We start from the raw sequence: 56,559 nt of genomic DNA, 5'->3' as shown, positions 1-56,559 counted from the left end.
GCGTAGTTGCGAATGCTTTCTTAGCTTCTGGTGGTGACGGATTCGTATCATTTAAAAATGGGAAGAATTCAGAAACTGGTCCAAACGACTTTGAAGCGCTAGTCGATTATGTGAAACAATTAAAAGAACCAATTCAGCCAGTTATTGATGGAAGAATTCAAAAAATAAATTAAGTACGCTATGTACAAACAACCTTTATTTTACTTGTAATATATGTGAACCCCAAAAAGGATACTCGTTCTTAAAATGAACATAGTATCCTTTTCTTTAGTTACCAAAATGTGATGTTTTGCTAACACCATATTGTTGTAAAAATTGTAGTAACGCCTCTTCGACAAGTTTAGATTTTTGAATCCCTTTCGATTCTGATATAACATCTAATTTCGCTAATATTTCTACATTAATAGAAAAGGTACGTTTCTTTTTCTCTATACTTTTACTCATAATTGGTGCACTTACTTCTTCTCTTTTGCTTAATAATTCATAAATACTTTGTAATTGCTCATAAATTAATAGTTGATAATCTGTTTTCGCATATTGAAGGGCGGTCGCTTCTTGGAGTTGTAAGTGACGTGGTTCTTCTCCATCTCCTACAAAAATACGTTTCTTCTGCTCTCCATCATATTCGTATCCAATCAATCTCAATTTCTTCGATAATGTATAGGGACTTATTTCAAGGCGCTTTGCTATAATAGCGATTGATTCACGTCTATTTAGACAATCTATAATTTCTCCAATCGTCACAATTTCCCTCCTCCCGTGTTGAAATGACACTAGTATGGTATGTTACAATGATTTTCTAACAGTATATGCAAAACGAATAGCCTGTGCGATTCGTATGATTTCAGAAAAGGAGGGTTTCAATATGCTTTTTCGTAGCTATACCCCACAGTTTTATAATGAAAATAAACAACTCATTCCTAATAGTATCGCTACGATGGAAAGCGTTATGATTAATAATCGAAAACAAACTCTCCTTATGCGCGGGCAAAACGTAGAGCAACCTATTTTATTATGCTGTCACGGTGGACCGGGCATGGCACAAATCGGATTTATTCGTCATTTTCAAAAAGAATTGGAGAAACACTTCATCGTTATTAATTGGGATCAGCGCGGGGCGGGTAAATCCTTTTCAATGAAAGATTTCGGGGCAACTTTTACAATCGAACAATTCGTTTCCGATGCACAAGAAGTTATTCAGTATGTACTTAAAAGGTTCAACAAACAAAAACTATTTCTCGCTGGCCATTCTTGGGGAAGTATTATCGGGCTTAACATAGCACATCAATATCCACAGTATATCGAGGCTTACATCGGTATTGGACAGATTGTACATATGAAACAAAACGAAGAATTACTATATCAGCATTTAATTAACTCTGCTAAAAAACATGATCATAAAAAAGCATTAGCTTCCCTTTTAAAATTAGGGAAACCACCATTTTTAGATACGAGACGTCTCATTATTCAAAGAAAGTGGCTTGGCACATTCGGAGGAGCAATCCAAAACGGATCTTCCTTTTCTTTCATACGAAAAGGTTTCTTTTCTCCTGAATATACGCTATTAGACTGGTTTAAGTTTCTCGCAGGAAATTTAAAATCTGGCGTTTTATGGGAAGAAATGCTGACAATTGATTTCTTTTCTTCTATTGCAAGTTTATCTATTCCAGTTTATTTTTTTTCTGGTCGCTATGATTATCAAACTCCTTATGCACTCGTTCAAGAATATTGTGATGTGATAGAAGCGCCCATAAAAAAGATGATTTGGTTCCCAAATTCAGCACATTCTCCTGATTTAGAAGAACCGGAATTATTCGCTAATTCTTTGCAATCAATTAAACAAGAGCTAGCTTTTCAGCATTAGTAACAAAAGGCTCTTTTACATTTCATAGAAAACATTTTATAATAATATGTCGCAAGTATGTATAAATATAGCGAAGTACTTCATATTTACTTGCTTTAACAGAATAAAAATTAGGAGATTACATTTATTATGAATGCTGTACTCGTCGCAGTAGCAGTCATGCTATTGCTTAGTTTGTTACGTGTCCAGGTCATTGTCGCCATCATTGTTGGAGCTTTAACAGGCGGACTTATCGGTGGACTCGGTATTTCAGAAACAATTAACACTTTTACAACTGGTCTTGGAAACAGTGCTCCTATCGCTTTAAGTTATGCAATGCTTGGCGGTTTCGCTATTTCCCTTTCCAAAACAGGACTTCCAGATGCTATGATTCAAACCGCATTAAAATGGGTTGGCAACGAACAAGACACAAAAAAACAAATTTATTCTAAAATACTTATTTTATTCATCATTTTAACAATGGCTTGTTTCTCACAAAATGTTATTCCTGTTCATATCGCTTTCATCCCTATCTTAATTCCAGCACTTTTAAAAGTATTAAATGAGTTGAAAGTGGATCGCAGACTTGTTACATGTATTATTACATTCGGGTTGATTACTCCTTATATGTGGGTTCCAGCTGGATTCGGAAAGATATTCCATGACGTATTACAAACAAATGCTGCACAAAGTGGTCTTACATTTGATGTTACACTTATTCCAAAAGCGATGACGATTCCCTCAATCGGTATGATTATCGGGCTATGTGTAGCAGTATTTATTACGTACCGAAAACCTCGTACGTATGAAACAGAACAAATTCATACTGCAGCAAATGAAATCGTTCCCTATACAAAGCGAAGTATTACTTTCGGGCTAGTATCTATCTTAGCTACATTGACTGTTCAATTAGCAACAGAATCAATGATTTTCGGTGCTTTAGCAGGGATTATCGTCTTGTCAGTTAGTGGTAGTCTACCGCTTAAAGAAGCAGACGCGATATTAACGAGCGGAATGCGCATGATGTCCTTTATCGGATTTGTTATGATTTCAGCAGCTGGATTCGGCGCTGTTCTTCGAAAAACAGGACATGTTGAATCGCTTGTGCAAACGAGTGCACAGATAATCGGAAATAACAAACCACTTGCTGCATTTCTTATGCTCGTTATTGGACTGCTCGTTACGATGGGAATTGGTTCATCCTTTTCAACTATCCCTATCTTAACAACAATTTTTGTACCTCTTTGCATCCAGCTCGGATTTAGTCCAATGGCCACCATTGCAATTATCGGTACAGCAGGAGCGCTAGGCGATGCAGGATCTCCAGCATCAGATAGTACACTTGGACCAACATCCGGTTTAAATGCTGATGGTCAACATCATCATATATGGGATACATGTGTACCAACTTTTCTGCATTATAATATACCGTTACTTATATTTGGCTTCATTGCGGCCATTACATTATAAAAGGTGCGTTTTTTACAACGCACCTTTTACTTTTATTTTTCCAATTAATTTTTGAAAAGCTATTTTCCCATTTTCTTCGACATATCTTTCAATCGTCGGTAGCGATGGACCTATCCATCCACACTCTATACTCCCGTTAGGTCCAATAATTTGTAATTTATCTGGTATAGGGATATTTAAAACTTTCGCTGCTCGGATTAACTCAATAGCAATCGTATCACTTGAGATTACAATTCCATCTATATACGGATGATTTTGTAGTAATGTAATGAATTGTTTATTCGTATACCCTTGTACACTTTCCTCTCGATAAGAGATTCCTTCCTCCCAAACAGCGTCTAAAAATCCTGATATATGCTCTTCTACTTCTTCGCTTTCATCTCCCTCACCGATATAAGCAAGAAAGTGACAACCTTTCTCTTTCAATAAAGAAACAGCTCTCTGTCCACCTTCATAATACTCTGTAAGAGATTGTTTTTCATCAATCACTACAAACGGAAATGCAATTTCTCCTATACTTTTAAAAACTGATTTTGTCAAAATAACCCCTGCAACGTTATTTTGCTTTAACATATGTATATATTTATCTTTATTCTTTATATTACAAACAATTATTTGATATCCTTCTTCATATGCTATTTCTTCCATACAATGTAGCAAAGTGATGTTTGATGGATTACATAAATTATCTACAAGTAATGCAATTATCGTTGAGTTTTGTTTAAATAATGGTTTTGCCGCACTATTTGGTCTATAATGTAATTCCTCAATTGCTTCCTTTACTTGTTTTACTGTGTCCTCATGAACGTATCCTTTTTCATTAATAACTCTTGAAACAGTTGCGACTGAAACACCTGCCAATTTTGCAACATCACGTATAGTTGCCACATCGTCACCCCTTAATATGGTAATAGATTACAATTTTACGGTAACTTAAATTACAATTTCCGTCAAGGATAATAACTTATATTTCTGAAAATTGTTACATCACTTCATTATACGATATTCTAGCTGAATTTCATGTAATATCGGGATTCGATCATACCCAATACGTGGAATTTCTTTCTTTATTTTTCGTGCCTCTTCCACTGCGTTCACATATAAATTTGTCATCATGAAATTACGTTTTTGGTAAAAACGTAATGCATTCATATTATCATTCGTTGTAATGAGCCAAATCTGCCTGCACCCTTCTTCTTCAGCAACTTGTAATACACAATCCACAAGTTTCGTCCCTATTCCTTTTCTTTCTTCAAAGCTATCTAACGATACAATTTCGCACATATTTCCGGTCACTTCATACGTTATAATTCCGATTATTCTGTCTTCAAATAGTGCAACAAATCCTGGCAACTCTTCTAACTGATGCCCCTTACCACGTGAAACCATCAATGAGCTTCCCCAATTCTCACACATGAACATTCGAATTGTCTCTTTCATCGCTGGCGTAATTTTTTGTATATGCAGCATTTCCTATTTCTCCCCTTTTATATCCATGTGATACAATGTAAGTGTATCACATGTAACGGTATTTGGAGGATGAGGTAAAGTATGAAACGTTTTTTTGCAGCATTGTTTACTATACTAGGTGCGATAACTGCCCTTGGAATTTTCTTTACAAATAAAGTGATGTACTTAAAGAAAAAAACAGAGGAAGAAGTTCTAGAACGAGAAACGAAAAAACATTTTCGTATAGAAGATTTTGATGCTCTTCATAAAGAAGAAATTCATATTCCTTCGCAATTCGGATATGATCTTCATGGATATTACATTCCTGCTGGTCATTCCAACAAATTTATGGTTTTCTGTCACGGCGTAACTGTAAATAAAATGAACTCTGTAAAATATGCAAACTTATTTTTAAACAGAGGATATAACGTCTTGATTTACGATCATCGTCGACATGGTAAAACTGGCGGGAAAACAACAAGCTATGGATACTATGAAAAACATGATTTAAAATCCGTAGTTGACTGGCTAAAAAGTCGTTTTGGCACAAATATAACACTCGGTATTCATGGTGAATCCATGGGGGCTGCAACACTTCTTCAATACGCAGGACTTGTAGAAGATGGTGCCGATTTTTATATTGCAGATTGTCCTTTCTCTGATTTTTACGGACAATTACAGCACCGTTTAAAGGTTGAATTCCATTTACCAAAGTGGCCTTTATTGCCTTTAGCAAATGCTTTTTTAAAAGTTCGTGACGGTTATACGATTCGTGAAGTTTCACCAATCGACTGTATCAAAAATATTAATAATCCCGTTCTCTTTATTCATAGTAAAGATGACGATTATATTTTAGCTGATATGACGAAAGCTTTATATGAAGCAAAAGAAAATAATAAACAACTTTATATTGCAGAACACGGTGCACACGCTTGCTCTTATAACGAAAATAAGGAAGAGTATGAAACAGCCGTCGATCAATTTTTAAACACATACGTAAAAGAAACAAAAAACAGGCTTGCATAAGCCTGTTTTTTTATTGCGCTAAAACGTCTGTAACTTGTTCCATATTTTCAGAAATCCACTTTACCGCTTCATCTAGTGTTGGAAATTCTGTCGTTTGAAACGTTACCTCATCTTGAAGTAACCAAACATCTTTTACTTCTTGTCCTACACCTGCAATGGACCAATGTAACAAACTATATGGATGATTATCATTCAAAAATGATGCCCACGTGCGCTCATTTGCAATATTTCGTAATGTACGTAATTGTTTATCCATCTTTCGTCACCTTACTCTAGTCAGTTATAAAAAACATTATAACACTCTCTTCTCTTCCAAAGAAAGTGCTCTTTTTATATTGTCAAGTACTTCCCTTGATTATATGATGAAACTAAGCGTTTGGAAAGGAGGGATAGCATTGGCAAAAGTACAAATTAAAGTAAATGATAATGGCTCTTTTCGCGTTACAGGGGACGTGGAACTAGTCGACTCACAAGGAAATGTATTCCCAGCAAAACCGGCATTTTCTTTATGCCGTTGTGGCTTATCAAAAAACATGCCTTATTGCGATGCTTCGCATAAAGGGAAATTCGAATCTGTTGTTAGAGCACCAGAGGCAGAGTAATAAGGCAAGTAACATGCACATTTCTTTGTGCATGTTTTTTCTTTTAATCAAAACCTGTATAGCCCTTTCCCTAACAACATTTCTAATACTTTTGTCTCCATTCCAACCTCTATGTATTTTCACACAATTCTTCACATTCGAATATTTTTTGCTAGCCTTTTTTCTTTTTTGTGCTATAATTTGACCAAACAGCATCCTTCGGGGTCGGGTGAAATTCCCAACCGGCGGTGATGAAGTGAAAACTTCTAAGTCCGTGACCCGTTTTCAACTCGAAAACGGTGGATCTAGTGAAACTCTAGGGCCGACAGTATAGTCTGGATGGGAGAAGGATATGTTTCTAGTTTTTTATATAGTGAATACACTTTTATTTCAGTATGCATATTTTTAAAGTTTCATTTTGAAGCTGTATATATGCTTAGTTTTCTATACTCATTTTTTATACTGAAATAAAAAAGAGACAACTAGCGTTTAAAAAATTTGATATCTTTGCTAGGTTTTTTCCTTATGCAAAAATATCAATCATCGTTAGGTTTCTTTCCTATACTTTCGTATTCGAACTATATTTCTAGAAATCACGTCTCCCAAACCCCAAGGATATTAATTCCTTGGGGTTTTTTGATTTTTTTAGGAGAGGTGAAGAGAATGACAGATCAAGAATATATGAGGATTGCCTTGCAGTTAGCAAAAACTACATCAGGACAAACGAGTCCAAATCCTATGGTTGGTGCTGTTGTTGTAAACGATGGAAACATCGTCGGTATGGGCGCTCACTTACATGCTGGTGAAGAACACGCAGAAGTTCACGCCCTTCATATGGCTGGTGCGAACGCCAAAAACGCTACCGTTTATGTAACACTTGAACCGTGTAGCCACTTTGGGAAAACACCTCCTTGCTGTGAATTACTCATCAAAAAAGAAGTCAAACGCGTTGTCATTGCTACCCTTGATTGTAACCCACTCGTTTCTGGTAATGGAAAAAGGAGATTAGAAGAAGCTGGCATCGAAGTAACTACCGGTGTTCTTGAGGAAGAAGCCACTTTACTAAACCGATACTTTTTTCACTATATGAAAACGAAACGACCGTTTGTAACAATTAAAACAGCGATGAGCTTAGACGGAAAAACAGCAACTACAACTGGTGAAAGTAAATGGATCACAGGTGAAGAAGCACGAGCTGATGTTCACCAATACCGCCATACACATGATGCAATTCTTGTCGGGGTGAATACGGTTATAGCTGATAATCCGCATTTAACAACAAGAATTCCTAACGGGGGTAAACATCCTATACGCGTTATTTTGGATACCCATTTACGAACGCCACCATCTTCCCATGTCATGACAGACGGTGTAGCACCGACATGGATTATTGTCGGGAAGGATGTAAATAAAGAAAAAATAGCTTCTTATGAATCTGAAAATATAGCTATATTCCAAATGAGAACAAAGCAAATTGAAATCCAAGATGTCTTATACCTACTCGGCGAAAAACAGATACTTTCTCTTTTCGTCGAAGGTGGGCAAACAGTGCATGCAAGTTTTTTAAAAACAAACAATTTCAATGAAATTGTAACCTATATAAGCCCGAAATTAATTGGTGGTAAAGATGCCCCTACTCTATTTGGAGGAAATGGTTTTTCAAAATTACAAGATGCACTTCCCTTGAAAATTCAAGAGATGAAACAAATTGGCGATGATATAAAAATCGTTGCGAATGCTCAAAGTGAGGTGACGAAATGTTTACAGGAATTGTAGAAGAATTAGGAACGATAACAAACATGCAACAAAGCGGAGAAGCGATGAAATTAACGATCCATGCAAATAAAATTTTATCAGATGTTCACTTAGGTGATAGTATCGCGGTTAACGGTATTTGCTTAACTGTAACGAGTTTTACATCTACTTCATTTACAGTTGATGCAATGCCTGAAACGATGCAATCAACCTCACTTCGCCTGCTTAAATCCCACTCTAAAGTAAATTTAGAGCGAGCTATGGCTGCAAACGGACGATTCGGTGGACATTTCGTTTCAGGACATATTGATGGCATCGGGACGATTTTAACTAAAAAACAACATTACAATGCCGTCTATTACAAAATAGCAATTTCTGATGAATTGCTGCGCTATTGTTTGCATAAAGGGTCTGTTGCTGTTGATGGAACGAGTTTAACGATATTTGATTTAGACGAATCTTCCATAACAATTTCACTCATCCCGCACACAGTAAGCGAATCTGTCATCGGAGAAAAGAATGCCGGAGACATCGTAAACATTGAGTGTGACATGATTGGTAAATATATCGAACGCTTTATTACTAAACCTGTAAAAAGAACAGGCTCAATGACCGAGAGCTTTTTACAAGAAAATGGATTTCTATAAGGGGGAAGTATAATGTTTCATCGTATTGAAGAAGCTCTAGAAGATTTAAAACAAGGAAAAGTCGTTATCGTATGTGATGATGAAAACCGTGAAAATGAAGGTGATTTTATTGCTTTAGCAGAGTATATTACACCGGAAACGATTAATTTTATGATTACACACGGTCGCGGTCTCGTTTGTGTACCAATTACGGAAGGGTACGCGGAGCGCCTACAATTAGAACCAATGGTATCTCATAATACAGATTCGCATCATACTGCGTTTACAGTGAGCATTGATCATGTTTCTACCACAACAGGGATTAGCGCTCACGAACGTGCAACTACGATACAAGAATTGTTAAACCCTGCATCAAAAAGTGCTGATTTCAATCGTCCTGGGCATATCTTTCCATTAATTGCGAAAGAAGGCGGTGTACTGCGCCGTGCAGGTCATACAGAAGCTGCTGTTGATTTGGCAAAGCTGTGCGGAACTGAGCCAGCTGGAGTCATTTGCGAGATTATAAATGAGGACGGTACGATGGCGCGTGTACCTGATTTAATAGCGTGTGCAAAACAATTTGATATAAAAATGATAACAATAGAAGATTTAATTGCTTATCGCCGCCATCATGAAACGCTTGTGACGAGAGAAGTGGAAATTACACTACCTACAGATTTCGGTACTTTCCATGCAATTGGCTATTCTAATTCATTAGATTCAAAAGAACATATCGCACTCGTAAAAGGTGATATTTCAACAGGTGAACCAATGCTCGTCCGCGTTCATTCTGAATGCTTAACAGGTGATGTATTTGGTTCATGCCGCTGTGATTGCGGACCACAGCTACACGCTGCACTTGCTCAAATTGAGCGAGAAGGAAAAGGTGTCCTTCTCTATATGAGACAAGAAGGACGAGGAATTGGCCTTCTTAATAAGCTTCGCGCTTATAAATTACAAGAAGAAGGATTCGATACTGTAGAAGCAAATGAAAAGCTTGGGTTCCCAGCTGACCTTCGCGATTACGGTATTGGCGCTCAAATTTTAAAAGATTTAGGCTTACAAAGTTTACGACTATTAACGAATAATCCACGAAAAATTGCTGGCTTACAAGGTTACGATTTAGAAGTAATCGAGCGTGTTCCATTGCAAATGCCAGCAAAAAAAGAGAATAAAACGTATTTACAAACGAAAGTAAACAAATTAGGACACTTATTAAACTTATAATTAAGGGAGAGATTTATTATGGTATTCGAAGGTCATTTAGTTGGTACAGGTTTAAAAGTTGGGGTTGTTGTTGGACGTTTTAATGAATTTATTACAAGCAAGTTACTCGGCGGTGCTTTAGACGGATTAAAGCGTCACGGTGTAGAAGAAAACGATATTGATGTTGCATGGGTTCCTGGTGCATTTGAAATTCCTTTAATCGCTAAAAAGATGGCTAATAGCGGAAAGTATGATGCTGTTATTACGTTAGGTACTGTAATTCGAGGTGCTACAACGCATTACGATTACGTTTGTAATGAAGTAGCAAAAGGTGTTGCATCTTTATCACTACAAACAGACATACCAGTTATTTTCGGTGTATTAACGACAGAAACAATTGAACAAGCGATTGAACGTGCAGGTACAAAAGCTGGTAATAAAGGCTATGAATCAGCAGTTGCTGCAATTGAAATGGCTCACTTATCAAAACAATGGGCATAAAAAAAGAGGCTACGGCCTCTTTTTTTATTTCCTTACCTTTTTCCGTACATCTTGTATTAATTCATCCATCGTTTTCCCTTCTGTTTGTATACGAAGAGTTTGCGCTGTTCTCCATACATTCTCTCTTTTTTTCGCTTCTTCTATAATAGTAATTTCTTTTCGTACTTCTTTTAAATCTTTCCCTTCCGTTTTCAAGCCAAAATGTTCTGCTTTCGTTCGAAAATGTTGTTCAATTCTTTGTTGCATTTCTTTTTGTTCAGGATTTTCGGCGGCCTTAACTGGATCAGCACTTATTGCTTTTATTAAAATTAGACAAGTCATAATCGCTAATATGTATTTGTACATGTAAAATCCTCCAACCCAATATAAATTACATATTTACTATGTACAACTAATGCTTGGAAAATTCGTCCACCAAAATTATTTTTTTCGCTCAAAAACCAATAGTATCAAGCGTTCCCAACTATTTATTACATTTTATTTACAAAAAAAGCAAACTCTTTTACAAGTTTGCTTTTTCTCTATCTTATAATGCACATTCCTCAATTTCGAATCCTAAATCTTCTATCATACCCCAGTCCGCAGTCGGCTCTTGCCCAGCTGTCGTTAAGTAATCGCCAACAAAGATAGAATTTGCTGCAAATAAACCGAGCGGCTGTACAGATCGCAAATTGATTTCGCGTCCTCCTGAAATACGAATTTCTTTTGTTGGGTTTACAAAACGCATCATCGCCAGCACCTTTAAACATTCTACAGGTGTTAACTCTTTTTGTCCTTCAAGCGGCGTTCCCTTTACAGCCACAAGGAAATTACATGGAATTGAATCTGCATCTATACGTTGTAATTCAAATGCAATTTCAGCACGCTCTTCTATTGTCTCTCCCATTCCAAAAATCGCCCCAGAGCATGGTGAAATACCAGCTTGTTTCGCTTTTTGAACTGTATCAACACGATCGTCATACGTATGCGTTGAGCAAATGCTATCATAATTGTTTGCGTGCGTATTTAAGTTATGGTTATAACGATGTACGCCTGCTTCCGCTAAGCGTCCTGCTTGATCTTCATTTAAGAAACCTAAACAACAACAAATCTTCAAATCTGTCGTATCACGAATCTCTTTAACGGCTCCAATTACATGATTTACTTCTTTATCCGTCGGACGACGACCAGATGCTACAATACAATATGTACCCGCTTTACGGCGAATCGCTTCATGCGCCCCTTCTACAATCTTTTCCTGCGTTAACCATGCATATTTATCAATCGGTGCTTCTGAAATAATAGACTGTGAACAATACCCACAATCTTCAGGACATAATCCAGATTTCGTATTAATAATCATGTTTAATTTTATTTTTTTACCAAAGTGATGATGGCGGATAATATAAGCTGCATTCATAATTTCTAAAACCTCTGTATCGTCAGCCTCTAATATCGCTATTGCATCTTCTTTCGTAATCATTTTCTCTTCTACTACGTCGTATGCAAGTTTCTTCCAATCCCTTTTTGTTTGTACTTGTTTCATTTCATCTCTTCCCCTCTTTTGTTATATGCACAAATAAAGCATGATACGTTGCCATTATCCCTTCTTTTTCCGTGAAGTCTCTTTCGTATATACGAAGCATCGTACGAAAGAGTGAAGGACTTTGACAGTAAGACTCTTCATTACTATTGGTCGCTCCTACTTTTCGAATAGAATGTAGAAACTCCTTAACTTCTGTAAAACGCTCTATGTAACATGTTTCAGAAACATGCACATCCCCTGTTTCTATCTTGCATATATGAAACAACTGATCTTTCGAATAAAAACGTTGACCAATCACTGTTTCATTTTGTATATTTTTTTCTTCTTTCGCCCGCTGGAACGAAGCATGCAATTCTTGAAATGTTTCATGTCCAAACGTTGAAAAGAGTAATAGTCCATCTATAGACAAATGATGAAATAAATTTCTTATCACTTGTTTTAAATCATTTAGCCATTGAAATGTGGCATTCGAAATAATGACATCATATGTTTCTTCAAGTTGTAATCTTTCGATATCCTCACAGTAAAACGTTACATTTTTCACGTTTTGTCTAGTTTTCGCAACTGCAATCATACTTTCAGCAAAATCAACAGCTGTAATATGCGCTTTCGGAAATAAGTCTGATAATTGCTCTGTGACATAACCTGTTCCGCATCCAAGTTCTAAAATACGTATCGATGATGTTTCACTATATCGCCGCTTCAATATAGAAAGTAACGAATGTGCCATCTTTTTTTGTACATTTGCATATTGATCGTAGGATACAGCCGCCCCATTAAACCGTTTTTGTAGTAACGTTTTGTTGATCATGTCGTATCCCCTCTACAAATTGAATGATTTCATTTGCGCAATATTCAAAATTCGTTACGCATAACACATGCCCAGCCTCACTTACTATTTTTAGCTTAGCATTTGTATTCTCTGTCATACTATGAGCTGCGGATAATGGACATATCACATCCTGCTCTCCATGAAGAAGTAACAACGGGACTTTGATATCTGTTAATTCGTTTCTCATATCTGTTTCTATTAAATAATCTAAGCCTAATTGTAAAGACTGAATGGAGTCTCCTTTAAAATGCAGCGCAATCTCTTCAAAACTCGTATTCTCCTTCAGCTCATTTTTTGTAAACATATTTTCATAGAACCGCTTGAGCGTATCTTCTTTCTTTCTCACCAAATTCTTTTTCAGCCGTTCTACATGCAAATCATTCCATCCACTCGTATAGTCGCTCGTATTTGTAAATTTAGCGGTACCACCAATTAGTACAATACCTTTCGCCTCAATCTTTTTATGAGCTTGAACTGCCGCTAACGCTCCTAGTGACCATCCAACTAAAATTACATTTTCATCCTTTGCTACATCTATTATTCGCCCAGCAAATTCACTTTGTTCTTTCACGTTACGCCAATTGATACATCGAACAGAATATTCTTTAAAGTACGGTAGAACTAAAGTCCAAACACCTTCTTCCATTCCCCACCCAGGAATAAAAATAATCTTTAGCTCTTTCATACGAAAAACCCCTCTTCTTTACCAATGCGTACAATATGCTGAATAGCCCATTTCAAATCAGCTATTGTATGTTGTGACGTAACTGCAAAGCGAATTCGGGAACTACCAACCGGTACAGTTGGCGGACGAATTGCAATGGCTGCGATACCTACCTCTTGTAACCTTTCACTAAACCGTAAAGCATTTTCATTTGAACCGACTACAATCGGTACAATATGTGTTGAGCTATTCCCAATGTCAAAACCAGCTTCTTGTAAATGCGTCCTGAAATATGCACCATTCGCTATCAGTCGCTCTCTTCTTTCGTTATCTTCTTTCACAATTTCAATTGCTTTTTGCACTGCTCCTAATGTTCCTGGTGGTAAAGCTGTAGTAAAAATAAAGCTTCTCATCATATTTTGTAAGTACTCTATATAAATGGAATCGCCCGTTAAATACGCACCATAACACCCTAGAGCCTTACTAAACGTCCCCATATGTATATCAATTTTTTGAGCAATATCTTTTTCTATATGAGATAATCCAGCTCCATCGATGCCATATATTCCACTTGCATGTGCTTCATCAACTATAATGATTGCCCCGTATTTCTCTTTAATTTGCACTAACTCTCTTAAATATGCAGTATCTCCATCCATACTAAAAACAGTATCTGTTACGATTAATTTCCGTTTTTCAGGTGACGCTATTTTCAATAGCTTCTCTAAATGATCCAAATCATTATGACGATATCTTTTATGTTCTGCCCCGCTTAATATAATTCCATCAACGATACTTGCATGATTTAATTTATCACTAAAAACAATATCGTGACGACAGGCTAATGAAGAAATCACGCCAACATTTGCGGTATATCCACTATTTACGATTAAAGCTTTTTCAGTGCCTTTCCAATCGCATATACTTCTCTCAACCTCTTCATACAATGGATAATTTCCTACAACGAGACGAGATGCTGTCGCTCCAGTTCCATATTTTCTTGTGCAGGCGATAGCAGCTTCTTTCAACCTTTCATCCCCAGCTAATCCTAAATAATTATTCGATGCTAAATTTAGCATCCTTTTCTTATTTCGAATAAGCCATGTCTCTTCGGATCGCTCTGTTCCATGCAAATTGCGATACTGCCCTTGTTCCTTTAGTTGTTCTACTTTAGATAGAAGATGCGCGCGCCATGTTTGATTCATTTTGGATGAGCTCCTCTAATTTTGAAATCATAATATGCTCTTTTGCCGCTTCTAATAATTCTTCCTTTGTAAACTCTCCTTCAAGGAATGGTAATAACCCTAAAACCGGCACTCCACTTAACTCCTCAATCATTATTTTATTTTCTTGCACTCTTTCTTTTTCACATTCTTTACAACCAGATAAAATTACACCTGCTACTGTTAAGCCATGTGCTTTTGCATAAGAAATTGTTAAAACAGTATGATTAACTGTCCCTAGTGTAGGACGCGCTACTACAATAAGAGGAAGCTGTAATTCTTTTGCCAAATCAATCACTAAAGCATCTTCTGTATATGGGACTGCAAGCCCACCAGCCCCTTCTACAAATAGGCTATTAAACTCTTTTCGTAGTTCATTATAGTGACTAGTAATTTCTTTTAACGTTACTGTCCTCCCAGCTCTTTTCATAGCCAGTCTCGGAGCAAGCGGTTCTTCAATAGAATAAGGGCAAATTTCTTCTTCTCTTGTCGGTACACCTGATAATACTTTTAACCTCGCTGCATCTCCCTCTAGGTTTGATGCAACATGTCCGCTTTGCAACGGTTTATATACCCCTATGTTATATCCCAATTCTCTAAATACACCTGCTAATGCACCGGCAACTACAGTTTTTCCAACTTCAGTATCCGTTGCCGTTATGAAAAAACCGCTCATGATTCTCCCTCCGTAACATCCGATATTGATTTATATAAAATGCGTAACATATCATCAATCTCATCAATTGTAGAGGCAAGAGGAGGCATAAATACAATCGTATTACCGAGTGGTCGTAAAATCATGCCCAGCTCTCTTGATCGTTTACATACTTGAACACCAACTCTCTCTGTCCATTCAAACGATTCTTTCGTTTCCTTATTCTTCACAAGTTCAATTCCAACCATTAACCCACACTGACGAATATCTCCTACGTGCTTATATTCATTAAGCGCTTCTAATTGCTCCGCTACATATTCTGTTTTATGCGCAACAGCTTCTATTAACTTAGTTTTTTCATATAGTTCTAGATTCGCGATTGCTACAGCACACCCTAAAGGATTGCCTGTATAACTATGCCCATGGAAAAATGTTTTTTGTTCCTCATACTCTCCTAAGAAGGCATTATATATTTCGTCTGTCGTTACTGTAACTGCAATTGGTAAATAACCGCCCGTTAAACCTTTTCCGGCCGTTAAAATGTCTGGCGTCACATTTTCATGTTCACACGCAAACATTTTCCCCGTACGCCCAAATCCAGTCGCTACTTCGTCTGTAATAAATAAAACGTTATATTTTGTACATAAATTACGTAACCCTTTTAAATATCCTTTTGGCATTGTAATCATGCCCCCAGCACCTTGCATTAAAGGTTCTACAATAATTGCCGCGATTTCTTCATGTTTTTCTTTCAGCAATTCTTCCATTTCTTCTAAATGTCTATTCACAATTTCTTCCTTGTCATTTCCGTAAGGAGAACGATATGTATACGGATACGGCATTTTAATTGCCTCAAATAATAGTGAACTATACACTTGGTGAAACAAGTCTATCGCTCCTACTGAAACCGCTCCAATTGTATCACCGTGATACGCTTCTTTTAATGTAACAAATCTTTGTTTCTTCGGTTTTCCTTTATGCTGCCAATATTGAAATGCCATCTTAATTGCAATTTCAACAGCTGTTGAACCAGAGTCTGAATAGAATACTTTCTTCAACCCTTCTGGTACAACATCAATTATTTTTTCTGCTAATAAAATAGATGGAACATTAGCAAGCCCTAACATAGTAGAATGCGCAATTTTATTTAATTGCTCGCGAATTGCCTCATCTAGTTCCGGTACTTGATGCCCATGAACATTTAACCAAATAGACGAAACACCGTCCCAGTATTCATTTCCATTCACGTCGTATAACTTTCTTCCCTCTCCACGTTCAATAATGACAGGATCTTCTTCTAAATAATCCTTCATTTGTGTAAATGGGTGCCATACGTAAGCTTTATTTTTCTCCGATAATTCTTCATATGTATAAGGCGATTTTTCAGTCGTATTACTATTAATAGTCACAATTGCCACCCCTAATGTTAACTAGTTTATAAATATAGTTAACATTAAAATTAAATGACTGTCAATTATTTTTAAATCAAATAGTTCTTAAAAAAGAACAACTTATCATACGATAAGTTGTTCTACTTTCCATGTTGTATCTTGCCAATTTCTAAAATAATCTCTTCATCTTTTTTTCCTTCTGTATCAATTCCAAGTTGCTTCGCATGCTCAATTAATAATTCATGGCGCTGCTCAAACCTAGCCGTGTCTACTTCTTTCGTAATCTCTTCTTTTGTCTTTCCTTCAGTAGAAACTCCGAGTTTTGCAGCTGCTTTTTCCATCGACTTCTTCTCTTCAGTTTCTTTCACTTTCTTCACTTCTGACTGCTTTGTTTGACTTTGTTTTGACTGCTCTGATTCAGCTGCAAAAGCTGTGTAAATTCCAGCACTTCCTCCAACGACTAGTAAGGTGGTAAAAAGAATTATTTTTTTCTTCACTCTTTCCTCCCCTTTCAAATTCATTATAACGCACGTTTTCGCAGTATTAAAACTTTTCTCCTTTATTTCCCTAAAAAAATATTAAACATTTTTATTGACATGTAAGACGAATATATGATAAAAATTTAACTAACATCATATGAATCGGCGTTGATAGGATTTAGTAGTATTTCGATTTCTGATTTCAGAGAGCTGGTGGTCGGTGCGAACCAGTACAGAGCGAATTATGAATTACCCCCTGGAGCTTCTTTTACGAAACGTAAGGAGTAGTGAAAGACGGTTATAGACCGTTATGTCTAAAGAGTGGTGAAACGACACTGTTTCACAATTTAGGGTGGTACCGCGAATTTTTCGTCCCTGCATATATTGCAGGGGCGTTTTTATTTTATTAGCGCATATCATATGACCCTTTATTTTGTGATACATTCATTTCACAAGCTAGGGTGGTACCGCGATTTCTTCGTCCCTGCATAATTATATGCAGGGACGTTTTTTTATCCAATCATTTCCGTATCATATTGAGATATTGACAATTACCGGTGATTTGTCGCAAAATTCTAAAATTTAGAAGGAAATAAACAATATTGGCGAATTTTATATAAAAAAGAGCTATTTTAGATTATTTAGGAGGGGAAAACAATGGTTTCAAAAATTGAATCTGTTCTTTTAACAATTTTTATCTTTTTCTGTATTGGTTTTAGTGTTATTCAATTAGAAGTTTCACCACACATCCCAATTTTATTTGGTATCGTTCTTTTATTAGCATTTGGATTTATAAAAAAAATCTCTTGGTCTACTATGGAAAAAGGAATGATAAGCAGTATTTCAGCTGGTATTCCATCAATATTTATTTTCTTACTTGTAGGCGTATTAATTAGTGTTTGGATCGCAGCTGGAACAATTCCAACTTTAATGGTATACGGATTCCAACTTGTATCTCCAAAAATTTTCGTTCCAACTGTTTTTGTTGTTTGTGCCATTGTTGGAACAAGCATTGGTAGTGCCTTTACAACTGCTGCAACTGTAGGTCTTGCCTTTATGGGAATGGGCACTGCCCTTGGATACGACCCAGCTCTTATCGCTGGCGCAATTATTTCTGGTGCATTCTTTGGAGATAAAATGTCTCCTTTATCTGATACAACAAACTTAGCTCCTGCTGTAACCGGTGTAGATTTATTTGAACATATTCGTAACATGCTTTGGACGACAATTCCAGCTTTCATTATTGCTTTTATTGCATATTTCATTTTAGGAAGTGGATCTGGTGGAAACGTTGATTTCTCAGCATTTATTACTACATTAGAAAAAAATGCAACGATTTCTATCGTCACTCTTATTCCTATTTTATTACTGTTCCTATTCGCATTTAAAAAGGTTCCAGCAGTTCCAACATTACTTGCAGGAATCGTAGTAGGGATTATTATTCTCTTTATTTTTAAACCGAGCACTTCTTTAGCTGATTTAATGAAAATTATGCAAGACGGTTACGTTTCTAAAACTGGTATAAAAGATATTGATAGCTTATTATCTCGCGGCGGTTTACAAAGTATGATGATGTCAATTGCTCTTATTTTCCTAGCTCTTTGTATGGGAGGTTTATTACAAGGAATGGGTATTATCACGCAGCTAATGAATATCATCTCTAGCTTCGTAAAAACTAGTACACGCTTAATTATTTCTACTGCTTCAACTGCAATTGGTGTAAACTTCTTACTTGGCGAACAATACTTATCAATCGTTTTAACAGGGCAAGCATTCGCTAACAAATACGATGAAGTCGGTTTAGAACGTCGTAATTTATCACGAGTATTAGAAGATGCTGGTACAGTAATTAATCCGCTCGTACCATGGGGTGTAAGTGGCGTATTCCTAACAAACGTCCTCAGCGTCCCAACACTCGATTATGTTCCATACGCAATCTTCTGTCTAGCTTGTCCAGTCGTAACGATTATCGTTGGTTTTACTGGATTTGGCCTTTCATGGAAGAAAGAAAAAACAGTACCAGTTTCATAATATAAAAAGGATTACCAATTAAGGTAATCCTTTTTATATTCCTCTACTATCTATTCGCTTTCTTTCTTCTAAATAACATAAGTAGTCCCGCACCAACAAAAGCCAGACCTGCTCCGATTGTAGAAGCAACGCTTGCACCTGTTTTCGGTAAATCACGTTCCTCTTTATCTGCTTCTTTATTTTCACTTACAGTTGTTTCTTTTGTATCTTGATTATCCGTTTGTCCAGTTCCTGCGTTATTTCCATTATTACCTTCATCCGTTGGTGGTGTCGTTGGATTTTCTCCATTATTACCTTCACCTGTTGGCGGTGTCGTTGGATTCTCTCCATTATTGCCCTCACCTGTTGGTGGTGTCGTTGGATTCTCTCCACCAGTTTCCTTATCATCATTCTTCTTCGTTATATCAATTGCATATTTAGCAAATTCGTTTTCAGATGGTCCAACATATGATATTTTCCCATCTTTCTTTATATACTTTTGGGCATTTGGTGAAGAATCAAATGTTGTATTCAATTTATCTGCAACAATCGGTTTGAACGTCCAATTTTGATCTGCTGCTGGATCAATAACTGGTGTTTCTTGCATATACTTCACAATGATTTGACGTGTTTCATCTTGTGATTGGTATACAACTTCCCCTTTACTTACACCAGGGAACGTTTGGCTACTTCCACGATAGTTATTTGTAGCAACGATGAACTCTTGATTGTCAGCTACAGGCTTACCTTCATATGTCATATTTATAATACGATTCGTATTTGCATTTACAACTTTTCCATCTTTATCGTATTTTGCCGGTTGTGTTACATCAATTTCGTATTTTAAGCCATCTAAAATATCAAAGTTATATGTAGGATATCCTATATTTACTAATGGCTGTTCTTCTGTTTTCTTTGGATCAATTTGATTAAACTGACCTGCAGACATTTCAAGCCATTCTTTCACTTGTGCCCCATTTACTTTTACAGCATATAACGTATTTGGATATACGTATAAATCTGCAACGTTTTTAATCGCTAACGTTCCAGCTGGAATATCAGTATAATAGGTAGCCCCGTTTCGTCCACCCGCTTTAAATGGTGCTCCTGCAGATAAAACTGGGATTCCTTTATATTTACTATATTGTCCATTTTCAGCAAATAACTTTTCTACATACCATTTTTGGGCATTTGTTACAAGTTGTACAGACGGATCATCTTGTACTAATGAGAAATAACTATTAATTGGCGCTGTTGTTTTTCCTACCGCTGTATTCACATAATCAATTGTCGCTTGATGATCATCTTTAATTTCATTAACTAATTTTTGATCAGATTGTACTAATGGGTTTCCTTTACTATCAGCAATCGGACGAAGTTGTGGCTTCGACTGCTCTTTTTGCACTTCCCATTTTCCGTTTACCTTTTTCAATTGCATATCAATAATACCTAAGTTACTTCCAAAGACACCAGGCATTACAACTGGAACACCATTAAATACATCCTTCACTTCTGTATGTGAATGTCCCATTAATACTGCATCTACACCAGGAACCTCTGTTAAATAATACGACGCGTTTTCCATTCCAACGTTGTATCCACTCTTATCAACACCTGAATGAGCTAGTGCAACAATAACATCTGCACCTTCTGCTTTCATTTTTGGTACCATTTTTTTCGCTGTTTCAACAATATCTTTCGCTTTTACTTTTCCTTCTAAATTTGCTTTATCCCAATTCATAACTTGAGGTGGAACAAATCCCATTACCCCAATTTTCACTTTTTGTTTTTGACCAGCTTCATCTTCTACTTCTTTTTCAAAAATATGATATGGTTTAAAGTAATTTTGGTCATTCTCTTCATTATTATCTTTGTCGTCTTTATAGACGTTCGAGTTAATAACCGGGAACTCTGTTTTACTAATCACTTTGTTTAAGTAATCTAAACCATAATTGAATTCATGATTCCCAAGAGAGATGACGTCATACTTCATTAAATTCATTAAACGATATAATGGATGTACATAATTAGGATCCACAGGCTTCTTCGGATCATTTATTTTATTCGCTACGTAATCTCCAAGCGGCGTCCCTTGTAATGCATCCCCATCATCAAATAGGACAGAATTTTTCGCTTCTTCACGCGCTTTATTAACAAGTGTTGCAGTTTGTACGAGACCTACTTTATTATCTGTTTTCGTTTGATAATAATCGTAATTCATTAAGTTAACGTGAATATCTGATGTTTCTAAAATTCGTAAGTTAACTGTACTCTCCCCAGTTTTCTCATCCGCATAAGCCGTTGTTGGCAACACTTGTGGCGCTATCACACCAATAGCAAGAGTTGCTCCAGCTAGCATTTTTTTTGACTTTTTCACAAAAAATCCCCCTTATACAATTACCCAATATAATGAAATAAATCTCTATCTATCTCTAACCTCATATTTTTTTCTTCTAGTAGAGATTCGATTTTTATTTCATTCCGCTTTAACGGGTAGTCCCACAAAAGCTCGATAGCTGAAGACTAACTATTAACGGAAAATAGACTTCCCACTAACCCTAGTTTCACCTTATCTGACATTATCATATATAATGTACTTTCATATCGTCAATATTTTTTGACATGCTTCTACAAATTTTCTGTAAAGTTATTGTAAAATTTTCATAGATATATAATATGCCCTTACATTGTTAATACTGCTGAATATGATACAATTACCAATTACAAGGAGGATGAATTTATGAAAAAAGTCATCTTAACAATTGTTTGTCTCCTCCTTCTAATCATTTCTTATTCTTATTTTGAGAAGAACGATGAGACAAAACAAAACGAAGCCGAAGAAAAAACAACAAAAACATCCACTCCAAGTTGGATTGATAAACAAACAAACGATTCCTTTTATCACCTTGTTTTAGGTGATTCACTCGCCAAAGGATATGGATCGACACAAGGGGGATTTGCTGAATTAGCTTCTAAACAAATAGAAGCACAAATTCATAAACCAATTACAGTAGAAAACCTTGGGATAAACGGTCTTACAACAGATCGTCTCGCTAAAAATGTTCAATCAGAAGATATAAAGCAAAAAATTAGAGCAGCAAATATCATTACGATTAATATCGGAGGAAATAATTTATTTCGCTTAAATCGTGATGTCGGTGTTATAGACGGTATTAAAATGTTAAATAAAGAAAAAGCTCATTTTGAAGCGGATATAAAAAACATTGTAAAGACAGTTCGCGATCAAAATCCGAACGCTTTACTCATTCTCTCTGAACTCTATAACCCGTTACAACTCGATGACTCCATCGCAAGTTATGCAGATATGTTTTTAGATGGCTGGAATGAATCTGTTTATTCCATTGCAAAAGCAAATCAACCATCTATCGTTTTACCAATTCGAAAATTAATATCGAATGATAAAAAAGAATTATTATTTGACCAAGTACATCCCAATGATAACGGCTATGCCATTATTGCTAATACATTTACAAAGCAAGTGTTATCCTACAAATATTAAAGCGTCCATGAAACAATTCTATTTTTATACCATGCCTTTTTTGTTACAATGAGAGTGGAAGGGGGCCTTTATATGGAATCACGCGAGTGGGAACGTATTGTTGATCATCTTCTTTCGCTAGTGCCTCTTTTTTATCGCAAATTTATGCTTCCTGGAGAATTTTCTTCTCAAAGACATATGCCGCCATCACATACACAAGTATTACTACTTCTGCATGAAAATGGCACATTAGCAGTTTCCGAAATCGGCAAGCGGCTAGCGATTTCACGGCCTAACATGACACCTCTATTAAACAAACTGATTCAAGAAGAACTAATAGAGCGTCATTATAGCGAAAAAGATCGACGGGTCATTTTAATTTCCCTAACAGGTGAAGGGAAATTGTTAGTAAATCAGTATCAGCAATTCATTTTAGACAAACTAAAAGAAAATTTCCAAACATTATCTGAGGAAGAGCGTGAGAAGCTCATTCATTCTCTTCAAACCATTCAAAATTTAATTTTGAAAACAAACGCATAAAGCTGCTTCTAAATAGAAGCAGCTTTATGATTCGTAATAATTACCATAGTATACATTTGAATATGGCCATGTTGTTAAATATGGTTTTTGTTCCTGCGTAGGCTGTTGTTGTGGTATTTGTGATAATTGCTGTAATTGTTGTTGCCGATACAATTCGTATTGTCTATTCATATCATATACAGAATAATAATTTACATATGGATATACTTGAGGTACGTAATAATAATACATTATTCTCTCCTCCTTTTTCTTAAACATATTCAAAGGAGAAAATGAATGTGACACTCTTTATATTTGCACAAGTGGTTCTCGCACTCGTTTCTTTCTTTTCTTCAAACGTAACTTCCGGTTCTTTTCATATAAATAATGCACAACGAAATATGAGATTACCCCAAACACAACTCCTATTATCGTCATACCAATCAATACATATACTTCACTCTGTAATACACTCTTTAACATTGTGAAAATATGGCTCGAAAACAAATCTGATATCGTAAATGGTTCATGATGTACTTTCTGAACATGAAATGGATAAATCATTTTCCCTAACGCATACGCAAATGGAAATAAAAATACTGGGAGAAACGATATCTTCCCAATAATATTGCCAATGACTGCCGCTGGAAAAGACCCTTTTGCTAACCTGACGATCGGATAAAATATTAAATATACGAGCGATGCCGTATAAATTACTAACATTTCTAAACCAAAGCCAATGGCAAAACCTAATGATACTTTCTTTGCTCCTTCTGGCGATCGAAGCAACTTATAGTATTGAAACTTTAATATTCTCCACATCCGCTGGAAAAACGAATATGTTTTCTTAGTTGTTTTCAAATTCATCATCTCTTTAACTATATTTTTATTCCTAGTATGCCCTTACATACTCTGAAAAACAAATTTCACTTTCTCTTTTATTATAAATGATATAGAAATGGTTAACCAAATATACATATGACATTTCAACACAAAAAACCTCCCTTTTAGGAAGGCTCTTCTACATTTTTAAATAAACTTACTAATAATGCTTTTTGCGCATGTAATCGATTACCAGCTTGCTCAAAGACAACAGACTGTGGTCCATCTATAATGTCCCCTGTTACTTCTTCCTCTCGATGGGCAGGTAAACAGTGTAAGAAACGATATGTTTCCTTCGCATGCATAACAAGTTCTTTATTTATTTGGTAAGGTTGAAATAACTTATATTTCTCTTCTTCCCCCTCTTGCCCCATACTCATCCAAACGTCCGTATAAATGAAATCTGCTTTATTTACCGCTAATTCAGGATTATGCAAAATTTCAATTTCAGCTCCTGTTTCTTCAGCAATTGCCAACGCTTTTTTTACAATCTCCTCATTCGGTTCATACCCTACAGGTGTTGCAACTGCCATATTCATTCCGACTTTTGCGCTCGCTAACAACAATGAATGACATACATTATTTCCGTCACCTACGTAAGCCAATTTTATTCCTTTAAATTTATTTGTTTCTTCATATATTGTCATTAGGTCTGCCAATGCTTGACAAGGGTGATGATCGTCCGTTAATCCATTAATAACAGGTATGCTCGATTCTTTCGCAAGCTCTTCTACATCCGCATGCGAGAATGTACGTATCATAATCCCGTCAATATAATGCGATAATACTTTCGCAGTATCTGAAACGGTCTCTCCTCTTCCCATTTGCATCTCTTTCCCACTTAAAAACATGCCATGTCCTCCGAGCTGAACCATTCCTGCTTCAAAAGAAACGCGAGTACGAGTCGAATGCTTATCAAAAATAAGCCCTAATATTTTGCCTTGTAGTAAAGGCTCCTGCTTATTCTTTTTTAAATATATAGCAAACTCAATTAAAGAAATGATTTCTTCTTGCGTCAGTTCTTCTAGTGTTAAAAGATCTTTCGTATTTAATTTCGGTACTTGTACAGTTGACATGAAACTTCCCCCTTATATGATTGATGCGTTTTTTGTACAAACTACTTTTTTTATCATATATACTGCCTGTTCTAGCTCTTCATTCGTTACAATGAGTGGTGGTAATAGTCTTATAACATTAGGACCTGCTTGTAATACGAGTAGCCCTTCTTTTTCTAATTGTTCTATAAAACTCCCAACTTCTTGCTTACATTCGATTCCAATCATAAGCCCCTTACCACGAATATTTTGAATACAGTCGACATGTCGTAATTCCTCTCGCAACTTCTCTAATACGTACTCGCCCTTTTCCTTTACTTCTTTTAAAAACGATGGTTTCTTACTTACTTGCAATACTTCTTTCGCTGCAGCCATCGCAATATAATTCCCGCCGAAAGTTGAACCGTGTGATCCCGCAGTAAACGATGTTCCGAGTTCTTTCTGGCCGATCATCGCTCCAACAGGAATGCCATTTCCAAGAGCCTTAGCGGTAGTAACGATATGAGGATTTATTCCCATTTGTTCGTAAGCAAATAATGTCCCTGTTCTTCCAATTCCTGTTTGTACTTCGTCTATAATAAATAAGGAACCGAACTTATTACATAATGTTTCAATCGCTTTCAAAAAAGATAGATCAGCAGGTATGACTCCTCCCTCTCCTTGAACAACTTCTACCATTATCGCCGCAACCTCTTCATTCATTACTGCCTCTAACGCCTGTATATCATTAAAAGGGATATGTAAAAAAGATGGAAGCAATGGACCAAATCCTTTTTTCACTTTATCTTGCCCTGTTGCACTCATCGTTCCAAATGTTCTACCGTGGAACGATTGCTCACATGTGACGACTAAAGATTTTCCGGTATGCTTACGTGCTAACTTTAAAGCTGCTTCATTTGCCTCTGCCCCGCTATTACAAAAAAACACATAATCTAATGCTATGTCTTCTGTTAATAACAACGCGACTTCTTCTTGTAAGCTGTTTGTAAACAGATTAGATATATGCCATATATTACCCTGTTGCCCTTGTACAGCTTTCATAACAGTAGGGTGACAATGCCCTAAATTACATACACCAATCCCTGACGTAAAATCTAAGTATTGTTTACCGTTATTATCAATAACTTTCGTTCCCTTTCCTTTTACAAACTCAATATTTCTTCTTCCATACGTTTGAAAAAGATGACTTGTCATACGATACTCACGCCTTTCGTTACCGTCGTTCCAATACACTCTCCTGTAACCTCAGTAAAATTTTTTGTACCATTTACGATACTTACCTTTTGTACTCCCATCTTTAATGATGTAAGTGCAGCCTGTACTTTCGGAATCATCCCACCTGTAATGACCCCTTCTTCTATAAAAGTAACAATCTCAGATTCATCCGCTTTCTTTATCAAATCCCCTTCATGTAATATCCCATCTACATCCGTAATAAAAATGAGTTCTTTTGCGGATAGCGCGGCTGCAACTCCAGCTGCAGCTGTATCAGCATTTATGTTATAAATTTCATTACCACCTACCCCGATTGGAGCAATAACAGGAATATAATCCGAGTTTATTAACCCTTTTAATAATGATGTTTCTACATAACTTACTTCCCCCACATATCCTATCTCTTCGCTGACAGGTTGAACTTGAAGTAACTTACCATCACACCCTGAAAGCCCAACCGCAGGTAAATTATGCTTTTGTAAATTCATTACGAGTTTTTTATTCGTACTTCCGCATAGCACCATTTGAACAATATCTATAACTTCTTTCGGTGTTACTCGTAATCCATCTTTCTTTTCCACCTTAATATTAGAGGCTTCTAGTTTGGCATCAATTTCTGGACCACCGCCATGGACAATCACTACCTTATACTTCTGTTGCAATTTCTTTATACAATCAAAAAACATACTATTTAATTGATCTAACATACTACCACCGCATTTCACTACAATATAACCGCTCATCTTCTCCCTCCTTATGTACGATAACAAGCGTTTATTTTCACATAGTCATAACTTAAATCACAGCCCCAAGCTGATCCTTTTTCTTCTCCTAAATGTAAATAAACATCAATGACTATTTCATTTTCTTGTAATCTCTTTTTCATTTCCTTCTCAGAAAACATTTGAGGTTCACTATTGTTTAAAACCGAGATAGATTGAAGAGTAATATCAATTGTATTCGGATTAATAACTACTTCACTTTGTCCCATACTACTAATAATTCGTCCCCAATTTGGGTCTTCACCGTATATTGCTGTTTTCACAAGACTCGAACCGACTATTTGCTTTGCAATCTTTTTTGCCTCTTCACTCGTTTTCGCACCTTGCACATTCACCTCAATTAACTTCGTAGCCCCTTCTCCATCTTGTGCAATTTTTTTCGCTAAATCTTCACATACCTTCTGTAAAGCAAATACGAAAGTTTCCCATTCTTTATGTTCCATACTCATCGTTTTCGTTTCTGACAATCCACTTGCCATAACGATGACCATATCATTTGTAGACGTATCTCCGTCTACCGTAATTTGATTAAATGTATAATTCGTAATTTGTGATAATGCTGTTTGCAATACGCCATGCTCTATATTGACGTCTGTTGTAATAAAACTAAGCATCGTTGCCATATTCGGATGAATCATCCCTGAACCCTTAGCAACACCAGCAATGGTCACTTTCTTCCCATCAATAATCATCTCATAGCAAGTTTCTTTCGTTATAAGATCCGTCGTTAAAATCGCTTCAGAAAAAGAACCTGCTTCACTTTCTTCCTTCGCCGGGATAAGAGTTGCAACTCCCTTTCGGATTATATCCATCGGTAAAGGAACACCAATTACACCTGTTGAAGCTACTGCAACGTAATTTTCTTTCAAACCAAACTGTTCTGCTCCTAATGCACGCATCTCATATGCATCTTGTAATCCTTTCATCCCCGTACAAGCATTTGCATTTCCACTATTGACGAGAATGGCTTGTAATTTCCCCTCCGCCGCTATGCTCTCTTTCGTTACTTGCAGGGGAGCTGCTTGTATTTGATTTGTCGTATAAACAGCGGCACTTGCTGCTGGTACTTCACAAACGATTGCGCCTAAATCCTTTTTCTCCTTTTTCAATCCATTCGCAGTACCAATTGCCGAAAAACCTTTCGGCGTTACAATTGAACCATTTTCTAATTTTGTAATAGACTCTACTTTAATCATCATGTCCCCCTTATAGATAAAGCGGCATATGCTGTAAACCTGTTGTTTCTTCTATTCCCGCTACTATATTTGCATTTTGAACCGCTTGCCCAGCCGCACCTTTCATCATATTGTCTATAACAGAAACGACCGTCACCCTTCCTGTTCTTTCATCGTAAGCTATCCCCATATCACAATAATTTGAGCCCCTCACTTCTTTCGGACTTGGAAATTCTCCTTGCTTGCGAATTCGAATAAAAGCTGATTGTTCATACGTTTCTTCATATAACTTTTGAAGTTGTTCTATTTCCATTTCTCGTTTTACTTTCGCATAAAGCGTAACCATAATCCCCCTTGATATCGGTATTAAATGTGTACTAAACGTGATTGGCTTCGTTTCACTATTCCACTCTGCAAGCATTTGCTCAATTTCAGGAACATGTTGATGCTCATTTACTTTATAAATACGCAAGTTATCGTATAACTCAGGAAAGTGAGTCATTGTTGTTGGACTTTTTCCCGCTCCAGATGCTCCTGATTTCGCATCAATAATAATGGAATCTTCTTCAATCATGCCGCTACGTACTAACGGCAATATCGCTAATAATGCAGCTGTAGCAAAACATCCTGGGTTTGCAATTAAATTTGCATTTTGAATCTCGGACCTTTTCCATTCACTTAATCCATATACAGCTTCCCTAAGAACTTCTTCTTTTGCAGCTGCCCTTTTATACCACTGTTCATATGTCGAAGGATCTATCATGCGAAAATCTCCAGATAGGTCAATGACTTTTAAACCTACTGCCAATAATTTAGGAGTTAACTCTGCCGACACTCCTGCTGGGGTTGCTAAAAATACAATTTCTGCTTCCTTCTTTATTTCCTCCGCATCAATTTCTTGTAACGTATGGACAAGAACATTTCGAAAATGCGGATATATATTTGTTATACACTCACCAACTTGCGAAAAAGAATGGAGAGATGCTATCGAAAAATATGGATGCTGCTCTAATAACCGAATTAACTCAACGCCCCCATATCCAGTTGCTCCAATAATCGCGACTTTCATAAGCTCCTCCTCAAATCAATTCTTTAAATTAAGTATGATTATAATATTGTATATTTATAGAGTCAATTAAATATTTATAAATTTTTAAAACTTAAAAAACTTAATTTTACTAGGAAAACAATATTTACAACCTGTTTTTTATGCAAAAACAATGTATAATAGCATTTTCATTTCACTTCAAGTACAATGAAATAATACATGTATACATACAGGCGGGGAGAAACATGAATGAAAAATTAATTGAGAAAATGATTACAAAAAGTTTTCAGCAATATCAATGCAGTCCTGCGTCAAAAGAGGATCAAGAAATGCTAGTGAAATATATTAAAACGACCATTTATTCAAATGCTGAAATTGATGTATATGAGGCAATTGAGGATATCGTTTATGATTATGTAACTGGAAAACAATAAAAAATAGGAGGTTTCCATATGGAAACCTCCTATTTTTTACTTAATGATTTACCTGCTACACGTTCAAATAAACCTGGGAATAAAGCATAAAGTTTTGGACCAATGCCCATCCACTTCGGTAAGTTTACTTCACGCTTTTTCGTATGCATCGATTTTACAATTTGTTCTGCTACATATGTTGGCTTTAACATGTAACGTCCCATATTTTTCACATATGTACCTGATTGATCAGCTATTTCAAAAAAGTTCGTATCTATCGGACCTGGGTTAATTGCTGTCACATAAACATCTGTATTCGATAATTCCATACGTAAACTATTCGTAAACCCTAATACGGCATGTTTCGTCGCTGCATAAGCACTCGATTTCGGCGTTGCAATTTTTCCAGCGAGTGAAGCAATATTAATAATTTGTCCTTCGTTCCTTTTTACCATATACGGTAAAACTGCTTTCGTACAAGCTACTAATCCGAATACATTTACTTGAAACATATCCTTTACCTCGTCCATTGACGCTTCTTCAAACGTTTTAAAAATACCAAATCCCGCATTGTTTACTAATATATCAATACGTCCCACTTCTTGTAATACCTTTGAAAAGACAGATTGTACCTTTGTCTCTTCACTTACATCTAATACATAATAATAGCAAGGCGTATTATAAGTTTCTTTAATTTTGTCTGCTAACGCTTTTAATTTCTCTTCTGTTCTAGCCATTAATACTGGAGTCGCCCCCTGCTCTGCAACTTGCATTGCAATTTGCTCTCCAATTCCACTAGAAGCACCTGTAATGACGATTACTTTATTTTGTAAACGTCCTGTCATTGCTGTCACCTACTTTGCATAATAAATCAATTGTTGCGAAGATTCATCAATCATCACTTGTTGATTATATGCTAAATAGTCTAATTGTCCAACAGTTTCTGAAATAGTAAGCGGCAATTGCTCTTTATATAATACGGGAAATAGTTTTACACATACTTCAAATGCTGTCATTGGTTTTTCTTTTAATAATTCAAGTACTTTAAACGCACGTGTTTCTTGCTTTTGTAATCTCGTTTCAATCAGTTGTTTCACATTTAGAACATCTTCTCCATGCCCTGATAAAATACGTGAAATATTCATTTCGCTTAAACGTTGTAACGTTTGATTATATTGTAGTAACGGACGTGCTCTTTCCGTTTGCCCTTCATATGGTGGTTCTAATATTGGGTTTGAAGAAATATGGCTAATGAGCGCATCCCCACCAATTAATATTCCATCTGATTCTCTATATAAAGAAATATGAGTAGAAGCATGACCTGGCGTTTCAATTACTGTAAACCCAGGTAAAGAATCGATACGATCTCCTTCTCTCACAGTATGCGTTAACGATCTATTACAAGAATATTTAAGTGTCTTTGTCGTCAATAATTCCTCATCTTTCAAAAATGCTGCTGGAACGCCGAACTGCAAGGCTGTCTCTTTAAAAAACTTATGATACCACTTTAAAAATTGTGGATTTTGTGTGATCCAAGGCTCATTCCAAGGGTGTCCAATAATATTTGTTTCCTCAGAGAATATATTTAACAGCCCACAATGATCCGCATGATGATGTGTAATCACTACTGTTTTAATATCTTCTATCGTATACCCTAATGCACCTAATTGACTTTTTAACGCACTTCTTGCCCCTTCTGTATTCGTCCCTGTATCAATTAACGTTAACGTCTCCCCCTCAACTACAAACACATTCACAGTTTCAACTGCAAATGGCACAGGAATCTCCAATCGGTGAATCGCCGTCATGCTTAGCCCCCCTGTCTCTTTCCGGTTCAAAAATGAATACCTCTTCAGTTTACAACTTCCTTATTAATTTGTCATTATTTTCAGATAAAAAGAGGTGTTTTCTATAATAAACCGAATGTATGTACATTTATAAGAATCTCTAACCAAATTTAAAGGAGGAACATCATGTCTATTCAAAATATTTCCTTTCTCGGTGCAGGCTCCATTGCCGAAGCGATTATTGGTGGCTTGGTACAAGCAAATGTTGTTAAAAGCGAACAAATTACCGTAAGTAATCGTTCTAACGAGACAAGGTTACAGGAGCTACATACAAAATACGGCGTCAAAGGTACACATAATAAAAAAGAACTACTTACTGATGCCAATATTCTTTTTCTAGCAATGAAGCCAAAGGATGTTGCAGAAGCGCTTATCCCTTTTAAAGAGTATATACATAATGATCTGCTTATTATTTCGTTATTAGCAGGCGTTTCTACTCACTCGATTAGAAACCTACTTCAAAAAAACGTTCCGATTATTCGTGCAATGCCAAATACATCTGCAGCTATTTTAAAATCAGCTACTGCCATCTCACCTTCCAAACATGCAACAACGGAACATATTCAGACTGCCATAGCTTTATTTGAAACGATCGGTCTCGTCTCTGTTGTAGAGGAAGAAGATATGCATGCTGTCACTGCGTTATCTGGAAGTGGGCCTGCTTATATTTATTACGTAGTAGAAGCGATGGAAGAAGCCGCAAAAAAAATCGGTTTAAAAGAAGATGTTGCAAAGTCACTTATTCTTCAGACGATGATTGGTGCTGCTGAAATGCTAAAAGCGAGTGAAAAACACCCTTCTATTTTGCGAAAGGAAATTACTTCTCCTGGTGGAACGACCGAAGCAGGTATTGAAGTATTACAAGAACATAAATTTCAACAAGCACTTATTTCTTGTATTACACAAGCAGCGCAACGATCACATAATCTTGGGGAAACATTAGAACAACTAACAAAAGAAAAATAAAAAATGGAGCTCAATCTTACTTGAGCTCCATTTTTTTATAATCATATATTTTTAGTCATTAATCTTCCCAAAGATCTCTTCTTGCAGACGGCGACCAGTCGGTGTTGCTGCAAGTCCACCTTCAGCTGTTTCACGAAGTGCTACTGGCATCGTTTGTCCGATTCTAAACATTGCCTCAATTACTTCATCACATGGAATTGTACTCGTTACACCAGCTAATGCTAAATCAGCTGAAATCATAGCATTGGAAGCGCCCGCTGCATTACGTTTTACACAAGGTACTTCTACAAGGCCTGCAACAGGATCGCATACTAAACCAAGCATGTTCTTTAATGAAATGGCCATCGCTGTAGCTGCTTGATCTTGTGTTCCACCAGCCATCTCAACTGCTGCTGCAGCTGCCATTCCACTTGCTGAACCAACTTCAGCTTGGCATCCTCCCGCTGCACCAGAAATACAAGCGTTATTCGCAACAACCATACCGAAAGCTCCTGCTGTAAATAAAAATTCAATCATCTCTTCACGTGTAGGCTGTAATTTTTCTTTCAGTGCAAACAGTACACCTGGCACTGTTCCAGCAGACCCTGCTGTTGGTGTTGCACAAATAATTCCCATCGCTGCGTTTACTTCATTTGTTGCAACAGCTTTACTCACTGCGTCCAAAATCGTATCTCCAGATAAGCCTTTTCCACTCTTCATATACGCTTGAACTTTTACAGCATCTCCACCAGTTAAACCAGTCGGTGATTTCACACCGCGAATACCTCGTTCTACTGCTTGCTCCATCACGACTAAGTTCTTTTCCATACCAGCAATTACTTCTTCACGTGAAATACTTCTTGTTTCCATTTCACATTGAATCATAATTTCTGCGATTTTTACATTTTGTTCTTTAGCTTGCGCCACTAGTTCCGCTGCGTTCCGAAACATGGTGAGTCCCCCCTGCAATTATTCCATAATAGTTACTTGACAAATATTTTGTTGCTCATTTATCTCTTTAATCACTTCATCTGCTAACAACTCATCTGTTTCGATGACCATAAGCGCTCTTCTTCCTTTTTCTTTACGAGAAACACTCATTGTACTAATGTTAATCTCATGTTTCGCAAGGATTGAAGCTACTGCTGCAATAGCACCAAAGCGATCGTTATTTACAATAAGAAGTGCTGGGCTTGTTCCTGATAATTGCAGATCAAAGCCGTTTAACTCTACAACCTCGATCTTACCACCACCAATAGAACATGCAACAACTTCAATTTCTTCCTCTCCTTTATACAAACGAATTCTCGCTGTATTTGGATGAGGTGCATTTGCATCTTCTTCAATGAATTCAACTTCAATTTCGCGCTCTTTTGCAATGTCTAGTGCATCTGGAATGCGTAAATCATCTGTTTCAAATCCAAGTATTCCACCAATTAACGCTACATCCGTACCGTGCCCACGATACGTTTTTGCAAATGATCCGTATAATGAAATGCTAACTCTCTCTGGCTCATGACGAAACAGCTGGCGAGCAACTTGCCCCATTCTTGCTGCCCCTGCTGTATGTGAACTTGATGGACCAATCATAACTGGACCAATAATATCAAATACCGAGCGATACTTCATCATAACTCCCCCTAAACCTCTATGAAAATTTTTTACTATTCTATTAAGCTACCGCATCTATTGCTTTTCCAGCCATACCACGAATTTGCTCCGCTATACGAATTGGATATTTTTCAAATAAAAGTGAACCAATATATCCTGAAATAATACCTGATACCATAATACATACGAAATATAGCATTATTTTCATTTAAAATGATATAAGATAACCAGCAATTAAGCCTGGTAGCAATCCAAAGTTTAACACAGAAACCTCTACAATCATAGCATAAACAGGAGATATACCTATCGCTAAATGCAACTAAATTTTCACCAGCTACTCCTCCTGGGTCACCCACTGATTGTCCAAGCTCTTTTAAAAATGGTATTCCAAATAAATTATAATGTGCCCTCATTATAGCTTGTTTTTTATAAAACGCTTACTTTTATTGAATTTTAAAGTTTCTGAATAAAATCCTTCTTTTCTTCTTTGTATCACTTGTACGTACATCTACTTATATAACAGTTTTTCTAAACAACCGATATTTCGTATTTTCACCCTGTATATTCAAAGCATTATAAAATTCTGTGTTATACAAATATAATTATAAAATGATAACAGTTGCTTACTAATTTTTTTGAAAATGAAAAAAATGGTAAACATAAGTTACCATTTTTTTATTGAAATTATTACCTTTCTACTGGAAATGATTTCAAATCCATTGCTATTTCGGTATTAGAAAATAGCTCTCTTGCCTCTTTCAACAATTCCTTATATGTATCTCCTTGATAACGAGAACTAATATGAGTCAATATTAATCTTTTCGCATTTGCCTGAAGTGCAATACTCGCAGCTTGCTTAGATGTAGAATGAAAATAATCATATGCTTGTTGCTCATCCTCTGCCGCAAAAGTTGCCTCGTGAACAAGTACGTCTGCGTCTTGTGCCAGCTCTCTACTCGCTTCGCAATATCGTGTATCACCTAAAATAGTAATAATTCTCCCTTTTTGAGGTGGACCGATAAAATCTTTTCCATTTAGCATTGTACCATTTTCTAATTCAACTACTTCTCCATCTTTTAAACGTTTAAAGAGTGGACCTGGTTTCACACCCATTTCCAGCAATTTCTCTACTAAAAGGGCACCTTGTATATCTTTCTCTACAATACGATACCCAAAACATTCAATACCATGTGACAATCTTTTCATTTCCACATGAAATTCATTATCTTCAAATACTGTACCTTCTTCTGTTATCTCAACAATTTCAAGTGGGTATTTTACATGTGTCGTACTTACTGATAATGCTACTTCAATAAATTGCTTAATTCCTTTTGGTCCATATACTGTTAAAGGTGTAGTCCCACCTTGAAACGAACGACTACCTAATAAACCAGGCAATCCAAAAATATGATCACCATGTAAATGGGTAATAAATATTTTTTCAATGCGGCGTGGACGTACAGATGTATGTAATATTTGATGTTGCGTCGCTTCACCACAGTCAAATAACCAAGTCTGTCCTCGTTCTTCTAACAACTGCAAAGCAATTGCTGAAACATTCCTTCCTTTTGAAGGAACACCTGCACCAGTTCCTAAAAATACAAATTCCACTTTCTTTCCTCCAGCTCTTTATATAATCTATCTCTCATCTTACGAAATGTTATTTCAAATGGCAAATTGAATTTACATAACCAACCATCTAGACAACTATATAACACGAACGTTACACCAAAAAACTTATCAATCATTCGCTTTTTATGCTAAAATAAATATACTACATTTTAAGGGAGCGTTTTATTATGAAAGAAGTATTTCGTTTACAAACTGATTTTTCATCTTCATTTGATCGCTGGGTAAGTTCTTTCGTGTCTGATCACCCAGCACAATTAGAATGGACGACTTTAAAAGAATTAATCCATGAATATACAACATCACATACAAGTGAGACGTTACCAGCTTATATTTCTTCAGCTTTAACATATTACGCACAGCGCGTTTCAACAACAACTAGTTCAGAAATTGTTATTTTTGAAAATGTTACAATCTCGTAATTTATAATAAAAAGCACTGGTTACATGCAGTGCTTTTTATTTATATCCACACGCTTTCAATCTTTTTGTTTTAACTTGGTATGAGGCTAAAAAAGAATCTGACCACCTCTACCCATGGCTGGATTCTCTGTTCTATCTAAAAAAAGAAGGTTTTATATTCATAATACCTTCTACATAAACTTATTTTCTAATTTTTGTTGAAACGACTTCTCTTGCTTACGTAATAGTTGACTACCTCGCTGTAAAAGCGGTGTCCCATACTTATCATTAATTTGATCAATAACAGCAAGTAGCGGTTCTTTTTTTGCATCCTCTTCAAACGAAAACAAATCTAATTGTTTCACCGATTCTGTCTTCCACTCTATTTCAGTAGCTGTAACACCTAGTAAACGAACGGAATCCCCATCCCAATGTTGCTTCCATAAACGGGAGGCTGCTTGAAAAATATCTCGTTCTTCCCAAATTGCATTTTTCAATTGTTTACTCCGTGTTACCGTCCGTCTATCATGGTATTTAATCGTAATTTGAATGTTATAGCTGACAAGAGTTCGCTTTTGTAATCTTTTACTCACTGATTTTGATAAACGTTCTAACATATCAAGTAATTCTTTCTCTTCATCCATATCCTTTGAAAAAGTCGTCGAATTACCAACGCTTTTATGTTGTCCCATTTGACTCGGATCAACTTCCCTATCATCTATGCCTTTTGCACGCCTTTGTAAATCAACACCATGTTTTCCAATTTTAGCGCGAATGATATGCTCGTCTCCCTTTGCCAACTGTTCAATTGTTAGTATATGAATGTCATTTAATTTTTCAGCTGTCTTCTGTCCAATTCCATGCATTGCTTCAACTGAAAGTGGCCAAATCATTTCTGGGATATCACGTTTTCGAAGTACCGTAATGCCAAGAGGTTTTTTCATATCAGAGGCCGTTTTTGCTAGGAAAAGATTTGGGGCGATTCCAATACTACATGGAAGTTGTAACTCTGTTAATAACACCTGCTGAATCATCTTTGCTATTTCAAGAGGTGAACCGAGCGCATAACACTCTGTAATATCTAAATACCCTTCATCTATAGAAACTGGTTGTATTTTCTCTGTAAAACGGGACAGTATTTGGAACATTTGAAATGAAGCTTCGCGATACAATGTAAAATTAGGGCGCCTTACAACTAATTGTGGGCATAACCTTTTCGCTTCCCAAAGAGGCATCGTCGTATGAATTCCATATTCTCTCGCCTCGTAACTACATGTTATGATAATTCCTTTTCTCTCTTTTTCATTTCCGGCAACCGCTAATGGCTTTCCTTGTAATGAAGCGTCATGAGCAATTTCAACAGCTGCGAAAAAACAATTCATATCTACATGCAAAATAACACGACCATTTTTCGGATACATTTCTCGCATAGTATTCACCTCCTCCAAAGAACATTCGTTCCTTTATTATATCAAATTCATGTACAATATAATAATTACTTATTCTTTTTATCCTTATTTTTGCTATACTTAATACGAGTTATGGATATTTTTGTAAAAGGGGTGATTGATTATGAAATCAAACCGTAAACTTAACTATATATTTCTCATTATTATATTAATCATCTTAATTAATTATTTATTACTCCCTATTTTTGATATTAACGCAGCAGGGATCCTTCCAAGTCTACTGGGCATTGCAACAACTGATATACTGCCATGGATTTTCCTATACTGGTTTATCCGTCTTGTAAAAGCAATTGAATCAAAATAAAAAGCGTGTAAATCAATTGTGATTTACACGCTTTTTTTGTTTATTATTTCGCCACTTCTTCAATAATCGCAACAACTAATTCTGCTGTTTTTGCTAACTCTTCAACAGGAATCTTCTCGTTTGTTGTATGAATTTCTTCGTAACCAACTGCCAAGTTAACTGTTGGGATACCGTGTCCAGCAATTACGTTTGCATCACTTCCGCCACCACTTTGGTGTAAAGAAGGTGTACGTCCAATTTTTTCAGCTGCACGTTTTGCAACTTCTACAACGTGGTCGCCATCAGCGAATTTAAATCCTGGGTACATAACGTTTACTTCAACGTCTGCTTGACCGCCCATTTCTTTTGCAGTTGTTTCAAATGCTTCTTTCATCTTCGCAACTTGTACTTCCATTTTCTCATTAATTAAAGAACGAGCTTCTGCAAAGATTTGTACGTGATCGCAAACGATATTCGTTTGTGTACCACCTTCAAAACGGCCAATATTTGCAGTCGTTTCAGAGTCAATGCGACCAAGTGGCATCTTTGCAATTGCTTTCGCAGCGATAGTAATTGCCGATACACCTTTTTCTGGTGCTACACCAGCGTGAGCTGTTTTCCCGCGAATAATTGCGTTCACTTTCGCTTGTGTTGGAGCTGCAACAACAATTTCACCAACTTTTCCATCGCTATCTAATGCGTAACCATACTTCGCTGTAATACGCTCACGGTCTAACGCTTTTGCACCAACAAGACCAGATTCTTCTCCAACTGTAATAATAAATTCAATTTTACCATGAGGGATGTTTTTCTCTTTTAAAACACGAATTGCTTCAAACATTGATGCTAATCCTGCTTTATCATCCGCACCTAAAATTGTAGTACCATCTGATACGATATATCCATCTTTAATAGAAGGCTTAATACCATTACCAGGAACTACTGTATCCATATGAGAAGTAAAGTAAATTGTATCAACACCATCTTTTGTTGCTGGTAAAGTACAAATTAAGTTTCCTGCACCATGACCAGTTACAGCCATTGTGTCATCTTCAAATACTTCTACACCTAAAGCTGTAAATTTCTCTGTTAGTACTTTGCAGATTTCTGCTTCAAATTTCGTTTCAGAATCTACTTGTACTAATTCCATAAATTCATTTACTAAACGTTCTTGATTAATCATAAGACTGCGCCTCCTGCACTACCATTATGTATGTAACACTACTAATTATAACAGAATTTCGCAAAAGTTTCGAAATACAAGACAAAAAACAGATGGTTTATATGTCTAGATAACCATCTGCTTCCTATTACTCATTTAACAATACCCAGCGCATATGATCTTCCCACACGCCATTTACCATTAACATTTTCCTAGATACGCCCTCATATTGAAAGCCTATCTTCGTCACTACTTGTATAGATGCTAAATTACGTGGCATAATCGGCGCTTCTATACGATGTAAATGTGATTCCTTAAAAGCAACTTGAATTGCTTTTCTAAGCGCTTCTGTCGTATAGCCTTTATTCAGCTCTTCTTTATCTAATTTGTAACTGAGTACACAAGATTGATAAATACCACGAACGATTAAATTAAATGAAATACAACCAATTATTTTCGTATTATCACCCTTTTTAAAAATCCATAGCCTAATAATCTTTCCTGCTGCAAACTCTTTTCTATCCTTTTGTAACCTTTTCTTTTGATAATCTAATGTAAAAAAATCCTCTGGTCTATACTCTTCCCAAGCTTTTAAAAATTCACGGTTTCTGTCGTAATATTGAAGAACTTTTTCCGCATACGACTCATCAATTTCCCTTAAATGTAAACGGTTTGTCTCATATATTTTCATCATCGTATCTCCATTCTTCAGCCTGCGTAACAAAAAATTAACCATCCATCTTTTAATATATTCTCTACACATACGCTAATTTCCTGTTATATATTGCAACCCCTTCCCGAATTTTGTCCTTTCTCTCCCTTGTCCATACTTTCATTTCTCGTTACAATGAAATAGTACTGATTTGCAAGGAGGTATAATGATGCATAAAAAAGCTCAAAAAGTTATGGTTTATATAATGCTAATTTCTATGCTTGTAACAACATTACTTGCTGGCGCGAGTATGTTTTGGTAAAAAGGACGACGTGTTCGTCCTTTTTTTACTTTTCATCCATGACAAAATAAACCATCTCGAAATCGAGATGGTTTATTTTGTATAAATCACAATTGCTACAATACTAAAGGAAAATGACATTACTAATGCTATTACAAAACTCGTATACTGTTTCTGCTGAAAGGCCCCAATAACAAATGTAAGGTTAAGCAGTGCCATCAATACAATCGCTACAACGTAAGAACATATATTAAAAGTTGCTAATATGAATGTAATCACAAATAGAAAACCAATAAAAAACTGCATATACGAAATTTTTGGATTCAAGTACATATGAGCAACCCCTTTTTCTTTTTTTATCTTTCTATATCTTCATTAACGCACGGTTATGTACACATGTCAAGACAACTTACTGCAAAAGAAAAAGCCAACCTTTTCGTTGACTTTTTCATATGCAATGGCTCCTTTTTCTTTAGCCAATTGCTGAAATGATTTTTTCGATTTCACAATCCATACTTTCGTTCCAATTGGAATACGATCAAATAAATACTCCACATCATTTTTCTTCATTCTTATACATCCTTGTGAAATATACTTTCCAATTGAACTTGGTTGGTTTGTTCCATGTATTCCATATTTACTCCCATCAGTACCTCTTGCATTAAATCCCATCCACCTTGATCCAAGTGGATTTTTAGGTGAGCCACCTGGAATATCCTTTGCAATATAATATGGATCCTTCGCTTTCATTACAATATCAAAAGTTCCTTCTGGTGTTAATTCATTCGTTTTTCCCGTAGCAACTGGGAAAACTTTTTGAATCTTACCGTCATCAATATAAGCTAATTTATTTGTCGCTTTATTTACAATAATGAAAGGGTCCCCGGCACGCGGATTATCACCAAGAGGCCAAATCGGCGATAAAGATAGGCATAATATGAAAGAGAGAAGATACGGCATAAATAATTCCTACCTTCTATATAAGTTCTTTTATATTATCCTTTCCCTTAAAACGACTTTTAATGAGTAAATATTGCTCCATCTCATACACAAGTTGAACGAGTTTTGCACGTATTTCAAATTCTTCTCGTGTAACTGGTAAAGGCATTTCTCTAAATACTTCTCGCATTTCTTGAAGTTGTCTTAACGAAATGACCCCTGTACTTTCAGGACGAATAGAATTCCCTATATTTTCAATTACGTCTGCAATCATATCAGCTTGTTCATACGTCCAAGATAATGACGCAGCTAATGGTATCATCCGCTCCAAAATTTCAAATTGTTGCATGCGCATATTGAAATAACGATAGTAATAGTTATCTTCTCGCATAAATGCATTCTCAAGTTTCTTAAACGATAAATCTCTCGCTTCATTTAGCATGTTCTCGGTTTCGATGAGTTCTGCCCCACTCCAACTACTTTCTCTATTTCGTAAATAAACAACCATTTCAAACAAAATTGTTTTAAAATTACTTTCTATCGTATCCTGATACTCTCTTAGCTTATTTTCACTGCTTGGCATATACATATTCACTAATAGCGCCACGCTAATCCCTATCGTTAATATAGCAATTTCATTTCCAACTATAAGCCATGTAATGTGTTTCAATGAATATAGATGCATGACAATAACTGAGCTCGTGACAATCCCTTCTTGAATTTTAAACATAACTGCAGTCGGGATAAATGTAAGTAATAATACACTAATTGCAAGTGGTGTATAACCAATTGTTTCAAAAATACAAAACGCGAATGCCATTGATAATACACAAGCTAAAAAACGATGTAACGATACTTGAAGTGATTTACGCTTCGTATTTTGTACACATAATATAACTAAAATACCCGCTGAACTATAAAATTCTAATCCTAATAACTGAGCAAGAAAAACCGCTGCCCCTGTTCCAAGCGCTGTTTTGACTGTACGATATCCAATTTTAAACATATCATTACCCCTATATGTATAAATGTATTTACAGTTAGTATAAAAAAAGGATGACACAATGTCATCCTTTTCCGCTTATTATTCACATAACCTTTTCAAATTACAATATCTTTTGTAAAAATTGTTGCGCACGTTCACTTTTCGGTGCTGCAAAAAATTCTGCTGGTGCACTATCTTCTACAAGCTTTCCACCATCTAAAAAGAGCACACGATCTGCTACTTCTTTTGCGAATCCCATTTCATGTGTAACAATCGCCATTGTCATTCCTGTCGTCACTAATGATTTCATAACTTCTAACACTTCTTTCACCATCTCTGGATCTAGCGCTGATGTTGGTTCATCAAACAGCATAACTTCCGGTTCCATCGCTAACGCTCTTGCAATTGCTACACGTTGCTTTTGTCCTCCTGAAAGGCGATTCGGATACGTATCTTTTTTATCTAATAATCCTACTTTTTCTAAAAGTTTCTCTGCTTTCTTTTCAGCCTCTTGTTTCGTTACACCTTTCACCTGAATAGGCGCATACGTAATATTTTCTAATACAGTCATGTGAGGGAATAGGTGGAAATGCTGAAATACCATTCCGACATTTTCACGAACATGCATTATATTTGTTTTCGGATTCGTTACTTCTTGCGTTCCAATCCAAATGTGACCATTTGTCGGTGCCTCTAACACATTCATACAACGTAAAAATGTTGATTTCCCTGATCCGGACGGTCCGATAATTGCAACAACTTCTCCTTTTTCAATCGTTGTTGTAATTCCTTTTAATACTTCATTTTTCCCAAATGATTTATGAAGGTTTTCAATTTTAATCACTTTTTTTCATTCTCCCTTCAATGGCTTTCCCGACTAATGTAAGAATAATAACTAACATATAATAAATCAGTCCAACAAAAAGTAATGGCTCAAGATATTTAAACGTTTCACCACCTACAATGTAAGCGCGGCGCATTAAATCTGTTGCTCCAATTACAGTTACTACAGCCGATTCTTTCGTAAGAGTCGCAAACTCATTTACAAGTGCTGGTAATATATTTTTTAAAGCTTGAGGAAAAATAATGTTTCTCATCATTTTCCCGTAAGGAATTCCTAAAGCCATAGCCGCTTCTGTTTGTCCTTTATCAACCGCTTGAATGCCGGCACGAATTACTTCTGACATATATGCACCTGAATTTAAACTAAATGCAAGTACCGCTGCTAAAAAGGCTGGCATTTCATATCCAATCATTTGCGGAACACCGAAATAAATAATCATTAATTGCAATACAAGTGGTGTACCACGGAAAATTGATGTATAAAAATCTGCCGCTATATTTAATGCTCGTATTCTAGCAATTTTGCAAAGTGCTAATAACGTTCCTAAAATAAACCCTGCCAAAGCTGATGCCGCTACAATTTTCAAAGTAACTTCTAGGCCTCTTAATATATATGGTATGGAAGGCGTAATTGCCGAAAAATCTAAGTTCATTCTGTTCATTCCCCTCACTGAAAAGTGAAAGGCAGCTTATTTTGAGCTGCCAAACCATTTCTTCACTAATTTATCCATTTCTCCATTTTCTTGCATTTTTTTAATCACTTTATTAAATTCAGCTGTTTTATCGCTGTTTTTCGGAAGAGCAATTGCAGATCCCACTTCTTCTGGTGCTTCTTTAATTTCAATTCCTTGTAAGTCTTTCATTTTCTCTAAATAATTTTTAGCAACTGTGTCTTCTATAATTGCAGCGTCAAAACGACCCGCTTGAATTTCTTGTACGATTTCTGGTATACGGTCACGTCCCTCAACTTTGAAATCGACTTGTTTTTTTAATTCTGCCGCTTTCTCTTCTTGAATAGACCCTGTTTGTACCCCTACCTTTTTCCCTTTTAAATCTTCTACTGAGTTAATGTTAGAATCTTTTTTAGAAACAATCATATTTTTTGCAACAAAATATATATCAGTGAAATCAACATTATTTTTACGCTCTGCCGTTGGCGTCATACCTGCCATTACGAAATCAACTTTTCCTGAGCTAAGAGATGCTAATAAACCACCAAAATCCATATCTTTCACTTTCACTTCATAACCAAGTTCTTTTCCGATATATTTAGCAACATCAACATCAAAACCGATAATTTCATCACTTTTTGACGCTTCCACGTATTCATAAGGTTTATAGTCTGCTGAAGTACCCATAACAAGTACTTTTTTATCTTTTTCAGTAGCCTTTTCTTCTCCATTACTACAAGCACTGAACATACTTACAATTAAAATAAGTGCAAACGATATTGATAAAAACTTCTTCATCTTTCTTCCCCCTAATAATGTATATTTAAAAGTTATTTGGAATATTTATTCGATGTTTGTATTGTATCAGCACTTTTATTTTTATGCAATATATAAAATAAAAATAAATAAAATAACATTAAATACCTTATTTTTCATGCATAAAATAATGCATAAAGAACATTCCTTCTGTATATTTCATCATTTCAAATAATAAAGTGAAACTTTAATCAGTGGGGGTTTTCTTCATCCCCTACTGATTATTAGCCCTCACCAATCGGACTTTTATGGGCAGCCCGACCCCCACCTAACTTCTTTGCTTTGCTGAATTTTGAGGTGGGGGTCTTACTGCCCGTTAAAGCGGGATAAATAAAAAAGGCGGTACACCCACTTATTCGTGGGCATACCGCCTTTTCATTTATTTATAGTTCTTCACAATTCTCTTCGAAATACGATTGTAGTTTCGCAATGACTTGCATCGGTTCATGACCTTCAATTTCATGGCGTTCTACCATCGTTACAATTTTCCCATCTTTTAACAAAGCAAATGATGGAGAGGAAGGTGGATATCCTTCGAAATACTCACGCGCTCTTGCTGTCGCTTCTTTATCTTGGCCTGCAAACACAGTTACAAGATGATTAGGACGTTTATCGTAATGTACGGAATGTGCAGCAGCAGGACGAGCAATACCACCTGCACAACCACATACAGAGTTTACCATTACAAGTGTTGTTCCATTTCTTTTAAACGCTTCTTCTACTGCTTCTGGCGTCGTCAATTCTGTATATCCAGCAGAGACAATCTCTTCACGCGCTTGGCGGACAACATCATTCATAAAAAAGTTAAAATTAATCAATCTTTTCCCTCCTCTAAAACTATCTATTTGTATCTTACCAGTTAATGTTTATGAAATACAAGTAAGTTTACTTGTATTTCAGCATAGAAAAGGTGTTAGAGCAGGGCTCTAACACCTTTTTGTCACTTTTCCATAATCTTTATATATTCAGCAATCATTTTTTTATGCGATCCTACAATATAGTCCGGTAGTTCTGTTACAGGAAAGAATTTAAGCTGAACTGCTTCTTCTTTATTCATAACAAAATCCCCTTCGTATTCATCCGTATAATAGGCCGTCGTTACAGATTGAAATTCATCACCATTTGCTAATTTTGTAAAGTAGTTCACTCCAGAAAATACATTAATTAATCGTAAATTCTTCACTTTTATTCCTGTCTCTTCGTATACTTCACGGTAAGCAGTTTCTTCTGGTGATTCACTAAGCTCCATTAGTCCGCCTGGTAGCCCCCATTTTCCGTACGGCTCTGTTCTTTGCTGTAATAATACATCTCCATGTTCATTTATAACGAGTACAACAGCACCAACTAAAATTAAAGGGCGATGACCAACTATTTTTCGTAATTCTTCTACATATCCCATCGTATTATCGCCTCCTTTTTCGTTGTCCACACTATTGTATCATATGTATGAAACGACAAAATGCGTATCTTTTTCATTTTTTTAACAAAATATTTATTTTATGCGCTTCATCTACTGTAGCCAACATAATGGATTCGATTTCCGCACCCTTCTCTAAAAACTCTTTCGCCCACTCTTCTGTTTTTCCTAATAAGGCGAGAACGTCCTGCTGAATTCGTCCATCCTTTACTAAAACAAAAGCAACTGGCGACTTTTTCCCTGCCACGTTAAGATCAAGCCGAGACACCGCCTCATATTCAGGATACTGAAATATAGAAACAACACCGCTAGCTTCCCATAATGCTAATTTTATCGTTTGAATATCGCTCACATTTTGCACACGAAGTTCTGAAAATAAATATTCCACTGTAATCCTCGCTTTTTTCAAATTGCTAAAATCAATGGAACCATTATGTATAAGAATAATAGGTGCAGGCTCTAAAAAGCGTCTCCATCTATCCCATTTCAACATTAAAACAGAGCTTATGATGTGAAGTACAACGAGTATAAATGTTGTAATCATCGAACCGAGTAACCCAACTTTTTCATCAGATAGCGCGTTAGAAATATTCCCACCAAGCAATAACACTAATACAACATCTAAAAATCGAAGTTGTGCGATAGATCTTTGTCCCATCGCTTTCGCAACTAATATTAAAAATATGTACGCTATAATAGCTCGAACAACCCATTCGCTATTAGAAAGGTGCCGTGCTCCTTCAAAAATATGCATATGCATCACATTGCACTCCTTAAACATTCCAAACTACAAGTCTGTTTTAGTTTGCAACGTTTAAGAACATATATGTAAAAAAGCTAGTTCGTTTTTACACGAACTAGCTTTTTTACTTAACTGAAAACATATACTTTTTATACGTTTTCCGTACCGATAATATGAGTCCCATCATAATCATATTCGAGAATAAGGAACTTCCCCCGTATGATAAGAAAGGCAACGCAATACCTTTTACAGGCATTAATCCAACGATCATACCGATATTTTGGAATATTTGAACCGTTAATATTCCGATTGACCCAGCACATAATAATGTACCGAATAAATTATCAGCAGAATAACCAATAATAATTGTTCTATATAGTAGTAATAGGAACAAGAATACAACTAACGCTGCTACTATAAATCCACCTTCTTCGGCAATTGTAGCGAAAATAAAGTCAGTATGCTTCTCTGGGATATAAACGTTCCCTTCGCCAAATCCTTTCCCTTCCATACCTCCACTACCTACAGCTAAAATCGATTGCTGCGTTTGATACCCTTGATCTGTATGTTCAAATGGATCTAACCAACCTAAAATACGTGATTGTTGGTGAGGTTTTAGTAAAGTAACCAAATTATTAAAGAAGAAATCCTCATACCTTACGTAAATAAATATTAACGCGGTTAATATGGTCACTGGAATAACTGTACATATTGCTATCAATTTCTTCTGAATACCTGACATAAATAAAATACATGCAATGGCAGCAGCATATAAGAACACCATACCTGTATCTGGCTGGCTATATACAACAGCCATAGGCGGGAGAGATACTAGCATAATTTTACCTACTAGTTTTAAATCCGTCTGGAATGTCCTCGCCATATACTGCGCATTATGTTTCACTGCAATACTTGCTACTATGAGAAGCAATGAAATTTTGAAAAACTCAGACGGTTGGATTTGTCCAAATACAGGAAAAACAAACCATCTTTTTGCCCCTAATTTTTCAGGTGTGAAACTGGAAACCGGTAGTATTTTCAAAAGAATAAGTGAGCCAAATCCGGCAATATAAAGCGGCCAAGACAATTTTTGCAATTGATCTAAATCAATGCTTGCAACAAGAAGTAACAATACAACCCCAATTATGTAGTTAACACCTTGTTTCAGAGCAAAGTTTGCATCTCCATACTGCCCGGTTTGCTGACTGCTATATATAGCAGTTATACTTATCACACAAAACGCAAACAAAATTAAAATTAATTTTACATCTAAACTTTTTAGAAACTCGGTACTTCTTTTCATGACATCCTCCTGAAACATTGTTACGGCAAAATAAAAAACCAGGAGTCAACATTCTTCATGTTTTGACGACTGATTACACATTATCTATAAAACACTTATATAGAATAACTCTCTTTTTCATACAATACAATATATTATACTACAGTTTCGTCAGTAAGATTTGCCAAAAAAATTATTCTTTTTTTATTTTATATCCATATACGATATATCAGCAATGTATTTTCGTAAATTCCTAATACATAATCGTCCATTGTAAGATTACTGGGAAAAGTGTTGTACATATAGTAGGAGTAGAAGAAGAAAAAATAAGATAATAAAAAGCTCGCATAAGCGAGCTTTTTATTAATATACAGATGTATTATTTTCTGACGTATTTTCTAAAATTTCTTTAACACGTCCTAAGAACTTACCACAAATTAAACCATCAAGTACACGGTGATCAAGTGATAAACATAAGTTAACCATGTCACGAGCACCGAACATACCATTATCCATAATTACTGGTCGTTTTACAATTGATTCAACTTGTAAAATAGCCGCTTGTGGGTAATTAATAATGCCCATAGATTGAACAGAACCAAATGATCCTGTGTTATTAATTGTAAATGTTCCGCCTTGCATTTCGTCCGCTTTTAACGATTTCGTGCGTACTTTTCCTGCAAGTTCTGTAATTTCACGAGCGATACCTTTAATCGTTTTCTCGTCTGCTTGCTTAATTACTGGTACAAATAGTTCATCCTCTGTTGCAACAGCGATAGAAAGGTTGATGTCTTTCTTCTGAACGATTTTATCGCCAGCCCACATTGAGTTAATTTGAGGATACTCTTTTAACGCTTGTGCTACTGCTTTTACGAAGAAAGCAAAGAATGTTAAGTTAAAGCCTTCACGCTTTTTAAAATCACCTTTAATTGAATTACGGTATGACACAAGGTTTGTCACATCTACTTCAATCATCATCCAAGCATGAGGTGCCTCGTGCTTACTACGTAACATGTTCGCTGCAATCGCTTTACGCACACCTGTTACTGGAATTTCGATATCTCCAGGCATTGTCGGTACAGAAACTGGTTTCGCAGCTTCTACTTTTTGCGCTACCGGTGCTGCTTTTGGTGCTTCTGGACGCGCTTCTACTACTGCTGCTACAGCTTCCTCTTTTTTCGCACCTGCTTGCGGAATATTTCCAGATTCCACTAGCTTTAAAATATCTTTACGAGTAATACGACCATTTGATCCTGTACCTTCTACTAGATCTAAATCAACATTATGCTCACCCGCAAGTTTTAACACAGCTGGTGAAAAACGTGGTTTTCCATCAGTTGGTTGTTTCGCTTTCGGTGCTTTCTCAGCAGTAGTTACTTCTGCCTTTGGTTCTTCTTTCGTTTTTTCCTCTACAGCTGTTGCAGCTACTTCATCTGCGCCTTCTACTTGAATGACACAAACAACTTCACCTACAGCTAACGTATCGCCTTCACCAGCGATTAACTCTTTCACAATACCAGTGAAAGAAGATGGTACTTCTGCATTTACTTTATCAGTCATTACTTCTGCAAGCGGATCATATTTATTTACGTGATCGCCAACATTAACAAGCCATTTACTAATTGTGCCCTCTGTTACGCTCTCCCCGAGCTGAGGCATTGTAATATTTTCTACAGCCATGTATAGTCCCCCCGATTAAAATTCCGCAAGTTCACGCATTGCTTTTTCAACTTTATCTGGATTTACCATAAAGAATTTTTCCATTGTTGGTGCATATGGCATTGCTGGAACGTCTGGACCTGCAAGACGTGCAATTGGTGCATCTAAATCAAACAGGCAATTTTCAGCGATAATAGCTGCCACTTCACTCATAATACTTCCTTCTTTATTGTCTTCTGTTACAAGAAGAACTTTACCAGTTTTTGAAGCCGCTTCAATAATTCCTTCTTTGTCTAATGGATATACAGTACGTAAATCAAGAATGTGTGCAGAGATGCCATCTTGCGCTAATTTCTCAGCTGCTTGAAGAGCAAAGTGAACACATAATCCGTATGTGATAACAGTAATATCATCACCTTCACGTTTTACATCTGCTTTTCCGATTGGTAATACATAGTCATCTTCTGGCACTTCACCTTTAATTAAGCGATATGCACGTTTATGTTCAAAGAATAATACTGGATCTTCATCACGAATTGCCGCTTTTAATAAGCCTTTTGCATCATATGGTGTAGAAGGGATAACAATTTTTAAACCTGGTTGGTTTGCAAACATCGCTTCTACAGATTGTGAATGATACAATGCACCGTGAACACCCCCGCCAAATGGTGCACGAATTGTAACTGGACAAGTCCAATCGTTGTTAGAACGATAACGGATTTTTGCTGCCTCAGAAACGATTTGGTTTACTGCTGGCATGATGAAATCAGCAAACTGCATTTCAGCGATTGGACGCATACCATACATTGCCGCACCAATTGCTACCCCAGCAATTGCAGATTCTGCAAGCGGTGCATCAAGCGCACGATCTTCACCAAATTGATCATACAAACCGTGTGTCGCTTTAAACACGCCACCTTTTTTACCAACATCTTCTCCTAAAACGAATACTTTCTCATCGCGTTCCATTTCTTCGCGCATTGCTAATGTAATAGCATCAATATAAGACATTACAGCCATGAAACGTTCCCCCCTATTCTGCGTATACGTGCTTCAATGCATCTTCAGGTGCTGCATACGGAGCATTTTCTGCATATTCTGTTGCTTCATTTACGATATGCATAATTTCGTCTAACATTTGTTTTTCAATTTCCTCAGTTAACACGCCAGCTTCTTTTAAATAAGCTGCAAATGTTATAATTGAATCTTTTTTCTTTGCTTCTTCTACTTCTTCTTTATCACGATAAACACGATCATCGTCGTCACTAGAATGTGCTGTTAAACGATATGATACTGTTTCAATTAAAGTTGGGCCTTCACCACGACGGCCGCGGTCTGCAGCTTCTTTTACAGCTTTGTATACTGCAAGCGGATCATTTCCGTCTATTGTATATCCAGGCATACCGTAACCAATTGCACGGTCTGATACGTTTTTACATGCTAATTGTTTTTCAACCGGAATAGAGATTGCATATTTATTATTTTCACACATGAAAATAACAGGTAGTTTGTGTACACCAGCGAAGTTTGCCCCTTCGTGGAAGTCACCTTGGTTTGAAGAACCTTCTCCAAATGTAACGAACGTTACTAAATCTTTCTTCTCCATTTTTCCAGCTAGTGCAATACCAACTGCATGTGGTACTTGTGTTGTTACTGGAGATGAACCTGTTACAATACGATTTTTCTTTTGACCGAAGTGACCAGGCATTTGACGACCACCAGAGTTCGGATCTCCAGCTTTCGCGAAAGCAGACATCATAAGCTCTTTAGCTGTCATACCAAACGCTAGTACAACACCCATATCACGGTAGTATGGTAATGCATAATCTTTCTCTCTATCAAGAGCGAACGCTGCTCCAACTTGCGCAGCCTCTTGTCCTTGACAAGAAATTACGAATGGAATTTTACCTGCACGGTTTAATAACCACATACGTTCGTCGATTTTACGTGCAAGTAACATCGTACGGAACATTTCTAATACTTGCTCATCACTTAAGCCAAGCTCTTCATGGCGCTTTTCTTTTACTTCTGCCATTTTTCATAACCTCCTAAATCCACATTTTTATGCGTGTAACGCTTTTCCATCTACAGCTAATGCTGCTTCACCAATCGCCTCAGATAATGATGGATGCGGATGAATTGTATGTGCTACTTCCCAAGGTGTTGCATCAAGTACTCTTGCAAGACCTGCTTCAGAAATCATATCTGTTACATGTGGTCCAATCATATGAACACCAAGAATATCATTTGTTTCTTCATCAACTACAAGTTTTACAAATCCATCTGATTCTCCGTATACAAGTGCTTTTCCGATTGCACGGAATGAGAACTTACCTACTTTTAACTTATAGCCTTTTTCTTTCGCTTCTTGTTCTGTTAAACCAACAGAAGCAACTTCCGGACTGCTATATACACATTTTGATACCATAGAGTAATCAATTGGTGTAACTTCTTTTCCTGCAATATGTTCTACTGCAACGATTCCTTCATGAGAAGCAACGTGAGCAAGTTGCAGGCCACCGATTACATCTCCAATTGCGTAAATATGAGATTCTTTCGTTTGATAAAACTCATTTGTTTGAATGTATCCTTTTTCCACAACGATATCAGTATTCTCTAAACCAATATTTTGCGTATTGGCTTGTCTTCCTACAGATACAAGCATTTTTTCTGCTTTAAATTCTTTATTCTCACCGTTATGTTCAGCTTGAATTGTTACTCCATTATCTTTTACCAATGTTTCCGGTAATACTTTTGCACCCGTTACCACTTTAATACCTTTTTTCTTGAATAGACGTTGCATCTCTTTTGAAACGTCCTGATCTTCTAGTGGTAATATCGTTTTCGCATACTCTAACACTGTAACTTCTACACCGAAGTCAGCAAGCATAGATGCCCACTCAATACCGATTACACCGCCACCAACGATAATGATCGAACTAGGAAGCGTTTCCATTTTTAGGGCATGATCGGAAGACATTACGTACTCTCCGTCTAACTCTAAACCTGGTAATGAATTTGGACGAGAACCTGTTGCAATAAGTACATTTTTTGGAATTAACATTTCATTCTCTTCTCCACTTGCAAGTTCAACTGAAATTGTCCCTGGCATCGGAGAGAAAATAGATGGGCCAAGAATACGGCCAATACCTTCAAACACATCAATTTTACCTTGTTTCATTAAATGTTGAACGCCTTTATGAAGTTGCGTTACAATCTTCTCTTTACGCTCTTGTACTTTCGCAAAGTTTAGTTCTACATTACTTGCAATAACTCCGAACTCTTCACTTTTTTTAGCAGTCGCATATACTTCCGCACTACGTAAAAGAGCTTTACTAGGAATACATCCTTTGTGTAAACAAGTACCACCAAGATTTTCTTTTTCAACAAGTGCAGTTTTTAAACCTAGTTGTGATGCTCGAATAGCAGCAACATATCCACCAGTACCGCCGCCAACGATGACTAAATCATATTCTCTTGCCATTATCTCAACCCCTAGCTACTGTTTGTTTTTCTCTTACAACATACTCTTTCGCCGCTTCTTCTTCACGTAATACACGAAGTGCTCCTTCTGCTAACGCTTCTAACTCATCTTCCCCTGGATGTACGATAACATCCGCAATCCAGTCCACTCGTTCTTTTATTTCATCAACAAGAATTTTACTGTACGCAAGTCCACCAGTTAATACGATTGCATCGATTTTCCCGTGAAGCACAGCACTAGCTCCGCCAATTTCTTTTGCAACTTGATATGCCATTGCTTTATAGATAAGAGTTGCTTCAGGATCACCTTTTTCAACCATTTGTTCTACTTTAATCGCATCATTTGTACCGATTAGACTTACAAGTCCACCTTGTCCGACAAGCTGTTTCACCATTTCGTCACGGTAATACTCACCAGAGAAACACATTTCAACTAATTGTCCTACTGGTACTGTACCAGCACGCTCTGGGCTAAATGGTCCTTCTCCGTTTAAGCCATTATTTACATCGATAACTTTTCCTTTTTTATGAGCACCAACTGTAATACCGCCGCCCATATGTGTAACTAATAAATTTAAATCCTCGTATTTATGATTTAATTGATCAGCTACTTTACGAGCAACTGCTTTTTGATTTAATGCATGGAAAATACTTTTGCGTTCCATACCAGCAATGCCACTTATACGAGCAATTGGCTCCATCTCATCTACAACGACAGGATCCACAATGAATGCAGGAATATTTAATCCAGAAGCAATTTCATAGGCTAAAATGCCTCCGAGGTTTGAAGCGTGATGACCACTAAACCCATTTTTTAAATCTTCTAACATCGCATCGTTTACTGTATACGTACCGCCTTCGATTGGACGAAGTAATCCACCACGCCCACAAACAGCATTTAATTTTGAAATGTTAATACCGTGAGAATGTAGAACTTCCAAAATCGTTTCTTTACGAAACTCATATTGGTCGATAATTCGCTTATATTTTCCAATCTGTTCTACGTCATGACGAATCGTTTCTTCTAGAACAGGTCTTTCATTATCAAAAACACCAATTTTTGTGGATGTACTACCTGGGTTAATAACAAGAATTCGATTTACAGACAATGTTGCTACCTCCACTAATAAATTTAAAAGGAGGTGGAAACCTCATAAGAGGTAACCACACCTTTTGTAAAAGTTATATATGAATGATTAGCGACGGCTAATAATATCGTGACCGTTGCGTAAGTATGTGCTACGAGAGTTTTTCAAGCTTGCAATGCGCTCTTCAGCTAGACGATCTGCCGCTACATAAGTTGCGATGCCGTCACGTTTTGAAATTTCGATTACTTTTGCAATTGTGTCATAAATAGACTCAACACGTTTTAATGCACGTTCTCTATTGTATCCATATAATTCATCTGCTACGTTAATTACGCCACCTGCGTTAATAACATAATCTGGTGCGTATACAATACCCATTTCATGAATGATGTCGCCGTGACGATCTTCTTTTAATTGGTTATTTGCAGAACCTGCGATTACTTTTGCTTTAAGTTGTGGAATAGTTTCATCATTAACTGTTGCGCCTAATGCACATGGTGCGTAAATATCACATTCAACAGCGTAAATTTCATTTGGTTCAACAGCTGTCGCGCCAAATTCTTCTACTGCACGTTGCACAGCTTCTTTATTAATATCTGTAACGATTAATTTTGCTCCTTCAGCGTGTAAATGTTTGCATAAGTGATATGCTACGTTACCAACACCTTGAACAGCAATTACTTTTCCTTCTAAATTATCAGTACCGAAAGCTTCTTTTGCAGCTGCTTTCATACCACGGTAAACGCCGTATGCAGTTACTGGAGATGGGTTACCAGAAGAACCGAATGATGGTGAAATCCCTGTTACAAAGTCAGTTTCTTCATGGATAATATCCATATCATCTACAGTTGTACCAACATCTTCAGCTGTAATGTAACGTCCGTTTAATCCTTGAATGTAACGGCCTAACGCACGGAACATTGCTTCGCTCTTATCTTTACGTGGATCACCGATAATTACTGTTTTTGCACCACCTAAGTTTAAACCAGCTGCTGCGTTTTTGTATGTCATTCCTTTTGCAAGACGCAATGCATCTTCAATCGCCGCTTCTTCAGAATCATATGTCCACATTCTTGTTCCACCAAGAGCTGGTCCAAGTGTTGTATCATGAATTGCAATAATTGCTTTTAAACCTGATTCTTTATCTTGACAAAATACCACTTGCTCATAATCATATTTTTCTAAGTATTCGAAGATTTCTAATGTCATTGTCGTTTCCCCCTAATGTTTTACCCTTTTTGGTTTATTTTGAAGCAGTCGCAACTGCCAATGCTAATGAATATACTTTTGTTTCTGCTGAATCAGCACGAGATGTTAAAACAATCGGTGCTTTTGCGCCAGCAATCATTGCTCCTACTTTTGCATCTGCAAAGTATACGAGTGATTTATATAGCACATTTCCAGCTTCAATCGTTGGGACGAGTAAAATGTCTGCCTTACCTGCTACATCACTTACTATGCCTTTATGCTCTGCTGCAATTTGTGATACTGCATTATCTAAAGCAAGTGGTCCATCAACGATACAATCTTTGATTTGTCCGCGGCGATTCATTTGTGTTAACATCGCTGCATCAATTGTCGCCTGCATCGCTGGATTCACAACTTCTACTGCTGCGATTGGTGCCACTTTTGGCAACTCAATTCCTATTGCCTGGGCAACTTCTACAGTATTTTGTATAATAGCAGCTTTTTGTGTTACGTCAGGTGCGATGTTCATCGCCGCATCTGTAACGAAAATAAGACGATTGTAATTTGGAACTTCAAACGCTGCTACATGTGAAAGTACGCTACCTTTACGTAGCCCCCACTCTTTGTTTAATACAGCCTTCAAAATATTCGCTGTTGGGATGTTACCCTTCATAAGCACATCTGCTTCACCGTTTCTCACAGCTTTAACAGAAAGTTCTGCAGCTTCAGCACTTGATGCTGTCGCAATCACTTCAATGTGTTCTGAAGTTTGTAAACCATGTTCTTGTAGCATCCCCATTATTTTTTCTTCATTTCCATATAGACGAAATTGAGCTAGCTGTAATGTAATTGCTTTCGCTACAGCTTCAATTACTTCATGATCTTCAGCTACTGCTACAGCCACAGTTTTTTTAGGCTGTCCTGCTGCTTGATCAATTAAGTGTTCTAACTTCATATTTTGTAATCAACCCTTTCCGTCGTCCCTCGTCTATTTATAAAGCAAATACCGTGCCAACTTTTAAAAGTGGTCTTACCAATAATGAAAACGCATTCAAAATGCAGTAAAATCAATACTTTGGAAAATAACAAAATATTCTGTCTCATTTTGTCGCTTTTTGTATACCATGCAATAAATTGCATGGTACGCAATTTATTGCATGCTATTTTTTGCACAGTCATACTTTTCTAGCTTGTAATATAAATTTCGAACTGAAATTCCTAACGCTCTTGCAGTTTTTGTTTTGTTCCCATCAAATTTCTCTAAATATTCACGAATGATATTCCCTTCAAACTCTGTCACTAAATGTTCAAGTGGCTTTTCT

At 36.5% G+C, this 56,559-nt stretch carries 64 protein-coding genes, 1 riboswitch and 1 other annotated feature (2 of these 66 only partly in view); of the genes, 17 read left to right on the top strand and 47 right to left on the bottom strand.

Annotated features, from left to right (window positions below; translation table 11 throughout):
* A protein-coding gene (locus tag ACQKNI_RS20675; RefSeq protein WP_088231051.1) for a bifunctional metallophosphatase/5'-nucleotidase crosses the window boundary here: on the top strand, window positions 1–173 show its final stretch. Its footprint begins 1,417 nt before the window's first position; only the last 173 of its 1,590 coding nucleotides appear in the window; the start codon falls outside the window, past its left edge; the stop codon is at window positions 171–173.
* 94 nt (window positions 174–267) lie between these two features.
* On the opposite strand, the gene ACQKNI_RS20670 is transcribed toward ACQKNI_RS20675, so the two are convergent.
* Window positions 268–744, bottom strand: coding sequence for a ribbon-helix-helix domain-containing protein (locus ACQKNI_RS20670; protein ID WP_098356846.1), 477 nt, complete (start codon window positions 742–744; stop codon window positions 268–270).
* A 121-nt stretch (window positions 745–865) separates the two neighbouring features.
* Here ACQKNI_RS20670 and ACQKNI_RS20665 point away from each other — a divergent pair, with 121 nt between their 5' ends.
* The gene (locus ACQKNI_RS20665) at window positions 866–1,864 is read left to right on the top strand and encodes an alpha/beta fold hydrolase (RefSeq protein WP_088231049.1); all 999 of its coding nucleotides are present in this window, start codon (window positions 866–868) and stop codon (window positions 1,862–1,864) included.
* Between the two features lie 129 nt (window positions 1,865–1,993).
* The gene (locus ACQKNI_RS20660) at window positions 1,994–3,313 is read left to right on the top strand and encodes a Na+/H+ antiporter family protein (RefSeq protein ID WP_088231048.1); all 1,320 of its coding nucleotides are present in this window, start codon (window positions 1,994–1,996) and stop codon (window positions 3,311–3,313) included.
* Window positions 3,314–3,325: 12 nt separating this feature from the next.
* Here the strand turns inward: ACQKNI_RS20660 and ACQKNI_RS20655 are convergent, their stop codons facing one another.
* Window positions 3,326–4,201, bottom strand: a complete 876-nt coding sequence (locus ACQKNI_RS20655; RefSeq protein ID WP_088231047.1) for a LacI family DNA-binding transcriptional regulator — start codon at window positions 4,199–4,201, stop codon at window positions 3,326–3,328.
* A gap of 99 nt (window positions 4,202–4,300) precedes the next feature.
* On the bottom strand, window positions 4,301–4,783 hold the full coding sequence (locus ACQKNI_RS20650) for a GNAT family N-acetyltransferase (RefSeq protein WP_098253388.1): 483 nt from the start codon (window positions 4,781–4,783) through the stop codon (window positions 4,301–4,303).
* An 81-nt stretch (window positions 4,784–4,864) separates the two neighbouring features.
* Here ACQKNI_RS20650 and ACQKNI_RS20645 point away from each other — a divergent pair, with 81 nt between their 5' ends.
* Entirely contained in the window at window positions 4,865–5,788 is a 924-nt protein-coding gene (locus ACQKNI_RS20645; RefSeq protein ID WP_098356845.1) for an alpha/beta hydrolase, read from the top strand.
* Window positions 5,789–5,798: 10 nt separating this feature from the next.
* Here ACQKNI_RS20645 and ACQKNI_RS20640 read toward each other — a convergent pair whose 3' ends face one another.
* Window positions 5,799–6,044: a DUF2552 family protein gene (locus ACQKNI_RS20640; RefSeq protein WP_088231044.1), complete on the bottom strand. Its 246-nt coding sequence runs from the start codon at window positions 6,042–6,044 to the stop codon at window positions 5,799–5,801.
* A 139-nt stretch (window positions 6,045–6,183) separates the two neighbouring features.
* Here ACQKNI_RS20640 and ACQKNI_RS20635 point away from each other — a divergent pair, with 139 nt between their 5' ends.
* The 5 genes from ACQKNI_RS20635 to ribH all read left to right on the top strand — a co-directional run bounded on the left by ACQKNI_RS20635 (window position 6,184) and on the right by ribH (window position 10,457).
* Complete coding sequence (locus tag ACQKNI_RS20635) at window positions 6,184–6,390, top strand: CDGSH iron-sulfur domain-containing protein (protein WP_001151582.1); 207 nt, start codon at window positions 6,184–6,186, stop codon at window positions 6,388–6,390.
* A gap of 190 nt (window positions 6,391–6,580) precedes the next feature.
* A riboswitch (FMN riboswitch) is annotated at window positions 6,581–6,724 on the top strand.
* Between the two features lie 308 nt (window positions 6,725–7,032).
* Window positions 7,033–8,145 carry a bifunctional diaminohydroxyphosphoribosylaminopyrimidine deaminase/5-amino-6-(5-phosphoribosylamino)uracil reductase RibD gene (gene ribD / locus ACQKNI_RS20630; protein WP_098356843.1) on the top strand — a complete coding sequence of 371 codons (1,113 nt, stop codon included), beginning with the start codon at window positions 7,033–7,035 and terminating at the stop codon, window positions 8,143–8,145.
* On the top strand, window positions 8,127–8,771 hold the full coding sequence (ribE, locus tag ACQKNI_RS20625; RefSeq protein ID WP_098356842.1) for a riboflavin synthase subunit alpha: 645 nt from the start codon (window positions 8,127–8,129) through the stop codon (window positions 8,769–8,771). Before ribD ends, ribE begins: the two co-directional genes overlap by 19 nt.
* A 12-nt stretch (window positions 8,772–8,783) precedes the next feature.
* Window positions 8,784–9,977: a bifunctional 3,4-dihydroxy-2-butanone 4-phosphate synthase/GTP cyclohydrolase II gene (gene ribBA, locus ACQKNI_RS20620; RefSeq protein ID WP_098356841.1), complete on the top strand. Its 1,194-nt coding sequence runs from the start codon at window positions 8,784–8,786 to the stop codon at window positions 9,975–9,977.
* An 18-nt stretch (window positions 9,978–9,995) separates the two neighbouring features.
* A complete protein-coding gene (gene ribH / locus ACQKNI_RS20615) occupies window positions 9,996–10,457 on the top strand; it encodes a 6,7-dimethyl-8-ribityllumazine synthase (protein WP_000230892.1) in 462 nt (153 codons plus the stop codon).
* A 24-nt stretch (window positions 10,458–10,481) separates the two neighbouring features.
* Here the strand turns inward: ribH and ACQKNI_RS20610 are convergent, their stop codons facing one another.
* The 8 genes from ACQKNI_RS20610 to ACQKNI_RS20575 form a co-directional block, all read right to left on the bottom strand.
* Window positions 10,482–10,802 carry a hypothetical protein gene (locus ACQKNI_RS20610; RefSeq protein WP_088231039.1) on the bottom strand — a complete coding sequence of 107 codons (321 nt, stop codon included), beginning with the start codon at window positions 10,800–10,802 and terminating at the stop codon, window positions 10,482–10,484.
* Window positions 10,803–10,983: 181 nt separating this feature from the next.
* Complete coding sequence (gene bioB / locus ACQKNI_RS20605) at window positions 10,984–11,982, bottom strand: biotin synthase (RefSeq protein ID WP_000815850.1); 999 nt, start codon at window positions 11,980–11,982, stop codon at window positions 10,984–10,986.
* Between the two features lies 1 nt (window position 11,983).
* Window positions 11,984–12,793 carry a malonyl-ACP O-methyltransferase BioC gene (gene bioC / locus ACQKNI_RS20600; RefSeq protein ID WP_098253384.1) on the bottom strand — a complete coding sequence of 270 codons (810 nt, stop codon included), beginning with the start codon at window positions 12,791–12,793 and terminating at the stop codon, window positions 11,984–11,986.
* The gene (locus tag ACQKNI_RS20595; protein WP_098253383.1) at window positions 12,759–13,499 is read right to left on the bottom strand and encodes an alpha/beta fold hydrolase; all 741 of its coding nucleotides are present in this window, start codon (window positions 13,497–13,499) and stop codon (window positions 12,759–12,761) included. Before ACQKNI_RS20595 ends, bioC begins: the two co-directional genes overlap by 35 nt.
* Window positions 13,496–14,683, bottom strand: a complete 1,188-nt coding sequence (gene bioF / locus ACQKNI_RS20590) for an 8-amino-7-oxononanoate synthase (protein WP_427282666.1) — start codon at window positions 14,681–14,683, stop codon at window positions 13,496–13,498. The genes ACQKNI_RS20595 and bioF overlap by 4 nt, the downstream gene beginning before the upstream one ends.
* Window positions 14,649–15,377, bottom strand: a complete 729-nt coding sequence (bioD, locus tag ACQKNI_RS20585; protein WP_088231035.1) for a dethiobiotin synthase — start codon at window positions 15,375–15,377, stop codon at window positions 14,649–14,651. The genes bioF and bioD overlap by 35 nt, the downstream gene beginning before the upstream one ends.
* Entirely contained in the window at window positions 15,374–16,765 is a 1,392-nt protein-coding gene (gene bioA, locus ACQKNI_RS20580) for an adenosylmethionine--8-amino-7-oxononanoate transaminase (protein WP_088231034.1), read from the bottom strand. The genes bioD and bioA overlap by 4 nt, the downstream gene beginning before the upstream one ends.
* 122 nt (window positions 16,766–16,887) lie before the next feature.
* Window positions 16,888–17,244, bottom strand: a complete 357-nt coding sequence (locus tag ACQKNI_RS20575; protein ID WP_140417379.1) for a hypothetical protein — start codon at window positions 17,242–17,244, stop codon at window positions 16,888–16,890.
* Window positions 17,245–17,385: 141 nt separating this feature from the next.
* Window positions 17,386–17,606, top strand: a binding site (T-box leader).
* 277 nt (window positions 17,607–17,883) lie between these two features.
* On the opposite strand from ACQKNI_RS20575, the gene nhaC reads away from it, so the two are divergent.
* Window positions 17,884–19,257 (top strand): Na+/H+ antiporter NhaC, encoded by a 1,374-nt coding sequence (gene nhaC / locus ACQKNI_RS20570; RefSeq protein WP_088231032.1) that lies wholly within the window; start codon window positions 17,884–17,886, stop codon window positions 19,255–19,257.
* A 46-nt stretch (window positions 19,258–19,303) separates the two neighbouring features.
* On the opposite strand, the gene cpdB is transcribed toward nhaC, so the two are convergent.
* Window positions 19,304–21,613, bottom strand: a complete 2,310-nt coding sequence (gene cpdB / locus ACQKNI_RS20565) for a bifunctional 2',3'-cyclic-nucleotide 2'-phosphodiesterase/3'-nucleotidase (protein ID WP_088231031.1) — start codon at window positions 21,611–21,613, stop codon at window positions 19,304–19,306.
* A 363-nt stretch (window positions 21,614–21,976) separates the two neighbouring features.
* On the opposite strand from cpdB, the gene ACQKNI_RS20560 reads away from it, so the two are divergent.
* On the top strand, window positions 21,977–22,756 hold the full coding sequence (locus ACQKNI_RS20560) for a GDSL-type esterase/lipase family protein (RefSeq protein WP_088231030.1): 780 nt from the start codon (window positions 21,977–21,979) through the stop codon (window positions 22,754–22,756).
* 72 nt (window positions 22,757–22,828) lie between these two features.
* Window positions 22,829–23,275, top strand: coding sequence for a MarR family winged helix-turn-helix transcriptional regulator (locus ACQKNI_RS20555; RefSeq protein ID WP_088231029.1), 447 nt, complete (start codon window positions 22,829–22,831; stop codon window positions 23,273–23,275).
* Between the two features lie 24 nt (window positions 23,276–23,299).
* On the opposite strand, the gene ACQKNI_RS20550 is transcribed toward ACQKNI_RS20555, so the two are convergent.
* The 7 genes from ACQKNI_RS20550 to argC form a co-directional block, all read right to left on the bottom strand.
* The gene (locus tag ACQKNI_RS20550; RefSeq protein ID WP_088231028.1) at window positions 23,300–23,506 is read right to left on the bottom strand and encodes a hypothetical protein; all 207 of its coding nucleotides are present in this window, start codon (window positions 23,504–23,506) and stop codon (window positions 23,300–23,302) included.
* Between the two features lie 57 nt (window positions 23,507–23,563).
* The gene (locus tag ACQKNI_RS20545) at window positions 23,564–24,124 is read right to left on the bottom strand and encodes a DUF2062 domain-containing protein (protein ID WP_088231027.1); all 561 of its coding nucleotides are present in this window, start codon (window positions 24,122–24,124) and stop codon (window positions 23,564–23,566) included.
* 137 nt (window positions 24,125–24,261) lie between these two features.
* Entirely contained in the window at window positions 24,262–25,212 is a 951-nt protein-coding gene (gene argF, locus ACQKNI_RS20540) for an ornithine carbamoyltransferase (protein WP_088231026.1), read from the bottom strand.
* A gap of 12 nt (window positions 25,213–25,224) precedes the next feature.
* Complete coding sequence (locus ACQKNI_RS20535) at window positions 25,225–26,385, bottom strand: acetylornithine transaminase (protein ID WP_088231025.1); 1,161 nt, start codon at window positions 26,383–26,385, stop codon at window positions 25,225–25,227.
* A complete protein-coding gene (gene argB / locus ACQKNI_RS20530) occupies window positions 26,382–27,149 on the bottom strand; it encodes an acetylglutamate kinase (protein ID WP_088231024.1) in 768 nt (255 codons plus the stop codon). The genes ACQKNI_RS20535 and argB overlap by 4 nt, the downstream gene beginning before the upstream one ends.
* Before the next feature lie 11 nt (window positions 27,150–27,160).
* Entirely contained in the window at window positions 27,161–28,384 is a 1,224-nt protein-coding gene (gene argJ, locus ACQKNI_RS20525) for a bifunctional glutamate N-acetyltransferase/amino-acid acetyltransferase ArgJ (RefSeq protein ID WP_140417378.1), read from the bottom strand.
* 10 nt (window positions 28,385–28,394) lie between these two features.
* A complete protein-coding gene (gene argC / locus ACQKNI_RS20520) occupies window positions 28,395–29,432 on the bottom strand; it encodes an N-acetyl-gamma-glutamyl-phosphate reductase (RefSeq protein WP_098356839.1) in 1,038 nt (345 codons plus the stop codon).
* A 224-nt stretch (window positions 29,433–29,656) separates the two neighbouring features.
* Here argC and ACQKNI_RS20515 point away from each other — a divergent pair, with 224 nt between their 5' ends.
* A complete protein-coding gene (locus ACQKNI_RS20515) occupies window positions 29,657–29,845 on the top strand; it encodes a YqzH family protein (RefSeq protein WP_088231021.1) in 189 nt (62 codons plus the stop codon).
* 29 nt (window positions 29,846–29,874) lie between these two features.
* Here the strand turns inward: ACQKNI_RS20515 and ACQKNI_RS20510 are convergent, their stop codons facing one another.
* Both ACQKNI_RS20510 and ACQKNI_RS20505 read right to left on the bottom strand, forming a co-directional pair.
* A complete protein-coding gene (locus ACQKNI_RS20510; RefSeq protein WP_088231020.1) occupies window positions 29,875–30,669 on the bottom strand; it encodes an SDR family oxidoreductase in 795 nt (264 codons plus the stop codon).
* 9 nt (window positions 30,670–30,678) lie between these two features.
* Window positions 30,679–31,632, bottom strand: a complete 954-nt coding sequence (locus tag ACQKNI_RS20505; protein WP_088231019.1) for an MBL fold metallo-hydrolase — start codon at window positions 31,630–31,632, stop codon at window positions 30,679–30,681.
* A gap of 165 nt (window positions 31,633–31,797) precedes the next feature.
* Between ACQKNI_RS20505 and proI the strand changes: the two genes are divergently transcribed.
* Window positions 31,798–32,637: a pyrroline-5-carboxylate reductase ProI gene (gene proI / locus ACQKNI_RS20500; protein ID WP_088231018.1), complete on the top strand. Its 840-nt coding sequence runs from the start codon at window positions 31,798–31,800 to the stop codon at window positions 32,635–32,637.
* A gap of 51 nt (window positions 32,638–32,688) precedes the next feature.
* Here the strand turns inward: proI and sdaAA are convergent, their stop codons facing one another.
* The 4 genes from sdaAA to rnz all read right to left on the bottom strand — a co-directional run bounded on the left by sdaAA (window position 32,689) and on the right by rnz (window position 35,838).
* Window positions 32,689–33,567 (bottom strand): L-serine ammonia-lyase, iron-sulfur-dependent, subunit alpha, encoded by an 879-nt coding sequence (gene sdaAA, locus ACQKNI_RS20495; RefSeq protein WP_088231017.1) that lies wholly within the window; start codon window positions 33,565–33,567, stop codon window positions 32,689–32,691.
* A gap of 18 nt (window positions 33,568–33,585) precedes the next feature.
* Entirely contained in the window at window positions 33,586–34,245 is a 660-nt protein-coding gene (gene sdaAB, locus ACQKNI_RS20490; RefSeq protein ID WP_088231016.1) for an L-serine ammonia-lyase, iron-sulfur-dependent subunit beta, read from the bottom strand.
* A 43-nt stretch (window positions 34,246–34,288) separates the two neighbouring features.
* Entirely contained in the window at window positions 34,289–34,426 is a 138-nt protein-coding gene (locus tag ACQKNI_RS20485; protein WP_176548473.1) for a hypothetical protein, read from the bottom strand.
* Between the two features lie 488 nt (window positions 34,427–34,914).
* Entirely contained in the window at window positions 34,915–35,838 is a 924-nt protein-coding gene (gene rnz, locus ACQKNI_RS20480; protein ID WP_088231015.1) for a ribonuclease Z, read from the bottom strand.
* A gap of 188 nt (window positions 35,839–36,026) precedes the next feature.
* Between rnz and ACQKNI_RS20475 the strand changes: the two genes are divergently transcribed.
* Window positions 36,027–36,278 (top strand): DUF3932 family protein, encoded by a 252-nt coding sequence (locus tag ACQKNI_RS20475; protein ID WP_088231014.1) that lies wholly within the window; start codon window positions 36,027–36,029, stop codon window positions 36,276–36,278.
* Between the two features lie 170 nt (window positions 36,279–36,448).
* On the opposite strand, the gene ACQKNI_RS20470 is transcribed toward ACQKNI_RS20475, so the two are convergent.
* Window positions 36,449–37,687, bottom strand: coding sequence for a DNA polymerase IV (locus ACQKNI_RS20470; RefSeq protein WP_088231013.1), 1,239 nt, complete (start codon window positions 37,685–37,687; stop codon window positions 36,449–36,451).
* A 142-nt stretch (window positions 37,688–37,829) separates the two neighbouring features.
* Between ACQKNI_RS20470 and ACQKNI_RS20465 the strand changes: the two genes are divergently transcribed.
* Complete coding sequence (locus ACQKNI_RS20465) at window positions 37,830–38,030, top strand: hypothetical protein (protein ID WP_088231012.1); 201 nt, start codon at window positions 37,830–37,832, stop codon at window positions 38,028–38,030.
* Between the two features lie 43 nt (window positions 38,031–38,073).
* On the opposite strand, the gene ACQKNI_RS20460 is transcribed toward ACQKNI_RS20465, so the two are convergent.
* Both ACQKNI_RS20460 and ACQKNI_RS20455 read right to left on the bottom strand, forming a co-directional pair.
* Window positions 38,074–39,192 (bottom strand): tripeptidase T, encoded by a 1,119-nt coding sequence (locus ACQKNI_RS20460; protein WP_088231011.1) that lies wholly within the window; start codon window positions 39,190–39,192, stop codon window positions 38,074–38,076.
* Between the two features lie 127 nt (window positions 39,193–39,319).
* Complete coding sequence (locus ACQKNI_RS20455) at window positions 39,320–39,865, bottom strand: GNAT family N-acetyltransferase (RefSeq protein WP_140417377.1); 546 nt, start codon at window positions 39,863–39,865, stop codon at window positions 39,320–39,322.
* A gap of 187 nt (window positions 39,866–40,052) precedes the next feature.
* Between ACQKNI_RS20455 and prli42 the strand changes: the two genes are divergently transcribed.
* On the top strand, window positions 40,053–40,145 hold the full coding sequence (prli42, locus tag ACQKNI_RS20450; RefSeq protein ID WP_000549039.1) for a stressosome-associated protein Prli42: 93 nt from the start codon (window positions 40,053–40,055) through the stop codon (window positions 40,143–40,145).
* 72 nt (window positions 40,146–40,217) lie between these two features.
* Here prli42 and ACQKNI_RS20445 read toward each other — a convergent pair whose 3' ends face one another.
* The 18 genes from ACQKNI_RS20445 to ACQKNI_RS20360 all read right to left on the bottom strand — a co-directional run.
* Entirely contained in the window at window positions 40,218–40,457 is a 240-nt protein-coding gene (locus ACQKNI_RS20445; RefSeq protein ID WP_088231008.1) for a DUF3894 domain-containing protein, read from the bottom strand.
* Window positions 40,458–40,523: 66 nt separating this feature from the next.
* Window positions 40,524–41,084 (bottom strand): L,D-transpeptidase, encoded by a 561-nt coding sequence (locus ACQKNI_RS20440; protein WP_088231007.1) that lies wholly within the window; start codon window positions 41,082–41,084, stop codon window positions 40,524–40,526.
* A gap of 16 nt (window positions 41,085–41,100) precedes the next feature.
* A complete protein-coding gene (locus ACQKNI_RS20435) occupies window positions 41,101–42,069 on the bottom strand; it encodes an aromatic acid exporter family protein (protein WP_088231006.1) in 969 nt (322 codons plus the stop codon).
* A gap of 100 nt (window positions 42,070–42,169) precedes the next feature.
* On the bottom strand, window positions 42,170–42,892 hold the full coding sequence (locus ACQKNI_RS20430) for an amino acid ABC transporter ATP-binding protein (protein ID WP_088231005.1): 723 nt from the start codon (window positions 42,890–42,892) through the stop codon (window positions 42,170–42,172).
* Window positions 42,885–43,544 (bottom strand): amino acid ABC transporter permease, encoded by a 660-nt coding sequence (locus ACQKNI_RS20425; protein ID WP_088231004.1) that lies wholly within the window; start codon window positions 43,542–43,544, stop codon window positions 42,885–42,887. Before ACQKNI_RS20425 ends, ACQKNI_RS20430 begins: the two co-directional genes overlap by 8 nt.
* Window positions 43,545–43,580: 36 nt before the next feature.
* The gene (locus ACQKNI_RS20420; protein ID WP_088231003.1) at window positions 43,581–44,360 is read right to left on the bottom strand and encodes a transporter substrate-binding domain-containing protein; all 780 of its coding nucleotides are present in this window, start codon (window positions 44,358–44,360) and stop codon (window positions 43,581–43,583) included.
* A gap of 401 nt (window positions 44,361–44,761) precedes the next feature.
* Window positions 44,762–45,175: a BrxA/BrxB family bacilliredoxin gene (locus ACQKNI_RS20415; RefSeq protein ID WP_001979317.1), complete on the bottom strand. Its 414-nt coding sequence runs from the start codon at window positions 45,173–45,175 to the stop codon at window positions 44,762–44,764.
* Window positions 45,176–45,318: 143 nt separating this feature from the next.
* Window positions 45,319–45,777, bottom strand: a complete 459-nt coding sequence (locus tag ACQKNI_RS20410; RefSeq protein WP_088231002.1) for an NUDIX hydrolase — start codon at window positions 45,775–45,777, stop codon at window positions 45,319–45,321.
* Between the two features lie 73 nt (window positions 45,778–45,850).
* The gene (locus ACQKNI_RS20405; protein ID WP_088231001.1) at window positions 45,851–46,555 is read right to left on the bottom strand and encodes a DUF421 domain-containing protein; all 705 of its coding nucleotides are present in this window, start codon (window positions 46,553–46,555) and stop codon (window positions 45,851–45,853) included.
* A gap of 106 nt (window positions 46,556–46,661) precedes the next feature.
* On the bottom strand, window positions 46,662–47,840 hold the full coding sequence (locus ACQKNI_RS20400) for an FtsW/RodA/SpoVE family cell cycle protein (protein WP_088231000.1): 1,179 nt from the start codon (window positions 47,838–47,840) through the stop codon (window positions 46,662–46,664).
* A gap of 342 nt (window positions 47,841–48,182) precedes the next feature.
* The gene (locus tag ACQKNI_RS20395) at window positions 48,183–49,499 is read right to left on the bottom strand and encodes a dihydrolipoamide acetyltransferase family protein (protein WP_088230999.1); all 1,317 of its coding nucleotides are present in this window, start codon (window positions 49,497–49,499) and stop codon (window positions 48,183–48,185) included.
* Window positions 49,500–49,514: 15 nt separating this feature from the next.
* Window positions 49,515–50,498 carry a 3-methyl-2-oxobutanoate dehydrogenase subunit beta gene (bfmBAB, locus tag ACQKNI_RS20390; RefSeq protein ID WP_088230998.1) on the bottom strand — a complete coding sequence of 328 codons (984 nt, stop codon included), beginning with the start codon at window positions 50,496–50,498 and terminating at the stop codon, window positions 49,515–49,517.
* A gap of 13 nt (window positions 50,499–50,511) precedes the next feature.
* The gene (gene bfmBAA / locus ACQKNI_RS20385) at window positions 50,512–51,513 is read right to left on the bottom strand and encodes a 3-methyl-2-oxobutanoate dehydrogenase subunit alpha (protein WP_088230997.1); all 1,002 of its coding nucleotides are present in this window, start codon (window positions 51,511–51,513) and stop codon (window positions 50,512–50,514) included.
* A gap of 27 nt (window positions 51,514–51,540) precedes the next feature.
* Window positions 51,541–52,962, bottom strand: a complete 1,422-nt coding sequence (lpdA, locus tag ACQKNI_RS20380) for a dihydrolipoyl dehydrogenase (protein ID WP_088230996.1) — start codon at window positions 52,960–52,962, stop codon at window positions 51,541–51,543.
* Between the two features lie 4 nt (window positions 52,963–52,966).
* Window positions 52,967–54,070: a butyrate kinase gene (buk, locus tag ACQKNI_RS20375; RefSeq protein WP_000115778.1), complete on the bottom strand. Its 1,104-nt coding sequence runs from the start codon at window positions 54,068–54,070 to the stop codon at window positions 52,967–52,969.
* Window positions 54,071–54,157: 87 nt separating this feature from the next.
* Window positions 54,158–55,258: a leucine dehydrogenase gene (locus tag ACQKNI_RS20370; protein ID WP_088230995.1), complete on the bottom strand. Its 1,101-nt coding sequence runs from the start codon at window positions 55,256–55,258 to the stop codon at window positions 54,158–54,160.
* A gap of 34 nt (window positions 55,259–55,292) precedes the next feature.
* Complete coding sequence (yqiS, locus tag ACQKNI_RS20365; RefSeq protein WP_088230994.1) at window positions 55,293–56,192, bottom strand: phosphate butyryltransferase; 900 nt, start codon at window positions 56,190–56,192, stop codon at window positions 55,293–55,295.
* A 195-nt stretch (window positions 56,193–56,387) separates the two neighbouring features.
* Window positions 56,388–56,559: the end of a sigma-54 interaction domain-containing protein gene (locus ACQKNI_RS20360; RefSeq protein WP_088230992.1), read on the bottom strand. 1,901 nt of this gene lie beyond the right edge of the window; 172 of the gene's 2,073 nt are visible here — the last part of the coding sequence; its start codon lies beyond the right edge, outside the window; the stop codon is at window positions 56,388–56,390.

Origin of the sequence: Bacillus sp. NPDC094064, assembly GCF_050279585.1 — a bacterium.
GTDB lineage: Bacteria > Bacillota > Bacilli > Bacillales > Bacillaceae_G > Bacillus_A.
Note: the sequence above shows the minus strand (reverse complement) of the source record. Positions and strands in the feature narration are given on the sequence as shown.

What these genes read in the sequence shown, in the direction of transcription:
- bfmBAA (WP_088230997.1), bottom strand. Translation starts at nt 51,513, where the DNA reads ATGGCAGAAGTAAAAGAAAAGCGCCATGAAGAGCTTGGCTTAAGTGAT.
- ribH (WP_000230892.1), top strand. Translation starts at nt 9,996, where the DNA reads ATGGTATTCGAAGGTCATTTAGTTGGTACAGGTTTAAAAGTTGGGGTT.
- ACQKNI_RS20475 (WP_088231014.1), top strand. Translation starts at nt 36,027, where the DNA reads ATGAAAGAAGTATTTCGTTTACAAACTGATTTTTCATCTTCATTTGAT.
- bioB (WP_000815850.1), bottom strand. Translation starts at nt 11,982, where the DNA reads ATGAAACAAGTACAAACAAAAAGGGATTGGAAGAAACTTGCATACGAC.
- ACQKNI_RS20650 (WP_098253388.1), bottom strand. Translation starts at nt 4,783, where the DNA reads ATGCTGCATATACAAAAAATTACGCCAGCGATGAAAGAGACAATTCGA.
- ACQKNI_RS20505 (WP_088231019.1), bottom strand. Translation starts at nt 31,632, where the DNA reads ATGACGGCGATTCACCGATTGGAGATTCCTGTGCCATTTGCAGTTGAA.
- ACQKNI_RS20370 (WP_088230995.1), bottom strand. Translation starts at nt 55,258, where the DNA reads ATGACATTAGAAATCTTCGAATACTTAGAAAAATATGATTATGAGCAA.
- ACQKNI_RS20640 (WP_088231044.1), bottom strand. Translation starts at nt 6,044, where the DNA reads ATGGATAAACAATTACGTACATTACGAAATATTGCAAATGAGCGCACG.
- ACQKNI_RS20610 (WP_088231039.1), bottom strand. Translation starts at nt 10,802, where the DNA reads ATGTACAAATACATATTAGCGATTATGACTTGTCTAATTTTAATAAAA.
- argJ (WP_140417378.1), bottom strand. Translation starts at nt 28,384, where the DNA reads ATGATTAAAGTAGAGTCTATTACAAAATTAGAAAATGGTTCAATTGTA.
- ACQKNI_RS20400 (WP_088231000.1), bottom strand. Translation starts at nt 47,840, where the DNA reads ATGAAAAGAAGTACCGAGTTTCTAAAAAGTTTAGATGTAAAATTAATT.
- ACQKNI_RS20425 (WP_088231004.1), bottom strand. Translation starts at nt 43,544, where the DNA reads ATGAACTTAGATTTTTCGGCAATTACGCCTTCCATACCATATATATTA.
- ACQKNI_RS20455 (WP_140417377.1), bottom strand. Translation starts at nt 39,865, where the DNA reads ATGATGAAAATATATGAGACAAACCGTTTACATTTAAGGGAAATTGAT.
- argB (WP_088231024.1), bottom strand. Translation starts at nt 27,149, where the DNA reads ATGAGCGGTTATATTGTAGTGAAATGCGGTGGTAGTATGTTAGATCAA.
- bioF (WP_427282666.1), bottom strand. Translation starts at nt 14,683, where the DNA reads ATGAATCAAACATGGCGCGCGCATCTTCTATCTAAAGTAGAACAACTA.
- ACQKNI_RS20410 (WP_088231002.1), bottom strand. Translation starts at nt 45,777, where the DNA reads ATGGGATATGTAGAAGAATTACGAAAAATAGTTGGTCATCGCCCTTTA.
- lpdA (WP_088230996.1), bottom strand. Translation starts at nt 52,962, where the DNA reads ATGGCAAGAGAATATGATTTAGTCATCGTTGGCGGCGGTACTGGTGGA.
- ACQKNI_RS20535 (WP_088231025.1), bottom strand. Translation starts at nt 26,385, where the DNA reads ATGACAAGTCATCTTTTTCAAACGTATGGAAGAAGAAATATTGAGTTT.
- ACQKNI_RS20595 (WP_098253383.1), bottom strand. Translation starts at nt 13,499, where the DNA reads ATGAAAGAGCTAAAGATTATTTTTATTCCTGGGTGGGGAATGGAAGAA.
- bfmBAB (WP_088230998.1), bottom strand. Translation starts at nt 50,498, where the DNA reads ATGGCTGTAATGTCTTATATTGATGCTATTACATTAGCAATGCGCGAA.
- argC (WP_098356839.1), bottom strand. Translation starts at nt 29,432, where the DNA reads ATGAAAGTCGCGATTATTGGAGCAACTGGATATGGGGGCGTTGAGTTA.
- ACQKNI_RS20665 (WP_088231049.1), top strand. Translation starts at nt 866, where the DNA reads ATGCTTTTTCGTAGCTATACCCCACAGTTTTATAATGAAAATAAACAA.
- yqiS (WP_088230994.1), bottom strand. Translation starts at nt 56,192, where the DNA reads ATGAAGTTAGAACACTTAATTGATCAAGCAGCAGGACAGCCTAAAAAA.
- ACQKNI_RS20420 (WP_088231003.1), bottom strand. Translation starts at nt 44,360, where the DNA reads ATGAAGAAGTTTTTATCAATATCGTTTGCACTTATTTTAATTGTAAGT.
- ACQKNI_RS20470 (WP_088231013.1), bottom strand. Translation starts at nt 37,687, where the DNA reads ATGCGAGAAATGTATCCGAAAAATGGTCGTGTTATTTTGCATGTAGAT.
- ACQKNI_RS20460 (WP_088231011.1), bottom strand. Translation starts at nt 39,192, where the DNA reads ATGATTAATCAAGAACGTTTAGTAAATGAATTTATGGAATTAGTACAA.
- ACQKNI_RS20465 (WP_088231012.1), top strand. Translation starts at nt 37,830, where the DNA reads ATGAAATCAAACCGTAAACTTAACTATATATTTCTCATTATTATATTA.
- ACQKNI_RS20485 (WP_176548473.1), bottom strand. Translation starts at nt 34,426, where the DNA reads ATGCTATATTTCGTATGTATTATGGTATCAGGTATTATTTCAGGATAT.
- ACQKNI_RS20415 (WP_001979317.1), bottom strand. Translation starts at nt 45,175, where the DNA reads ATGAATGATGTTGTCCGCCAAGCGCGTGAAGAGATTGTCTCTGCTGGA.
- ribBA (WP_098356841.1), top strand. Translation starts at nt 8,784, where the DNA reads ATGTTTCATCGTATTGAAGAAGCTCTAGAAGATTTAAAACAAGGAAAA.
- sdaAA (WP_088231017.1), bottom strand. Translation starts at nt 33,567, where the DNA reads ATGTTTCGGAACGCAGCGGAACTAGTGGCGCAAGCTAAAGAACAAAAT.
- sdaAB (WP_088231016.1), bottom strand. Translation starts at nt 34,245, where the DNA reads ATGAAGTATCGCTCGGTATTTGATATTATTGGTCCAGTTATGATTGGT.
- ribD (WP_098356843.1), top strand. Translation starts at nt 7,033, where the DNA reads ATGACAGATCAAGAATATATGAGGATTGCCTTGCAGTTAGCAAAAACT.
- ACQKNI_RS20395 (WP_088230999.1), bottom strand. Translation starts at nt 49,499, where the DNA reads ATGGCTGTAGAAAATATTACAATGCCTCAGCTCGGGGAGAGCGTAACA.
- ACQKNI_RS20555 (WP_088231029.1), top strand. Translation starts at nt 22,829, where the DNA reads ATGGAATCACGCGAGTGGGAACGTATTGTTGATCATCTTCTTTCGCTA.
- bioC (WP_098253384.1), bottom strand. Translation starts at nt 12,793, where the DNA reads ATGATCAACAAAACGTTACTACAAAAACGGTTTAATGGGGCGGCTGTA.
- ACQKNI_RS20435 (WP_088231006.1), bottom strand. Translation starts at nt 42,069, where the DNA reads ATGTTTAAAATTGGATATCGTACAGTCAAAACAGCGCTTGGAACAGGG.
- ACQKNI_RS20445 (WP_088231008.1), bottom strand. Translation starts at nt 40,457, where the DNA reads ATGTACTTGAATCCAAAAATTTCGTATATGCAGTTTTTTATTGGTTTT.
- ACQKNI_RS20440 (WP_088231007.1), bottom strand. Translation starts at nt 41,084, where the DNA reads ATGCCGTATCTTCTCTCTTTCATATTATGCCTATCTTTATCGCCGATT.
- ACQKNI_RS20645 (WP_098356845.1), top strand. Translation starts at nt 4,865, where the DNA reads ATGAAACGTTTTTTTGCAGCATTGTTTACTATACTAGGTGCGATAACT.
- ACQKNI_RS20545 (WP_088231027.1), bottom strand. Translation starts at nt 24,124, where the DNA reads ATGATGAATTTGAAAACAACTAAGAAAACATATTCGTTTTTCCAGCGG.
- argF (WP_088231026.1), bottom strand. Translation starts at nt 25,212, where the DNA reads ATGTCAACTGTACAAGTACCGAAATTAAATACGAAAGATCTTTTAACA.
- prli42 (WP_000549039.1), top strand. Translation starts at nt 40,053, where the DNA reads ATGCATAAAAAAGCTCAAAAAGTTATGGTTTATATAATGCTAATTTCT.
- ACQKNI_RS20660 (WP_088231048.1), top strand. Translation starts at nt 1,994, where the DNA reads ATGAATGCTGTACTCGTCGCAGTAGCAGTCATGCTATTGCTTAGTTTG.
- bioD (WP_088231035.1), bottom strand. Translation starts at nt 15,377, where the DNA reads ATGAGCGGTTTTTTCATAACGGCAACGGATACTGAAGTTGGAAAAACT.
- ribE (WP_098356842.1), top strand. Translation starts at nt 8,127, where the DNA reads ATGTTTACAGGAATTGTAGAAGAATTAGGAACGATAACAAACATGCAA.
- ACQKNI_RS20515 (WP_088231021.1), top strand. Translation starts at nt 29,657, where the DNA reads ATGAATGAAAAATTAATTGAGAAAATGATTACAAAAAGTTTTCAGCAA.
- ACQKNI_RS20405 (WP_088231001.1), bottom strand. Translation starts at nt 46,555, where the DNA reads ATGCATATGCATATTTTTGAAGGAGCACGGCACCTTTCTAATAGCGAA.
- ACQKNI_RS20560 (WP_088231030.1), top strand. Translation starts at nt 21,977, where the DNA reads ATGAAAAAAGTCATCTTAACAATTGTTTGTCTCCTCCTTCTAATCATT.
- ACQKNI_RS20510 (WP_088231020.1), bottom strand. Translation starts at nt 30,669, where the DNA reads ATGACAGGACGTTTACAAAATAAAGTAATCGTCATTACAGGTGCTTCT.
- nhaC (WP_088231032.1), top strand. Translation starts at nt 17,884, where the DNA reads ATGGTTTCAAAAATTGAATCTGTTCTTTTAACAATTTTTATCTTTTTC.
- proI (WP_088231018.1), top strand. Translation starts at nt 31,798, where the DNA reads ATGTCTATTCAAAATATTTCCTTTCTCGGTGCAGGCTCCATTGCCGAA.
- ACQKNI_RS20550 (WP_088231028.1), bottom strand. Translation starts at nt 23,506, where the DNA reads ATGTATTATTATTACGTACCTCAAGTATATCCATATGTAAATTATTAT.